Source organism: Clostridium sp. Marseille-QA1073, assembly GCF_054863625.1.
Genome location: NZ_JBSVQM010000002.1, coordinates 1 through 57,671 on the forward strand (window position 1 = coordinate 1; position 57,671 = coordinate 57,671).

Sequence of the window (57,671 nt, forward strand, 5' to 3'; positions counted from 1 at the left end):
GATCTCTAGGATGTTTGTTAGGAATGAATATTTTTAGACATAAAACTAAGCATTGGTATTTTAAATTTGGTTTACCAACAATATTGGTATTACAGGTGATTGCTATAATGTTCTTTTTAAAAGACATTTCTAATTTCATAAAATTTTAATTTAATAATTCATATTGACTTTTCACAAAATATAGAATATATTTAAAATAGACCAGTTTGGTATAACTTTAATAAAGGAGAAGATTATGGGACTAACGCAAGAAACAGATTATGCTTTAAGAGTAATACTTTATTTATCCAGATTAGAAAAAGGTACTATTGTAAGCGCTAATACCATATCTGAAAAGGAAAATATACCTTTACGATTTCTATTAAAGCTTCTACGAAAACTAAGAGAAGCAAAACTAGTAGAATCCTATATGGGAATAAATGGCGGATATGCTTTAAATAAAAATCCAGAGGAAATATCTCTAAAAGATGTTATAGAAGCCATAGAAGGACCTATATATTTAAATCGTTGTTTATATGAACCAGAGAAATGCAATCTTCGTGGACCAAATAAATGTGCTATTCATAGTGCATTATTTACTGTTCAAAAAAAATTGGTAGAAGAATTATCTAAAATCAATTTTAAAGAAATTATAAAATAATATAAATTTTAGATGTGCAAAAATAGTTTAGGGGTAATCCCCTAACTTTTACGAAATATATCATACCTTTTTGGTATATGTTTATCCATTTAGTATACATTCATACATATGCACTTATGACTTAATATATAGATTCATAGAAATGCATCTTTAAATTATTTCAATTTATATCAGTTGAAATTGATAGTTAATCGTTAACAGTGGATATTTATGGCGAATTCATTGTTCATTGTCAAATTTCCATTAATTTAAAGTTATAAATTAAAATATTTAAAGAAGAACGATATTGGAATGTACATTAAGTTTTAAGGTAATGCATCTATAATAGGGAGGGTTTAACATGTCTATCAATGTAAAAAAATCTACTTGTAATTCTGCTGATAAAGTACTAGAAAATTTTATTGCAGAACTTAAATTTGATACTGCTCACCATAGGATGGAAAAACAAGGTGTAAAATGTGGCTTTGGACTACAAGGTGTATGTTGTAAACTTTGTGCTAATGGGCCTTGTCGTATAACCCCTAATGCTCCAAAAGGTGTATGTGGTGCGACAGCAGACACTATAGTTGCAAGAAATTTCTTAAGAGCGGTAGCATCTGGAAGTGCTTGTTATCTGCACATAGTTGAAAATACTGCTCAAAACTTAAAAGAAACAGGTAAAAATAAAGGTGTTATCAAAGGTAAAGCCACATTAAATCAGCTTTGTCAATTGTTTGAAATAGAAGGAAAAGATGATCATGAAAAAGCTGTATTGCTAGCAGAAAAAGTTCTTAATGACCTTTATAAACCTAGATCTGAAAAAATGGAATTAGTTAAAAAACTAGCTTATGAGCCTAGATTTAAGAAATGGCAAGACCTATCTATTCTTCCTGGAGGAGCAAAATCCGAAGTCTTTGATGCAATTGTAAAAACATCTACTAATCTAAATAGTGATCCAGTAAATATGCTTTTACATTCTCTTAGCTTAGGTATTTCTACTGGCCTTTATGGTTTAGTTTTAACTAATTTATTAAATGATATAATGCTTGGTGAACCAAAGATAAGATCTGCAAGTGTAGGTTTTAAAGTAGTAGACGCTGATTACATAAATATTATGATTACCGGTCACCAACATTCATTTATAGCAGATTTACAGGATAGACTTTCCGATCCTGAAATTATAGAAAGAGCTCTAGAAGTTGGAGCTAAAGGATTTAAATTAGTAGGCTCAACCTGTGTTGGCCAAGATTTACAATTAAGAGGTGAACACTATAAAGAAGTATTTGCTGGTCATTCAGGAAATAACTTTACCAGTGAAGCATTGATTTCTACTGGTGCTATTGATTTAATTGTATCAGAATTTAACTGTACTTTCCCTGGAATAGAACCAATTACTGATGAGTTAATGGTAAAAATGATCTGCATTGATGATGTAGCTAAAAAACAAAATGCAGAGTATATTAATTATTCTTATAGAGAAAAAGAAAAGATAACTAATTATATTATTGATGAAGCAATAAATAGTCACAATAAAAGAAGAGGTAATGTTGAAATTAACTTACCAGAGAACCATGGAAATGACAACACTTTAACTGGAATTAGTGAAACATCCCTTAAGAATTTCTTAGGTGGAACTTTTGAACCACTATTAAACTTAATCGCTCAAGGAAAAATAAAAGGTGTAGCAGGAGTTGTTGGATGTTCAAATCTTGTATCTGGTGGTCATGATGTATTTACTGTAGAACTTACAAAAGAATTAATAAAAAGAGATATAATAGTTCTTTCTGCTGGATGCTCAAGTGGTGGACTTGAAAATGTAGGTTTAATGTCTCCAGAAGCTGCAAAATTTGCAGGAGAAAACTTAAGAGAAGTATGCGAAAGTTTAGGAATCCCACCAGTATTAAACTTTGGTCCATGTCTTGCTATTGGAAGACTTGAAGCAGTGGCTACTGAACTTGCAAAATTACTTAATGTTGACTTGCCTGATCTACCATTAGTTCTATCTGCACCACAATGGTTAGAAGAACAAGCTTTAGCAGATGGTGCTTTTGGACTTGCCTTAGGACTTCCTCTTCATTTAGCAAAACCACCTTTTATTACAGGTAGTAAAACAGTTACAAAAGTTTTAACTGAGATTTTAGTTGGATTAACTGGTGGAAGACTTATACTAGACGACGATGTATTAAGTACAGCTGATAAACTTGAAGAAATAATACTTAATAAAAGAAGAGCACTTAATATTTAAAAAGGGGGCCATAAAATTGAAAAGGATAATGATAGATAAAGATAAATGTATGGCTTGTCTTGGATGCGTTTTAGGATGTATGGCAGAACATAATGAAAAGGGAAAATCTATTTATGATTTAGATTTAGAAGATACATCTAATGAAAGTAGAAATCATATAGAACTTAATGAAACTTTAAGTCCTGCACCTATTATATGTCGTCACTGTAATGAACCGGAATGTGTATTTACATGCATGAGTGGTGCTATGACTAAAGATGAAAATTTAGGCATAGTAAACTACGATGAAAGCAGATGTGCTTCTTGTTTTATGTGTGTTATGTCATGTCCATACGGGGTTCTAAAACCTGATAAGAATACTAAAAAAATTATAGTTAAATGTGATATGTGCAAAGATAGAGGAACTCCTCGCTGCGTAGAAAGTTGTCCTACTGAGGCAATATATCTAGTGGAGGTGAATAACTAATGAAGTATGTAATATTAGGTGCCAGTGCTGCTGGTATTAATGCTGCAAGAGCTTTGCGCAGTTTAGATAAAACAAGTGATATTACTATTATTTCTAAGGATGAAAATGTATATTCTAGATGTATGCTTCACCTATATATAAGTAAAAAAAGAGATATAGAAAGTCTTTCTTTTATTGAAAAAGATTTTTTTGAAAAGAATAATATCTATTGGATAAAAGGAGTTTCTGTATCTAACATTGACCCTAAAAAATCACAAGTAATCCTTGATAATAATTCGTTAATTGAATATGATAAACTCTTAATAGCTACAGGTTCTTCTGCAGTTATTCCTCCTGTAGAAAATCTGAGGGAAGCTAAAAATGTATTTACTTTAAGAAATTTAGAGGATTCCTTGGATATTGATAAAACCTCTTATAACTGTCAATCTGCTGTAGTTATAGGCGGTGGATTAATAGGAATTGATATGGCAACTGAATTATTAGAAAGAGGAATTAGAGTATACATAATTGAAATGGGTAAAAACATCCTACCACTTCAATTAGATGAAAAAACTGCAAAAGCTTACGAATATGAATTACAAAAAAGAGGTGCAAGAATATTCACTGGTCACCTTGCTAAAAGTGCCCTATTAAATGAAAATGGTAGTTTTAAAGGATTGTTATTAGATGATGGTACTGTGATAGATGCTGATATGGCAATAGTTGCAGCAGGAGTTAAAGCAAATGCAGATTTTATTGGTAACACTAATATTGAATTTGACAGAGGAATTATCGTAAATTCTAAATGTGAAACTAAAGAAGAGAATATTTATGCCGCTGGTGATGTCTGTGCAGGAAAGCCGGGTATATGGCCTTTAGCTGTAAAACAAGGAATAGTTGCAGCACACAATATGGTAAATAGAGAAAAAGAAATAGAAAATCTTTTTGGATTTAAAAACTCCATGAACTTCTTTGGAATTGATACAGTATCTCTAGGCATACCTAATCCACCAGATGATAGCTTTAATGTTCATATATATGATGATGGAAAAGTTTATAAAAAGATAATAGAAAAAGATGGCATTATATATGGCGCTATATTCCAAGGAGATATCGCATATACAGGAGTATACACAAAGTTAATAAGCGACAAAATTAACATAAAAAATATTAATAAAAACATATTCAATATAGGATATGTAGACTTCTTCAACACCACTCCTAAAGGCGAATTTCAATATAACTAAGCTTTAAAGCTTAGAAGCTTCCCACGTTTTATGGGAAGCTTTTTTAAATATAAACTATTCAGCTATTTCTATAAACTTAAATTTAGTAACATCAAATAAACCCTTATCTGTTATTTTTATAGCCGGTATTACTGGTAATGATAAGAAAGATAGTGTTAGAAATGGATTAAATTTTATATTTGGTGATATTTTATTTATAGCTTCATGTAGATTGTGTAAGTCTGAAACTACTTCATTTAAACTTCTATCCGTTATAAGACCTGCAATTTCAAGTTGTATTGATGCAAGAACTCTCTTATTTTTAACTACTATTATGCCTCCACCTATTTTTTGAAGCTCATTTGCAGCAAAAATCATATCTTCATCATTGCATCCACTAACAATCATATTATGAGAATCATGTGCTATAGTAGTAGCTATGGCACCCTCCTTAATATTCAAGCCTTTAATAATGCCTAATCCAATATTCCCTTTTCCCTTATGCCTTTCTATAACTGCTATTTTAATTAAATCTTTTTCTATATCAGCAACAAATTTTTCTTTATTACTTAATTTATCAATATCTATCTTTAAATGATTGCTTTCTAATTTATTTGGTATGAGCTCAATAACATTTAATTTACTTCTATCTATTAAATCAATTTCAAAGCTTTTCTCAGTAAGCTTAGGAATGTTGATACTATTTTTAATATCATATGTATATTCATCTCTTTTTACTTCACTTACTAATTTATTATCTTTTACTACTAACTGTCCCTTTTTATAAACAGAATTTATTTTAAAGTTCTCCAAATCATTTAATATTATAAAATCTGCTATAAATCCTGGTGCAATAGCACCTTTATGTCTTAAATTGTAGCACTCAGCTGTATTTAAGGTAGACATTTGTATTGCTGTTTCAACTTTTAATCCATGTTTAACAGCCATTCTAATTGAATGATCTAAACTACCATTTTCTATTAAGTCATCTATATGTTTATCATCTGTACAAAAACAAACTCTTCTTGAATTTGCTATACTAGTAACCTTAATTAGCTCTTTAAGATTTTTTGCTACAGTGCCCTCTCTTATAAGAACATACATACCTCTTCTTAATCTGTCTATAACCTCTTTTCCATTATGGCATTCATGATCTGTTGTAATATTAGAGGTTGTATAGACATTAATCATAGTTTCATCAAATCCTGCGCCATGTCCGTCTATAACTAATCCCCTTTCTTTCGCCCCCCATATTTTATTAATCATATTTTCATCACAATTTAATACTGCTGGAGAATTCATAACTTCAGCTAGACCTAGTACTCTGTCATTATTATAAAATGGTTTTAAATTCTTACTTTCTAAATTTGCTCCAGAACTTTCAAAACTAGTAGCTGGTACGCAGGATGAAAGCATAAAATAGAAATCTAAAGGAAGGTTCTCACTTAATTTCATCATAAGTTCTATTCCTTCACTCCCTAAAACATTTGCTATTTCATGAGGATCTGTAACTATTGAAGTTATTCCATGAATAAGTGCTGCTTTATAATATTCCTTTGGAGTTGTTAAAGAAGACTCTATATGAGCATGTGCATCAATAAGTCCTGGACATACATATTTATTAGTACCATCTACAATGGTTTGTCCCTCATAATTTCCTATCCCTACTATATATCCATTTTTTATAGCTACGTCACTAGTAAATATATCATTTTGAAATACATCTATAATATTTACATTCTTAATAACTAAATCACATGTTTCATGTTTTGCTGCTGCTCTAATTTGTTCTTTAAAAATTCTCTTGTTCATTAAAACAATCCACCCTTTAAAAATATTTAACCTTCCTGGATTACTTCTTCATAGTTATACTATTTACGGTAGTATAGTAGAAACACCCAAACCTTATTATCGGGCCTATACAAAGGTTATTGTTACTTATTATATTTAAATCCCCTCTCTTTGTCAAAAAGCTATTTTCTTCAGTAAATTTTCTATAAAAAAGCTAGTATATCATTTGAAAATATATCAATTTAAAACTTCTCTGCAAAAGAGAAGTATCTACAATTGCCCATTGTCCATTGTCAATTCTCAATTGCCTAACCTTGTATCATTGACAGATTACTTTGAATAGTATAAAATATGTTAAAAAATACATACTATAATAAAGCAATGATGAGAAGAGTAAATAAATTATTTCTTTTACAGAGAGCCTTGGCAGCTGAAAAAAGGTAAAGAAGAGTTTATCGAAACAAGCCTCTGAGCTTCATACCGATCCCTTAAGGAATGTCAAATTTACCTCAAGGGGGAGACTATGACAGGAGCTCCTGTTACAGAGCTAAGGTATAAGTAGTTTAATTTTATTTTAAGCACTACCGTACCTGATAAGGTTAATATGGCAACATATTGATAAATTGGGGTGGCACCACGAAGATAATAGCTCTCGTCCCCAAGACTAATAAGTCTTGGAGGTGAGAGTTTTTTTATTATTTTCTTTCAGATGCCTAATACCATTATTTTTTATAAAAGGGAGGATTTAAAATGTGTCACTCAATAGATAAAAATGAAAATATAATTGTTCAAAATTTTATAGATAAAGTTGTAGAGGAAGATATTAAAAATGAGAACTTTAGCAGAGATATCTGTACCCGTTTTCCACCAGAACCAAATGGATACCTTCACATTGGTAATGCCTATGCTCTTAGTGTTAGTTATGGTATTGCTAATAAATATGGTGGAAAATTCAACTTACGCTTTGACGATACTAATCCGCTAAAAGAAGATATTGAATATGTAAATGCTATTATTGAGGATATTAAATGGATTGGCTTTTATCCTGAAGATAGAATTTATTATGGTTCTGATTATTCAGATATGATATATGAATTTGCTATTAAATTAATAAAACATGGAAAGGCATATGTTTGTGACTTAACACCAGAAAAAATAAGAGAATATAGGGGTACACTAACTACACCTGGAAAAAATAGTCCCTATAGAAATAGGACTATAGAAGAAAACCTTGATTTATTTGAAAGGATGAAAAATGGTGAATTTCCTGCTGCTTCAAAGGTTTTAAGAGCTAAAATAGATATGTCTTCACCAAATATAAATCTTAGAGATCCTGTAATATACAGAATAAACTTTGCTCATCATTATAGAACTGGTGATAAATGGTGTATCTACCCTATGTATGATTTTGCCCATCCATTACAAGATGCAATAGAAGGCATTACTCATTCTCTTTGTTCCATTGAATTTAAAAATCATAGACCCTTATATGAATGGTTCTTAAAAGAACTTGATATAAAAGAGCCTCCAAAACAACGAGAATTTGGAAGGCTAAATTTAACTGGAGTTGTAACTAGCAAAAGATATTTAAGAGAACTGGTATTTGGTGGTTATGTGGATGGATGGGATGATCCAAGATTACCTACCCTTAAAGGATTACGCCGCAGAGGAATTACACCTGAAAGTATAAAAGATTTTCTATCACAAATAGGTGTATTTAGAAATGAAAGTACCATAGATATATCTTTGTTAGAACACACTTTACGTCAAGATTTAAAATCTAAAGTTAATTGTGTTATGGGAGTTTTGAATCCACTAAAAGTTACTATAACTAACTATGATGAAAATAAAGTAAAATATTTAGAAATTGAAAATAATAATGAAAATCCATCACTGGGAACTAGATTAGTACCTTTCTCAAAGACTTTATATATTGAAAAGGACGACTTTATGGAAAATCCAGTTAAGGGATTCCGCAGATTATCTCCTGGGAAAGAAGTACGATTAAAAGGGGCCTATTTTATAAAATGTGAAGATATAATTAAAGACCCATCTACTGGCGAAATAACAGAATTACTTTGCAGCTATGATCCTGAAACTAAAAGTGGTTCTGGATTTACTGGCAGAAAAGTTAAAGGAACAATCCATTGGGTATCAGCTAATCATGGAATTAAGGCAGAGGTACATCTTTATGATAAATTGATTTCTGATGAAGAGTTATTAAAGGACAACTCAAAATCTTGGGAGGAAAGAATAAATCCAACTTCCTTAATAAAACTTAAAAATTGTATATTGGAGCCTTCTTTAAATGATGCACCTATAGAAAGCAAATATCAATTTATTAGACATGGATACTTTTGTGTAGATAAAAAATATACTTCTGATAAAAACCTAGTATTTAATAGAATAGTACCTCTAAAAGATTCTTGGAATAAGAAATAACTTAAACTATTTGGCTAATTATTTACTATTATATCTAAATAGAGTGTGGTAAAATCCACACTCTATTATTTTAACTTGCTCTAATCCTATTAACTATTTTGTATATAAATACAATGTACCCTTTTTAGGTCTTTTTACACTTTTACCTTTAAATCCTCTATTTTTAAGCTTCTTTTGTAATGTATTCATAAAAAATCCATGACAAACAATTAGTATATTTTCATTTGAGTCTAAATCTATATTAGATAAAAACTCATCTATTCTCTTTTCCGTATCTTTTCTACTTTCTTTTTAAGATTTATGATTAAAAAACCATGCACATCTTCCACTTATAGCCCAAAATCCATATGGTAACTTAATATTACTTTTAAATATTGGTGATATAGGTACTTCTGTTAACAAGTAAGTTTTTACTATTTTTTCTTTTAATACGCTTTCAGCAGTTTTAATAGCTCTATACAAATCACTAGCGAAGCATTTATCCGACTTAATATGTCCTAAGTTTATCTCATTTTTTATAATCTCATCTTCATCATATTTTTTTACTCATACCTCAAACTCATCTGATGCCATAAATAAAATTTTATCACAATCTACTTTAAAGTGTCTTATCAATCCTATGTTCATAATATCCCCTTTAATTCTCTCCTGTAATTTTAAAATATATTTTATAGCATCTCTAAATTTGAATTAACAGCTAAAAAAGTGATGGTAAAAATAGTCCCCTCTTTAACTTTACTTTTAACTTCAATCATCCCATCATGACTTTCTACTATGGCTTTAGAAAGAGCTAGTCCAATTCCTACAGATTCTGTTTTCTTACTCTTTTTCCCTTTATAAAATCTTTTAAATATATTATGTATATCTTCCTTAGGAATTCCTTCTCCATTATCCTTAATAATAATTCTAATACACACTGGTGTCCTTTCTATAAAAACTTCTACTTCTCCGCCCTCAGCTGTATGCTCTAGTGAATTTTTAACTATATTTATAATTGCTTCACTAAGCCAGTTTGAATCATGTACCATCATAATTGAGGAATCTTTTTTATGAAATATAAGGTTTATTTTTTCCTCTTCTGCCTTCCCTTGAAGTGCTTCAACAGCATCCTTCACAGTTTCATTTATATTATAATTATTCTTTTCAAACTTTATTACCCCAGCATCTAATTTAGCAACTTTAAGCAAACTTTTTACAAGCCATTCAATTCTATTTAATTGTTTTCCACTATTCTCTAAAAAATCTTTTCTCTTCTCATCATTCAAATTCCTATTTAAAAGTATATCATTATATATTATTAAAGATGATATAGGTGTTTTAAGCTGATGGGAAATATCTGAAAGTATATCTACTAAAAAGCTCTTCTCCTTTTGTATAGCTAGAAAATTATTTTTTATAATTACTCTCATATTGTTGAAAGAATAGGCAAGTTTTGCAAAAGTCCCTTCTGCATTTTCATAAATTCCAACATCAAAATTGTATTCTACTATATTTTCTGCAGCCATTATAAGTCTTTCAAGGATTTTATAAATTTTTATATATTGAATAGAATTTTGTAAAAATATAATAATAAAGAATATTAATAAGCAGCTAAGTATACCATTTAAAGCCATATTATAACTATCATTCATCATTGGTATAAACTTTATTTCTAATTTCTCACTAAAGCCATATTCACTTAATACTTTTCTACCTACTTCTATACTTTCCTCATTAGCCCCTTTTGTTATCACAGGGATTATTTCATCACTTAATTCTGGGTGATTTTTAATTATTTCACCTGCTAAAGCCATGGTGCTTTCTGTATAACTTATTTTTATCTTATTATAACTCTTATTCATCATAAAAAAAGAAGTTATTAACATAATAAAGGCTAATGTTAAAATAATTAATGAACTTCTTTTTAGTTCTGGATTAGTAAAATATTTAGTCATGACTCACTACTCCTTTTCAACTTCCAAATGCCACTCATACCCAAGACCTCTTTTAGTTTTTATATATTCAGGATTTGAGGAATCGTCTTCTATTTTTTCTCTAATCCTTTTTATATATACAGAAAGAGTATTTGTATCAAAATATGCTCCTGAACCTTCTATTAATTTATCCAGTATATCTTCTCTGCTCATCAACTTTTGAGGATTCATCATAAAATTTAAAATAAGCTTGTACTCTTGTGAAGAAAGTATTATTTCTTCTCCCCTTTTTTCAACTTTTGCAATTTCTGTATCTAAAACTATATCTTTAGATTTAAATATATGTTTTTTATAAACTTCGCTTCTAAATCTTCTTTGAATAGCCTTAATTCTTGAAATAAGCTCTTTAACTTTAAATGGTTTTACTATATAATCATCTGCCCCAATATCTAATCCTAAAACAATATTCACCTCATCATCGCAAGCAGTTAAGAATATTATAGGGACTTCACTTTTGCTTCTTATATATTTACATACATCATAACCACTTCCATCAGGAAGCATTACATCTAATATGATTACATCAAATTCGTTTTCATTAAAAACTTTTAGAGCTTCTTCTACATCTTCAGCTCTTGTAACTTGAAACCCTTCATCTTTAAGGGTAAATTCAATCCCTAAAGCTAGCCCTTCGTCATCTTCTACTAAAAGTATTCTATTCATAAATTTTATCCCCCTGTATATCTTTATAAAATTATTATATAAAATTACATAAAAAAAAACAAAGCTCTGTTCCATATTTTTACAGAGCTTCTAAAGTAGCTTTAATTCTTAATTGATAAACTGTTAATTTGTTATTGAATAAATTATAGATTAATTTATTGTTCTTCTCTTATTACTTCAACAATATTTTCTTTTTTAATTCTATTTAAAGGCTTTATTACTGCTATCACTCCTATAAATATAGATGCCCCAATAGCAATACTTATAGTTTTCCAAGGAATACCCCATTTAAATCCCATTATACCTATCATTGAAGAAGCCATAAAGTATGATAGTACTGTTCCAACAATAGCTCCCAAAAATGAACCATATACACCGTAAAGAATTCCTTCAGTCAAAATCATTGATCTTATGTTTTTATAAGTCATCCCTAATGCACTTAATGATGCAATTTCTTTTCTTCTTAAGATTAAATTAGTAGTTATGGTATTTATTATATTTACTACTCCAATTAGAGATACTACTGCTACAAATCCATATAATAATATACTTATTTGAAGATTATTAGCTCTAGTCTCTTCTGCTTCTTTACTAGTATTCATAACCTTTATTCCATTCACATCCCCCAGGGGTTGAATCCATTTTTCAAATTCCTTTTCTTTATTTTCATCTTTTAATATTATACCTGCGGATTTATAAGGAATTTTTTCTACATCTACATTAGATATGTTTTTTATAACATCCTTTGGAGTTATTATCTTCAAATGGTCTTGATTACCATAAAGTGGATATGGTGCATAATCTACTATTGCAGATATTTTGACCTTTATCATATCATCTTTATTAAAATTATTTATTTCACTATTGTCTTCTAAGTTTTTTGTATTTATAATAGACGCATTCTTATAAATATAGAAGCTGTCTCCAACTTTTAAATTGGTAAGAGGAAGTTCATAATATTTATCTTTTCCTCTAAGCATTTGATTCTTTATAAGTATAACACCATTTTCTTTAATCATTTTTTCTTTATCTAATTTACCGCTAGTTATATAAGTTTCAGTATTTTTAAGTTTTATATCATCATATACATCAAAGAGAATATTTAATGAAGTCATTTCTTCTCCATTAAAATTTATTTTATTATATGTATTTGGTGCAGCTTCAGTTATTATCTTTTCCTTTTTATCATCTGAAATTACTGCTCTTGACACATAATTTTCATAATTCAAATATACATCTTTAACTTCATTATTATTTTTTATTTTATTTATTATATCTTCAGTTATAGTACTTTTTCCATCTATTAAAAAGAGATTATTATCTAATAAGCTTAGAATTTCAAAATTATTTTTTTCTTCTTCTGATTTATGTGGTGTAAAATTAATAGTCATATTTATAAAAGAGGTGAAAAATATAAATAATGTAACACTTATTATCATAGAAAATACTGTAATTCTAAATCTTTTTTTATTTCTTTTTATATTTTTAAAAGCCATTAATCCATTTATATTTAATAATTTCTTTGCTAACCTACCTCTATTTTTCTTTATCTTTTCTTTTGTTATAGAAGCCCTGCTGCTAATTGCTATTAGAGGAGATATTTTTCCTGCAAATTTTGCTGGTATTAATGCTGATACATATATTGAAATTAGTCCAACTACTGCACTTATAGCTAATATTTCATAAGATATAACCATGTCTAAAGAGCTAAAAGCGCTACTAGATATAATTTTAAATATCTGATCTATAGCCCATATGGCAAGTATGCCGCATAAAATTCCTAGTGGAACTCCTATTAAACTTATTAAAGTAGCTTCCCTTAATACTATTTTTTTTATTTGTTTTGGAGTTGCACCTACAGCCCTTAAAAGTCCAAATTGTTTTATTCTCTCAACTACGCTTATTTGAAATGAATTATATACAACTGCTATTGTTGCTATTATTACTATGATAATTATTATCCCAGCTATATAAGCTAAACTATTATTTATAGATTTATTTTGCCCTTCTCCTAAAAGTCTTAATAAATCTTCATTAGTTGATATGTTTTTAAATATACCGCTTAATTCTTCTACTGTATCAGAAATATCTGCCTTTTTAGATATAGTTGCAAACATTTGAGATTTTTCCATATTAAATTTATCGGAATAGACAATTCCTGTAGATGACCCATTAAATTGACTATATGAATTATTTTTAATTAATCCTGTAATTTTAAATTCCGCTAATTTTCCGCTTTTAAGTTGTAATTTTATAGTATCTCCTATTTTGGGAGTATTATCAATATAATTTAATACCCAACTTTCTAAAGCTATTTCTCCATCTGCTTTTGGAATTTCTCCATCAAAAGCTTTATAAGGTAAAAGCTCTAAAGCATTTTTATCAAGTTTAAATAATTCTATACTTTTTGATGATTTTAAAGAAATTTTATCCCACTGCTCTCTAAGTCCAACCTTTTCTATTTTAGGATTATTCTTAATTTTATCGTAATCACTATCATTTAACTTAGTAATGGCAATATGAAACGAACCGGCACCCTCTATAGCATCTTGAACAAAAGTGTTCTGCATACTCTTTATAAATAAGCCTATAGATGTAATAAGTGCTACAGAAAGTATTATTCCACAAATTGTTAATCCACTTCTCTTTCTATTATGCTTTAAATATTTATTAGTTATATCTTTATAGCTTTTCATAACACTTCCTCCTTCTATCCAATTCTTTCATCAGATTTCAATTCACCATCTACTATGGTTATAACTCTATCCGCTTGTTCTGCTATACTCATATCATGAGTTATAACTATTAATGTCTGATTATAGTTTTTAGAAGAAAGTTTTAGAAGCTCTATTACCTCTTTACTATTTTTACTATCTAAATTTCCAGTAGGTTCATCTGCAAGAATTATAGACGGTTTATTTACTAATGCCCTTCCAATAGAAACTCTTTGCTGCTGACCTCCAGATAATTCTGAAGGCAGGTGATTTCTTCTATCGTTTAATCCAAGCATCCATAACAATCCATCCAAATATGTTTCATCTATTTTCTCTTTATCCAGCAAAGCTGGTAGTGATATATTTTCTTCTACATCTAAAACTGGTATTAAATTAAAAAATTGAAATACAAATCCTATATTTCTTCTTCTAAATATAGCTAATTTTTCTTCATTTAATTTATATATATCTTCTCCATCTAAATGAACCTTACCTGAAGTTGGTCTATCAAGACCACCTAACATATGAAGTAATGTGCTTTTTCCTGAACCAGAGGCCCCTACTATTGCAGTAAATTCTCCTCTATTTATAGAAAAAGATACGTCTTTAAGTGCTTCTACTTTATTATTACCATCGCCATAAACTTTTGATAAATTTTCAACCTTTAGTATTTCCATGTTAAATCCCTCTCTTTTAACTTTATCTTCAATATAAATTTACATCTATAAAAACATTCATTTGGTGGACATCCTTCTTCCTGACTGCCCTAACCACAACTATATTATATTTTTATAGCTACTTTATAACAATAACTATTCTCTTACACATAACATAAAACTCTTACATATCTGTAAGATATGGGGACAGTTCATTACAAATTATAGAATTAGGATTAATCTTATTAAAAGGTATGGGGACGGTTCATTTCAAATTATAAAATTAGAGTTAACCTTAATAAACTAATGACTTTAAAATACTTAAAGCAAAAATTTTACAAAAAAGAATGAAAAAGAATGAACCGTCCCTATTTATATAAAAAACAAAATCTGCCAAAATATTTTAAAAATATTGGCAGATTATAAATAATGTGTTTTTAAACCATATCTATTGTTTATAATTTATTACTATTTAAATAGTACAATTATCTTTTTTTATTGCATATATTCTCTTGAACATCAACTAAAGCTTCTCCAAATCTTTGGAAATGAACAATTTCTCTTTGTCTTAAAAATTTTAATATCTCTTTTATATCATGGTCATCTGTTAAATTTATTAGCCACTGATAAGTTGCTCTTGCTTTTTCTTCTGCTGCCATATCCTCATGAAGATCAGCAATTACATCACCTTTAGCTTGTATATAAGTTGCTGTCCATGGATTGCCAGTAGCATCTGTATAAAATAATGCTTTTCCATGATCGGTATAATGGCCTCCAAGACCAGCTTCTCTAATTTCTTCTACAGTTGCATTTTCCATAAGTTGATATACCATAGTACCAATAATCTCAACATGGGCCATCTCCTCTGTTCCTATGTCAGTGAGTAATGCTTTAGATTTTCCTGTAGGCATTGTATAACGTTGATTCAGATATCTAAGTGCAGCACTTAATTCACCATCTGGTCCACCATATTGGGATATAAGAAATTTCGCCATTTGAAGATCTTTAGATTTAAGATTTACTGGATATTCTAAAGTTTTTACATAATACCACATACTCTACTCTTCCTCCCCTCTATTCTGTTCTCTTTGCCATGGCCATGGATCTTTTACCCAAGCTGGTGGATTTTCTACAAAAGCGGAACCAAAATTAGTAAGTGGACCATATTTCTCTTCATATTCACTAATTAAACAAGTTAATTTATGAGATGTAATTTTAAAATCCTTTGTTGCCTTTTCATCATGAGGAAAATTATCTAGAAATAAATTAAGCTCTATAGCATAGAATTGATATTCTCTAATAGTATTTAATAGTTCATTTGCATGCATAGTATTCACCTCTTAACATATAGATTTTTTCTTTTCATTATATGGTTGATAAAGATCTTTAAAAATTGTACCTCTTCTAAAGGCCTCTCTAATTGAAAATAAATTTTCATAAACTTGAGGTAATACATATGCTCTTGCATATTGTACTCTTACAGTTTTACATTTTTCATGGTCATGCATTAATTTAACATCCTTTCGTTATTTACTAGCTAATAACCATGTTATGTTAGTAATATCCATAATGTTACAAATAATATAATTTTATCTCAAAATATGCTTAAAATGTATTTAAAGTGCAAAATTAAATGCACTACTTTTTTAATGGCAAATCCTTTAAAGTTTAAATGTAATAGGGACGGTTCATTACAATTTATATAAAATTAAAATAAAATTTATTAAAGTATTGACTTAAAAAATTATTAAATCAAAAATTTAATAAAAAATGATGACCCGTCCCTTACTTAATCAATGAAATTCTATAATTTCTATTTGAAGTCCTTAATTAAAATTATAAAATTATAGAGGTATATATTTTTATGTAAAATTTGAATCTTTTATATACTTTCTCTAAAAAGTATTATCTATTATTTTTTAGGATAAATATGATTATTGGAGGTTCAATATGGTTATTGAAAATAAAGAAATAATAGGAAAGAATCTAACATGGATACTTCGCTGCCCTACAAAAGGTGATGGAATAGAACTATCTAAATTAAGAGTTCAATTAGACGGAGAAACAGAAAATTTTGACCGAGAACCAGGTGAAGGATTTCTTACCCCAGAAGATTTTGAAAAAATAATTTATGAAAATTCAATATCAGATAACAGTTTATTTTTAGTTGCAGAAGTTGAAGAAAAATTAATAGGACTTGCTCTTTGTAAAGGAAACACATTAAGTAGATTTAAACATAATGCATCATTAGGTATTGGGGTTTTAAAGGAGTATTGGGGTAATGGAATTGGAAATATACTGCTAGAAAATATATTATCTTGGGCAGATACCACAATATTAGAAAAAATTTCATTAGTTGCAGTAGAAACAAATACAAAGGCAATTCAATTATATAAAAAATATGGTTTTATAGAAGAAGGTTTATTAATAAAAGATCGTATTCATAAGGATGGAAATTATTATAATACAGTCATAATGGGTAGGATTTCAAACCATTAAAGTTATACATTAATAAATTTTTACTATAGAAAAATCCACAGGATAATTTTCCTGTGGATTTTTTCACGAAAACTAAATATTTTTAAATTAATATATGACAATAGCCGTTCACACTTATTCTTTCAATAATAGCATTCCGCTAAAGTTCATATTTTAGCGTTAAACATGCATGGACTGTTTCTTATAATACCTTTAGTTTTTAGTAAATTCTCAACATATTCTTTAAATTCGTCTAATCTGTCATCTATAAATATTTCATTTACATTACCTAGAGTTGAAATTACATATTATATAATTAACTATGCTATAAGTACAACTATTTTTCAAATTGAACACTTCGCTTTTTATATATGAATTTTGCAAAATCATTTTCCAATTTTATTTATTGCTTAATATAAAAATATCTACTTAAAAAACTTAGTAATATTATCATCTATCTCTACACTAGAAAAAGCAACGATAGTTGAAGTTATAGTATATGAAGATATTAAATTTATAAATTCTTCTATTTCATTTAATGAAGATATTGATAGCTTTACTAAAAAGCAGCTATCTCCTGCAACTCTATAACACCACTCACTTCTTTCATATCCTTTTATAAATGCTTTAAACCGTTCATATTCTCCATTTCTCATTGTTACTTTTATTATGCAATTTATAGGAAACCCTATATTCTTTTTATTTATTTTTATTGTATATCCTTCAATCACGTTATTTTCTTCAAGTCTTTTTATTCTTTCTGTAATTGAAGGTGGAGAAAGATTGATAAGTTTGGATAGCTGTCTTATAGATAATCGACTATTTTTTTGCAATTCTGATAAAATCATTATATCAATCTCATCTAATTTCATTTGAAATCACTTCCTTAAAATAATTATTTCATTTGATATATTTATACTAAAATTATATATCATATGAAATACAAAATAAATAAAATTCACTATATAATATTTATATAAAAAATAAGTTAATAAAATATTAAAGGAGCGATAATATGGAAAGAATAAATTTTTCTACTGAAGGTTCTACCCCCTTTGAGCAGCTATTAGGTCATAACAAAAATATCCTTAGAGAATGGAACAATTTAGAAGATGCTTTATTTAACTCTAATACTTTTAGTAGAGAATTAAAAGAAGAAATAAGACGTACTCTTGCCTTTAACAATGGATGCTTTTATTGTATGGCTAAAGGTAAGCTATCAAATTCTATGAAAACACCTAAAGAATTATTGGTGATTAAATTAGCAGATATATTTTCAAAAAATGTAGAAGCAGATGATGAATTATTTACCCAATTAAAATCATTATTTAGCGACAAAGAAATCTCTGAACTTTGTGCCTTCATATGCTTTGTAACTGCCTGTCAAAAATATGGAGCATTATTAAATTTACAGCCTACCTGTTCATTATAAGATTATATATGTAATAATTATAGATTTATGAAAAACTAAATACTCAAAATTAATTTTGCGGATCAGCCACAACTAAAACATCTACATATTTAGCTTTTCTCATTATTTTTCTTACAATAGATCCTTTAATTATCTCATGAAATCTAGTTCTTGCTGATTGTCCTATAACTATTTGTGTTATTGAATTTTCTTTAGCATACTTAATAATTGGTGAAGCAGGATTTTTAGACACTTTCACTATAAATTCTCCTTCTAACCTTTTACATAAATCAACTATTTCTTTATACTTTTTTTCTGTTTCCCTATCATTGTCATGCTTATTTTTTACATACATTACAAATAACTCAGCTTTAAGCATTCTAGCTATCCTATATCCTCTTCTTATTAAATACTCTGCATTAAAATTAAGATTAACACAAACAAGTATTTTTTCTTTTGCACCTACTAATCCATCCACTTCTTTTTCATTTTTATAGTTAGTTAGTTTTTCATCTTCTTCATTTGCTACTTCCCTTAATGAAAGCTCTCTTAAAGCAGTCAAATTCCCAAGCCGAAAGAAGTTATTTAAAGAGGAATGAATTTTATCTTCGCTATAAATTTTACCTTTTTTTAACCTTTCTCTAATACCTTCTGGAGAAATATCTATCACCTTTGTTTCATCAGCAATTGTTAGCATCTTATCTGGAATAGTTTCTCTAATTTTAACTCCTGTCATTCTGTTAACATAGTCTTTTAGACTTTCTAGATGTTGTATATTAACAGCGGTCATAACACTTATTCCATTTTCAATAAGCTCTAATACATCCTCATATCTTTTTTTATTTTTTGATTTAGGTGCATTCGTATGCGCTAGCTCATCCACAATAACAACTTTTGGTCTTCTTAAAATAATTTTTTCTAAATCCAACTCTTTTAATACCACAGTTTTATATTTAATTTCCTTCGTCTCAATTATCTCTAAACCACCAATTTGCTCAATTGTTTCTTTTCTTCCATGGGTTTCTATAATGCCAATAACTACATCTATACCACTTTGTCTCATTTCATTTGCATCTCTAAGCATTTGATAGGTCTTACCTACACCTGGTGCCGCACCAACATATATTTTAAGCCTCCCTTTAGTAGAACGCTCATATTCTTTAAGAAAGTAATCCGGTGTCCTTGTATTCATAACTTCACATCCTAAATACTTCTTTAATCAAACAAATTCGCTATGTCATAAAATCTTTTTGCTTGAATACTGTTGTTTGTATTCTCATTAATTTGTCCAATTAAATAATAGGCTTCTTTTATATATGGATTAATGGATAATGCAGTTTTAATATTTTCAAAAGCTTCATCATATTTCTTTTCATTTATTAGAGATTTTGCTTTTGAAAGATATAGTTCAACATCTCTAAGATTAAAATTGGTTATGTTTCCACTTGAAATATTCTTTGTGATTTCATCAAGAATGGCATTTACTCTATCTGGTGAAAAAGGTTTCTGAAGATAAGCTACTGCACCTAGTTTAGTACAATCTACAGCATTTTTTACTGTAGCAAAAGCTGTCATTATTATTACTGGACAAGAAATCTCATAACTTCGTAAGCTTTTTAGAACCTCTGTTCCACTCATTCCTGGCATCCTTATATCTAAAAATATTAAATCTATTTCTTCTTTTTTTGCCTTCAAAATATCAATTGCTACTTTACCATTTTCTGCTGTTAGAACCTCATAATCTCTTAATTCTAAACATGTGGTTAATAGTGTTCTTATATTTTTGGTATCATCTATAATTAAAACTCTCTTCATACAGGCACTCCTTCAATATTACTCTCAATTTTATTTTTAAAAATGCATAGAAATTTAATCTTCTTCAATAGGTAATGTAAAAGTAAATATACTTCCTTCATTGAGCTTACTTTCACACCAAATTTCCCCTCCATGAACCTCTACAATTTCCTTTGCAATAGAAAGTCCAAGTCCATTACTTTCAGGTAATATTTCAAAGCCTTCTACTCTTACAAATTTTTCAAATACTTTATTCAAATATTGTTCTGGTATTCCTCTTCCTGTATCTTTTACATATACATACATTTCTTCATTTTTTGTATATGCTCCTATTAATATTTTCCCTTTATTCTCTGTATATCTAATTGCATTTGAAACTAAATTATTTAAAACCCAAATTATTTTTTCTTCATCAACCATTATATTAGGTAAATCTTCACATATTTCATAATGTAAATTAATCTGTTTTTCCTCAGCTTGACTAATATAGTTATTTACACAATTATTAATTAAGTCTATGATATTGCAAGGCCTTATATCTAATATTGCTCTATCTGATTGTAACTGAGATATTTTTAATAGATTTGAGACTAAATCATTTAATTTATGAACATCTTCTTTAATAGTTTCAATTATTTTACTCTGCTTTTGGTTTAATGTACCTATATTCACATCTGACATTAAACCTACTCCCATCATAACTGAAGTTAGTGGTGTTTTTAATTCATGAGAAATTGTTCCTATAAAATCTGTCTTTATCATCTCTAGCTGCTTTAATTCTGTAACATTTCTAAAAAGCATAATTACTCCATTAACCTTCAAATCCTTATCTTTTATAGGTGTAACAGTAACATTAAAGAAATAGATTTTATTTTTCATAGCTATATCTATTATTTTTCCATCGTCTATTAAATCATTGTTTATAACTTCAAAGGCATAATCATATAATTCTGAATCTTTTATAACCTGAAGAAAATGTTTGTTAAGAACATAGTCTTCCTTTAAATTAAAGAATGTCTCACAAGAATTATTTATAAATTTAATCTTAAAACTTGCATCAAGTACTATCAGTGGATCAGAAATACTTTTTACTATAGTCATAGACCTATTCTTCTCAGCTAAAAGTGTTCCTTTAGTACTTTTCTCAAATTCATATAATCTATTAGTCATATTATTAAATTCAGTAGCTAGCATTCCAATTTCATCGTTATAAATAATAGGAGCTTGTTTGTTAATTTCGCCTTCTTTTACAGACTTTACGGTATCAGTAAGTAAATGAATAGGCCTTAAATACTTGTTTGTATATATTATTGATATTACTAAACCTAGAGCTGTTGAAATTGATGATACTATTAAAATTATATTTGTTGAATGCTCTGCATTTATCTTTGCGCTATTCTTTTTATCAAACATAGTTACTTCATTTAGCTTTGATAAATCATTTAAATTTTTCTTTATGTCTTCTAACACTGGCGTTATTATCTCTTTATAAAATGATTGTATCTGCTCATAATTATGAGTTTTACTATACTCCTGCAATTCTGGAAATAGCTTTATAAATTTAATATAGTTCGTATTAAGCTCTTCCACAATCTCTGCTTCTCTTACTTCAGTAACATTATTCCTTTCAGTATGAAACCATTTATAAAACATATCATTACTTTCATAAAATAAATTAACTGCTTCTTTTTTTTGATTTTGCATATACTTTAAAATAGCTTTATCTTGAACTTCTATATAATTATTCATATTATTAGCTGCATCTATACTTTTATAATTATCAGTTATCAATCCATCAATTGATCGTTCTAACTTATAAACATTAAAAACAGAAATTAATCCTACAATTGTAATTATCATTACAAGTCCAATATAAATTAGTGTTATTTTGCCTCTTAATGACTTAATATTAATCACCTCAAATTCTTAGATTGACCTTATTTCACTGCACAATTAATAGTTAATTTCTTTAATAAATTTTTATAAGGAAAAGTGACTTATGCACTTTTCCTTTTTAGCATATTTTTAAGGTATTTTATCTACATAAGTCATCTATTTAATAAATATAATACATCTCTAAGATAATCCTAGTCAAAATGAATATTAAATTCCTAATTATAATTTACCATTACTTTTTAGTATTTTAGCAATTTCTAAATTAGCCAAAAGAACATTTACTCTAGGTTCGCCAAATATACCTAGTGATCTATTTTCTGTGTATTTTTCAATTATTTTTTCTAGATCACTTACAGGTATTCCAGAGGCTTTAGATATCCTATCTAACTGTATCTTAGCAGATTCTGGAGTTATATGAGGATCTAATCCAGATCCAGAACTAGTTAATAAATCTGTAGGAATATCTTCTTTATTTATATTTGGATTATTCTTTAAAAATTCCTCTATATCTTTACTTACTCTTTCCATTAGTGTTGGATTTGATGGTGCAAGATTTGCAGAACCTGAAGCTACTCCTGAAAATACTTTTTTTCCACTTTCGTCTTCAAGAATATCTTCTTTTGTATAAGTATTATAATTTACTGCTGATACTCTGCCTTGAAAAAATCTTTCATCTTTAAAATCTTGCCCTATAAGTTTAGAGCCAACTATCTTACCATCAAACTCAATTAAGCTTCCATTTGCTTTTTCGTTAAAAAATAACTGACTAGCACCTGTGACCAAAAGCGGATATATAAATCCACATATTATAATTAATGTTATTGTCATTAAAAATGAAGTTTTAATTATGCTCTTCATAAAAATTCCCTCCAGTATATAGATAGACTATAAACTAAAAATTTTTAAAACTGGTGATACAAGTAAATCTATAAGTTTGATACCTATAAATGGAACTATTACACCACCTAGTCCATATATTAGAATATTTTTCATTAACATTTTTTCTGCCTTCATTGGCTTATATTTAACGCCTCTCGTGGCAATTGGTATTAATAATGGTATTATAATGGCATTAAATATCAATGCTGACAATACTGCACTTGTTGGAGTATTTAACCCCATTATATTTATACTATTCATCTGTGGTATAGCTATAGAAAACATTGCAGGTATGATAGCAAAATATTTAGCTACATCATTTGATATACTAAAAGTAGTCAATGCTCCTCTTGTTATTAATAACTGCTTACCAATTTCAACTACCTCTAAAATTTTTGTTGGATCTGAATCTAGGTCAACCATATTAGCTGCCTCTTTTGCCGCTTGAGTTCCACTATTCATAGCCAGCCCTACGTCTGCTTGTGCAAGGGCAGGTGCATCATTGGTTCCATCTCCAGTCATTGCTACAATTTTCCCTTCAGCTTGTTCTCTTTTAATTACATCAATTTTATCCTCTGGATTACATTCAGAAATAAATTCATCAACTCCAGCTTCTTTAGCTATAGTTGCAGCTGTTAGTGGGTTATCTCCTGTACACATAACAGTTTTTATTCCCATTTCTCTAAGTCTTGCAAATCTTTCAACTAATCCTGGTTTTACAGTATCCTTAAGATATACAACACCAAGTATATGCTTATCTACGCATACAACAAGAGGGGTACCACCTAACTTTGAAACCCGTTCTGTAACCTTATCTAAATCTTCAGGAACTTTACCACCAATACTAATTACAAAATTTTTAATAGAATCGGCAGCGCCTTTTCTTATCTTAATTCCATCTTTTAAATCCATACCACTCATTCTACTTTGAGCAGTAAATTCAATAAATAGACTATCTTTATACTCATCTTCATTTATAATAACATTGTTTTTTCTAGCTAATTCTATTATAGATCTACCTTCTGGCGTTTCATCTTTTATAGACGATAAAGCAGAAAATCTTGTAACTTCTTCTTTTATATGCTTACCTACAGGTATAAATTCTGCTGCCATTCTATTCCCAAAGGTAATAGTACCTGTTTTATCAAGTATCATAGTATTTACATCTCCACAAGCCTCTACAGCTTTACCTGACATAGCAATAACATTAAACTTTGTAACTCTATCCATGCCTGCTATTCCTATAGCTGATAACAATCCTCCTATAGTAGTAGGTATAAGACAAACTAATAACGCTATTAATGTTGAAACTGGAATTTCAACTTGAGAATATTTTGCCATTGGTAATAAAAAAACTATTACTATTATAAAAATAATTGTTAAACTAATAAGAACTGTACTTAAGGCTATCTCGTTAGGAGTTTTTTGCCTTGAAGCTCCTTCTACAAGACTAATCATTTTATCAAGAAAGGATTCACCAGGAGATGCTATTATTTCAACTTTAATCCAATCACTAACAACTTTTGTTCCACCAGTGACTGCACTGAAATCCCCACCAGCTTCCTTTAATACTGGAGCAGATTCTCCAGTAATAGCTGATTCATCTACTGAGGCAATTCCTTCAATTATAACTCCATCATTTGGTATTAAATCGCCAACTTCAACTAGAACTATATCTCCTTTTTTTAGTTCACTTGCACTTATTATATTTACCGCTCCATTTTTAGAAATAAGCTTTGCCTTTGTATCTTTTCTTGTTTTCTTTAAAGTTTCCGCTTGAGCTTTTCCCCTTCCTTCTGCCACTGCTTCTGCAAAGTTTGCAAAGAGTACTGTAATTAGAAGTATGAAGCTTACTATTCCATTGTATATCTGTAAATTTTCTCCCTCATTACCAAAAATATTAGGAAATATACTTAATATTAGCGTAATAAAGAATCCTATTTCAACTATAAACATAACAGGATTTTTATACATAATTTTTGGATTAAGCTTTATAAATGAATCTTTAATAGCAGTAATGATTATATCTTTATTTAAAATCTTTTTATTCTTTTTCTTACTCATAATAATTAACTCCTTTAAGGCACCTGAAAGAAAATAGCAGACCAAAGATGTTAGTATATTTTAAGCATATGAAATAAAATAGCTAGTTAAAGATGCGAAATATATTTTGCATCAGACAAGAATACAGATTTTCATGAAGTTTAACTATCATGAAGCTCTGACGATGCAGTATGCTACAAAATAGATGAGCATACTGACTAGTTATTTTTTTGAATATGCCTCATATCAGACAAGACGTTAGGTTCTGCTCATAGTGGGGCTATGGGCAGGTTCTCACGACGTAGTATGATGGAAAATAGGCTAATGTACTAGTCTATTATTTTTTGAAGGGCCTGCTTAAATACCTATTGTCCTAAGGTTAAATGTTCTGCAATTGGTCCTAGTGCTAAAGCAGGAAGAAAAGTCAACGCTCCTATAATTATCACAACAGCCACTATTATAACTACAAACATTCTGTTATCAGTTCTAAAAAATACATCATTTTCTGGTAATGCTTTCTTTGCTGCAAAAGATCCTGCAACTGCGAGCAATAATATCATTGACATATATCTGCCAACTAGCATTACTATACCTGTTGTGCTATTCCAAAAGATTGTATTATCTATAAGTCCTTCAAATCCTGAACCATTATTAGCGGCTGATGAAGTGTACTGATAAAGTACTTGAGTTAATCCATGAAATCCATGATTTGTTATGCCATTAAGTCCTGATTGTACACTAAGTGCTATAGCTGATGGCATTAGTATTATTAATGGGTGAATAATTATTGCCAGGGCAATTAACTTAATCTCTTTTCCTTCGATTTTCTTTCTTAAAAATTCTGGTGTACGTCCTACCATAAGACCACATAAGAATACCGCTAATATTGCATACATAATCATTCCCATAAGTCCAACACCATTTCCGCCAAAGACTACATTAAGCATCATATTCCATAGTGCTACCATTCCCCCTAATGGAGTTAAAGAGTCATGCATATTATTTACAGTTCCCGTTGTAAATGCTGTTGTTATAGTGGTAAAAAGTGACGATTGTGCTATACCAAATCTAACTTCTTTTCCTTCCATATTTCCTGCTATTTGCGATAATCCCACATTAGCCAATTCAGGATTTCCTCTCATTTCAGCATAGTAACAAATAGGAATTGCTATTAAAAGTAATATTGCCATAGCTTTAAAAATTGTCCATCCTTCTTTCTTCTTTCCTATCATTAAACCGAAAGTGTAAACTAAGGATCCTGGTATCACCATCATTGATAGTATTCCTATTAAATTTGTTATAGGTGTAGGATTTTCAAAAGGATGTGAAGAATTAGCTCCAAAGAAACCTCCGCCATTTGTTCCAATGTGTTTAATAGATTCTAAAGAGGCTACTGGTCCAAGGGCTATATCTTGAAACTTTCCTTCAATGGTATTAACTGTCACATTCGGAGAAAGAGTTTGTGGAACTCCTTGCCATACAAGAAATAATGCAACGAATATTGATAGTGGTAACGATACTCTAGTTATAATTCTTACAAGGTCAACAAAAAAGTTTCCAACAGTCTTTTTACGTCCCGCAAGTCCCCTAATAAAAGCTAAGGCTGCTGAAAGACCTGTTGCTGCAGATGTGAACATAAGAAATGTAATCACACTCATCTGAGTAAAATATGATACTGCTGACTCTCCGCTATAATTTTGAAGATTAGTATTGGTAATAAAACTTATAGCAGTGTTAAAACTAAGACTTTGCTCCATACTATCTATACCATTGGGGTTTAAAAAACTTATATTTTGAAACCTTAAAATGAAATATACTATTAAAATCATTACTCCATTAAATAACAATAATGATGTAGCATATTTTTTCCAGTTCATTTCCTCTTTTTTAACTTTTGTAATCTTAAATATAAAATTGTCTACTTTATCAAAGACTGGATCAACAAATGACCTTTCTCCACTTGCCACTTTATAGAGATATGTGCCTACTGGTACTATAAGCAACATAAATAATATCAGTGTTACAACTATTTGTAGAATATCCATATACTAAACCTCCCAAGTTTTTTGATTCTAAATAATGAATACTATTATTCATCTATCTGTTTGGGGCTAATTTGATAATCACACCATTTTATAAATCTATAGAACAATCCATAACTTACTAGTAATGTGGCTAAAAAAATAAAATCCATTAGCATATACACTCCCCCGTTAAATTACTATGATTTTAAAATCTGTAACTAGATTATAAATCTACTTTCTTATAAAATGAAAATCTCCAAATTGAAGCAAATAGAAATTCTTTCTATCACTATTGTTGATAGGATTAGATTATCTCTTTATTGCGTAGCTTGTTTCATAGTTTTAGCTTGTTTTACTACTAATTATATTTCTTATATTTTTTTTATTGATAAATCAATAAAAACCATAATTTTCATACATCTACAAGTTCTTATACAAAATTAGCTTAATATTTTATCGATTTCATTCTCTTATTTATTCTTTTAATACACTTATGAAATTCTATTGAAAAAAATAAATTTTTAAGTATTTTTGCAATACTAAATTTGCTACTATAAAAAGTGTATTTTCTATTGATTTATCTATTAAAGTTAAGCATCTTTATTCGACTAGTAGACTAATAAAAAAATATCCGACATGATAACAAAAAGTATCACATCGGATATTATATAAATAAATATAGATATTTTAATTGAACATTTTCATAAATAAAATACTCTTCTACTCTTTTTTCACTACTGGTATATAGATATCCATTACAATTCCCTCATATCCATAGCAACGCTCATCATATAGTTCAAAATCTACTCCATCTGGTGCATATTCGTAACCGGACTCTGGAAACCATTCATTCCAGATATAATTCCATGTGCCTTGAATAGTATTAGTAAATCCATTATCTTTACGGTCTGATGGCGGTGTAGTAAATACAGCATAGGTAGCTTCATTTATTTCTCCTTTGAAAAGTCCTTCTGGTATATTATCAAAATTTCTTACCTCTACCCCTATTATATAGGAAAAGTTTCCTGTCTTCATATCTGGTTGTAGACAAACACCCAGTTCTGCATGATTAACTGGAGTAATTTTATCGTGTAAAGTTTTTGCCCAATTTTCTTCAAAGTATCTGTCCCAAAATTTTGGAATTTCTGCATTATTCTTTCCATCATTTGAAGTAGTCTTTAGTTCATAACCTGCTAACTTGAATGCTGGTTTGACAATAAATTTAGGTTGCATAATAATTCCTCCTATTATTTTATATTTTGCTAACTTCATTAAGTCCACTTTCTCTGGAATCCGTTTAGTTGCATGAATTCGATATTGTTCTGGAGATACACCATAGGATTTGCGAAATGCCTTAGTGAAGCCTGCATGGGTATCAAAGCCATAGTCTAGAGCAATATCCAAGATTTTTCGTCCATCAAGTAGCTCTGTGGCAGCATAAGCTATACGCCTTTTCCGTATATATTTCATTACTGGTAGCCCTACATAGAATTGAAATACCCTGTAATAATGATAAGATGAAAATCCAGCTAATGTAGCTAGTTTCTCTACTGTAATATCTTCTTTTAAGTGAATCTCAATATAGTCGATACTTTGTTGAATACAAGCTCTATAATCCATGTTTTCCCTCCCCGATCTATGATTCTATAATATCAGAGTTAATTACCACCCGCTTATCCATTTTTGCTAAGTTGATTTTTACTAATAAGGTATCTTCAAAAAATAATAGATCAGTATATCAGCCTACTTTCCATTATTCTAAGTTGTAAGTTTCTGTTCATAAGTCTACTATTAATAGAACTCGACACATTGTCTAGCATGAGACATATTCAAAAATAGCTAGTTAAAGATGCTCATATATTTCGCATCTTTAACTAGCTATTTTATTTCATAAGTTTAAAATATAGTAACATCCTTGTTTTTTATTTTCTTTCAAATGCCTAAACTTGATATACCTTTTATCAATAACTTGTCCAAAGATAATTTCTAAATGTTTAAGATAAACTTTAAATATTTTTCAACTTTTAAAAATCCCCTAAAAACAATTACTTACTAAAATTAGAGAATATACCTACTGTAACAAAGCAAGATAACACTACTTTAAATTATATAAAATTTAATATTTCTAAGTTTAACCTAAAAGCTTGTCCGAAAGAACTGCTTGTATATTTTATTAAAACAGTCCCGCAAATCCTGCTAATAAAACTACAACTGCAAATATCATTCTATAAATTGCAAATATCTTCATTGGTTTTTTCTTTAAATAAGAAATAAACTTATTAATTACTGCTAACGCTACTATAAATGAAACTACAAAACCAACCACAAGAGAAATAATTTCTGGAGATGTAAGAATAGATATGCCACCAATCTTTAAAATTTTTAGGAAACTCATTCCTACCATAACTGGGATTGCTAAAAAGAATGAGAACTCGGCAGCTGCAACGGTAGAAAGCCCTGATACCCATCCTCCTATAATAGTTGAAGCTGAACGTGACATCCCTGGAATTATAGCTAAGCATTGAAATAATCCAACTAATATTGCTTGCTTTGGTGTAACATTTAATTCATGACTTTTTGTATTATTATTTCTAAATTTCTTTTCAGCGTATATCATCCATATACCACCTAAGAATAAAGTTATAGCTACAGATACTGGCGTAAATAAATACTGCTCTGCTAAGTCATCTAGTAATATTCCAAAGACACCTCCAGGTATACAAGCAATAAATATCATAAACCAAAACTTAAATCCTGATTTTTCATACCCAACTTTTTGTGGAAAAAAGTTTACAAGAGTATCTTTTATCTTCTTCCAGTAAAGTATAACAACTGCAAGTATTGCTCCAAGTTGTATTACATATGTATACATCTCAACATAGTTTGCACTAGTTCCTTTAAATCCTATCAAATTTTGAAAAATAACAAGATGGCCCGTTGAGGATACCGGTAAGAATTCTGTTATTCCTTCTATGATTCCTAATATTATAGATTTTATTATAAAAATTATTGTTTCCATTTAATCACCTTTTTCTAATTTATTATTTAGACATAGGAAAAAATAACCAGTTAAAGATTTTAAATGTATTTTCTTTGATGATAGTTAATATCATGATTTCTTAAATACACAGTATAATTTAAAATAGATTATTATAATTACTAATTATTTTCCAATATGTCTTATTCAAATGCATATCTGTATTAATGAATATCCACCTTTTTAAAGTAAATCACTGTTGCTATAAATCCAATAATAGACGTAATAAAAATAGAAATATAAGAATATATTGGAGGATATTCTGGACGAAAAATATTAGTTGCTATAGCTAGTATTGCTGACCATGGATATAAAGCACTATATTCTGAATTTGAAATTAGCACGTTTACCATAGTTATTGCTATAGTAAATGCAATGGTTGGCACATAATCCTTGAACAAAAGTGTCACAAATATAATTGGAGTTGACAATAGAAAAAGAAGACTACCTCCTATGATATACTCTTTAAATGAAGTTATCAATATTGTAGTGTTTAAACCTTCAAACTGTCCTATTAGTCCAAAAATTAAAGTCATAACCCAAGAAATTATAGTCAATACCATAATCCAAATTAATAGTAGAACTAGCTTGCTCGCAATAAGGCTTATTCTTGATACAGGTACAGTTAATAGATTTTTTAACGTGTTTTCAACATACTCTCTATTAAAAAGATAGGCAGTAATCAACCCATATAAAAGTACTCCAATTAGAAAAACAACATATAAATTAGTATCAGAAAAAACCACATTAAATTCAATAGGTATATCAGGTCTTTTAGCCTTTTGCATTACATATGCTATAAAGCACATAAAAGGTGCTACTATCGCCCCCACAATACTTACCCAAAACATATTAGATCGTTTAAGCTTTAGAAGTTCAGTATATAATAAATTAGCCAATAGTGCCACCTCCTATTAGTTTAATAAAGTAATCTTCTAAGTTATCTTCACTCATAATAATCTTTAATACCTCAATATCATTTTCTACAAATACTTTATTGATCTTTCCTTGTTCACCTAAATGAGAATATATACGAATGTTCCCTTTTTCGTGAACTTCATAATCTGTAATATTAAAATGCTTCTCTATAAGCATAACTGCTTTATTCTCGTTAGATACTTGAAATTCAAGATATTTACGATTTCTTTTTCTAAGCTCTTCAACGGATACCTCTTCTAGCAATTTTCCATCATGAATAACTCCAATATTATCTGCCAATTGTTCAATTTCACTAAGAATATGACTTGAAATAACAATGGTTACATGATTTTCTTTACATAATTTAACAAGAAAATTTCGCATTTCCTGTATGCCTATGGGATCAAGGCCATTTATAGGTTCATCCAAAATTAATAACTCTGGTTCATGCATAATAGCAGCTGCAATTCCTAAACGCTGTTTCATTCCTAAAGAATATTGAGATACTATTTTCTCTGGCTCTTTGTCAAGCCCCACTGTTGAAAGTGCATATTCTATAGCATCTGAACGATGAACTCCACGTAACCGAGCTAATATTTTGAGATTTTCGCTCCCCGTTAAATTTTGATAAAATCCAGGATTTTCAATAATTGATCCAATACGTGGATAAATTTCCTTTCTATTTTGCATTAAGTTCTTTCCGAATATTTCAATTTCACCTGAGGTAGGTTGAACTAATCCCATAATCATGCGCAGTGTTGTAGTTTTACCCGCTCCATTACGACCTAAAAGTCCATAAATTTTACCTTTGGGAACATGGAGATTGATACTATCCACTGCTATTTGTTTATCAAATTTTCTTGTAAGTGCTTTAGTTTCTAAAATCCAATTTTCCATCTATATCGCTCCTTGTCTTAATTGTTTTCTTACTAAAATATAAATATCCATTTTTTATAAAAAATAACCAAATTACTTTTAAAAGAATAAATTCTAAATCTATCAGCTATTCCTAAGAAATATCCCAAATTACTAATTATGAATTGAAATAGCTTATATATTTTATTCTATATGGTAGTTCTGACATGGAGCTTACATATTTCTTACTTTTTCTTACTTTTTGGTAGAGAAACTTGCACAAATGTTTTTATATAAGGAATACTTTCCATAAAAATTCTTCCTTGCATCTTTTGAACAAGTTCCTTGGATATAGCTAAACCTAAGCCATGACCTTTAGTTGACCTTGAAGAATCCTCTCTGTAGAGCCGTTCAAAGACCCTAGATATTTCATCTGAAGATAGTCCAGGTCCTTTATCCCAAACTTCAAAATAAACATTAGTTTCATCATCCCATGCAGATACCCCTATAAAATGATTGTTTCCACCATAACGAAAAGCATTTTGAAGTAAATTACTAAAAATACGAATCAATGCATGTTGATCTCCATTTATAAAACACTCCTCATCAGGAATTTGAACTTCTAAGGTTATGTTTTCTTTCTGTAATGTTGGAATCCAACCAATAAGTTCACTGCGCAGTAATTCAAATAAGTCAATTGGTTCAAAGACAAGTTGAATTTCGTTAGCATCTATTTGTGCTATAGTAAACAGTTCATCAATATATTCTTTTAATGCATAAGCTTTATTTTTTGCAATATGAAGATATTCTTCACTTTCTTCACCAGCCATACCATCGCACAATGCATCTAGATACCCTAGAACAGATGTTAATGGAGTTCTTACATCATGTGATAAATTAGATAGCATCTGTTTCCTTGCCTGTTCTGCTCGAAATGCCCTTATCTTATCTCTTTGGTAAGAATCTACTAATTTATTAATTTTAAATACTAAAGGGGCGATAGCCTCCTTAGCTCCAACATGAATTTTTCGATTTTCATTACCTTCGATAATATCATCTAAAATATGTAAAGTCTCTTGAATACGGCGGCGATATTTCCATTCACGATAAATAAAAAATATAAAAACTATTACTAAAATAATGATAAACCATATAATTTCCCTACTCATTGCCTGCTTCTCCATTAAACTTATAGCCCATACCCCAAGCTGTTAAAATGTATATTGGATTTTCTGGATCTGGTTCGATTTTTTTTCGTAATCTTCTAATATGTACCATAATATTGTTGTCATCATAAGCATAATCTTCTTTCCATACGTTTTGATATATTTGTTTCTTGGTAAAAATTTGTCCAGGATTAGATGCTAAAAAGTATAATAAATCATATTCTTTTCCAGTAAGTGAGACATTCTCACCATTATAAGTGACACGGATATGTGCAGTATCTATAACAAGAGGTCCAAAAGCCATGCAATGTGGCTTTTCTGCCGCAGCACCAAGCACTACATATCTACGAATTAATGATTGAACTCTAGCTGTTAATTCAGATAAACTAAAAGGTTTAGTTATGTAATCATCTGCACCTAATTTTAGTCCCAAAACCTTATCCATTTCATCACCTTTTGCTGTAAGCATTAGCACTGGCGTATTTTTTATTTTTCTAATATGAGTTAATGTAGATATTCCATCCATTTCTGGCATCATAATATCCAATATAATTAAATGATAGTCCTTGTTATTAACAAACTTCAAGCCTTCTATCCCTGTATGAGCAACATCTGCCTCATAACCTTCAGTTTCCATACATCTTTTAAGTAATCTACATAGTTCAATATCATCATCTATAATTAAAATACTCTTTTTCATATAAGACACCTCACTATATTTAATCTATCATATTATATTTCTACATAATTAAAGTTTCCACTTTTTATTATTATAGTGTATAAGATACTTCATAAACAATATTGTTTTATTTTTGTAAATTAAGCTTTATGGAATGAAATAATTAATTTCATTTATAAACATTTTATATTATCCCACTTATTATAATAATTGTATCTACAATAATACTAAATTTATATAATTTTAATAATTCGTAGCAAAATAAAAAATACTAGAGTGAATTTATGAAATTCCTCCAGTATTTTTATAAAACTTTTTGAAGATATAAAAATTATTTTTTTATATTTAAGCTTCTTGATATTTTTTTATTTATTCATCACAAGAACTCAATGAGTTTAGCTCTATCTTTTTTATAGAATTTAATATACTTTGAATTAATCCTATTCAATACTATAAATTCATAATTATTATTTATCTATACATTACCATAACTTAAAAATTCACTTTAAATTATTTTAAAAAGCTTTTATTGTTAAATCTTTGGATTGGACCATTCCAACTTTCTGTACCTTTTGGCAGTTCTTCAAAATTATTTAATGTGTATTCTTTTATTACTTCACGCCAAAAAACATGTGAAATCTTGTTATCTGGCAATTGTTTTACTTCCCATACTCCATGAAATCTATCAAAAACATTAAAAACAACAGCCTTTCCTACTCCTTTTTTTCTATATTTCTTTAATATAAAAAACTCTGCAATACTATAATCAATTGAAAATGAGGTATCAACCCCATGTTTATTAACAAGAACAAATCCTGCTAATTTATCATCAACTCTAATTATAAATGGATGCCTATTTTCTTCTGTCCAATAATTATCTAAATAACTATAATCATACAAACCATGCTCATTTAAATCAACATCTTCATATTCTGATAAATCATAGTTATATAACTCCATCATATTTTTTATTATCAATTTATCATTAATACTTGCCTCTATTGTTTCTATTTTCATTATAAATCCCCTCCCTGAAATTTTCCGAAATAAAATAAAAATCATTACTTAATACTTTGAGGTAACTCCACAATAAATGAAGTATATTCATTAATATTACTCTTTACATATATATTTCCATTATGCTCATTTACAATTGATTTAGCAATTGAAAGTCCAAGTCCATATCCTCCACTCTCTCTATTTCGTGAGTCATCAACCCGGTAAAATCGTTCAAATATTTTATCAATATGTTCTTTTGGAATACCATCACCAGTATTTTTTATTTCAATTTCTATTTTACTCTTATCACAATCAAGCTTTACAGAAACTTTTCCCTTTGGTGGAGTATTCTTTATTGCATTATCCATAAGAATATTGAAAAGTTTTTTAATACTTTCTTTTTCACCATTTATAGATATATTCTTGTTTATATTAAAATCTAACTCTATATTATTTTCATAAAGTACTGCTTCAAAGGATAAAAGAATATTTTCTAGGACTTTACTAATATCAAAACTTGAAAAATACACTTTCTGTTGAGGATTATCTAGTTTAGCTAATGATAGCATATCATCAATAAGTTTTGACATCCTATCTATTTGAGAATTTATGTATCCAATCCATTTACTTTGGCTTTTTACAGTTTCTTCACTATTAGATAAAACTAGGGCTGTATTGGTTTTTATTATTGTAAGTGGTGTTTTAAGTTCATGAGATGCATCTGTTATGAATTGCTTTTGCTTTTCAAACACTTCTTTAATAGGTTTTATTGTTCTATTAGCAAAATACATACTAATCAATAACAAAATAATAAGACTAATACTTCCTACTAAAAAGAATATTTTAAGCAAATTAATAGCCATTGTCTGTTGAGGACTCCTATCAGCAAAAACAATTTTCATACCTCTCGGAGTATCCTGCTTTAAAAAGGCATAACTACTACCTTCTATCTTTAAATTATTAGAAGGTTCTTTACTTTTTATAGCTTGCGATATAGCCTCTTCAATTGATTCTTTTTTAATGTCAAATAAAGAAAAAACATCTGCTATATTATGCTGCTTATCTAACTCTACAATAATACTAGTTGCAATTGCTGGATTATTAGGAGATGGCTTAGGAGGTGCATGCATTAAAGTATTAAGAGTAAACTCTGTTTGTCTTGCTGCACTAACCATAGTCATAATATATATGGTTGAAAATATTGCAATAAAAACTACTGTTAGGAGGGTCATATTTATTATAATAAATTTTCTTTTAAGTTTGTCGAACATATTTTAATCCTCCAGTTTATATCCAATTCCTCTTAATGTAGTTATAGCTGTTTCAGATCCAATATGTAATAACTTTTTACGTAAAAAAGATATATAAACTTCAATATTATTATACTCTGCTTCTGAATCAAAACCCCAAAGTTTAATAATAAGGTCATCTTTACTAACTACATTTTTAGGTCTTTGCATAAAATATCTAATTATTTCAAATTCCTTTAATGATAATTTTACACTATTTTCCTTACCTTCTAATTCATAGGTAGATAAATTAAGCCTAATATCAGCAAAATCTAATATATTTTCATTAATAAATTCACCTTTTCTTCTACAAAGTGCTCTAAGCCTTGCTAATAATTCTTCTGGTGAAAAAGGCTTTACTAAATAGTCGTCAGCTCCATAATCAAGACCTGTAACCTTATCACAAATTTGCCCTTTTGCTGTTAAAAGAATTACTGGAGTAGATATTCCCTCTGAACGTAATTTCTTAAGAAGTTCTAATCCATTTAGCTTTGGTAGCATTATATCTAAAATTATAACATCATATATTTCTGTCATTGCATAGTCAAGACCTTCTTCGCCATCATATACCGCATCAACAAAATATTTATTCTTCATAAGAAGCTGCGTTAATGCCTCTGACAATTGCTTTTCATCTTCTATTAATAATAGTTTCAAGATAATCACCCTCTAATTTTATAAATTTTTACTTTCTTTTTTATTTTTTTAAGATATGTTAAATAAATTTTATCATACAAATCTTAAAATAACTTTAAGTTTAAGACTAATTTAAGGTTTATATTTTATGATCTACTTGTAAAATTCCTAATAGAGGGAGGTGACATAATGAAAGAAATAAAACCAAGACATGAAATAAAACATTTTATAAACCTTTGTGATTACTATGAAATAAAAAATAGACTTAAGCATATTGCCAAATTAGATGTAAATGCTGGAATTGATGGCACATATAAAATTAGAAGTTTATATTTTGATAATTTTAATGATAAAGCATTGATGGAAAAAATAAATGGTGTAAATAACCGTGAAAAATTTAGAATTCGATTTTATAATGATGTACCATCTGTTATCAAGCTTGAAAAGAAAAGCAAAATCAATGGTTTATGTTTAAAGCATTCTGCAATATTAACAAAGAATCAATGTGATTTACTACTAGAAAACCATACTTCATGGCTTTTAAATTCCAATAGTGATCTCCTTAAGGAGCTCTATGCAAAAATGAAATACCAATTTTTAAGGCCTAAAACTATTGTGGATTATACTAGAGAAGCATATATTTACGAACCTGGTAATGTAAGAATTACCATAGATAGTAACCTTAGAACTGGATTATTTACTAAAAACTTTTTTAACTCTAATATTCCCACTTTAGGAATGCCTGTAAATACTACAATGATTTTAGAAGTTAAATATGATGAATTTTTACCAGAAATTATACGAGATATAATCCAAACAAAAGAAAGACAAAGTACATCAGTTTCAAAATACGCAGCCTGTAGAATATATGGCTAAAACAAATTAATGGAGGTAATAAAAATGACTGGAAATAGCCAATTAAGCTTCAATGATATTTTTAAATCAAGCTTTTTAGAAAAAGCAACAACCTTTTCCTTATTAGATACTGTTATAGCACTAGGATTAGCTTTTGCTATTGGTCTTTTTATATTCTTAGTATATAAAAAGACTTTTAAAGGAGTAATGTACTCAGAAAGTTTTGGTACTTCACTTCTTTCAATGACCCTTATAACTACACTAATAATTTTAGCAATAACTTCAAATGTAGTCCTATCTCTTGGTATGGTTGGTGCATTATCTATTGTAAGATTTCGTACAGCTATTAAAGAGCCTATGGATATAGCTTTTCTATTTTGGTCAATCAGTGCCGGTATTGTTTTAGGTGCTGGACTCATACCACTTGCTATATTTGGTTCAGCGTTTATTGGCATAATTATGATAATATTTGTAAATAAAAAAAGTACAGACAATCCTTATATATTAGTAATAAACTGTAATAGTGATGAAAGTGAAAATGCTGCTGTAGAATATATAAAAAAATCCGTGAAAAAGCATGTTGTTAAATCAAAAACTGTTTCTTCTAGTAATGGTATTGAACTAACTGTTGAAATTAGGCTAAAAGAAATGTCAACAAAGTTCGTAAATGAACTTAGCCATATACAAGGTATAAATAATGCTATTCTTGTAAGTTACAATGGCGAATATATGTCCTAATATTAGGTGGTGTTAAAATGATTTCCAATAAATTTATTAATATCATAATATCAATTATTATGATATTATCTCTTTTGTTTGCATCTTTAATTGTGATTTTATCTAATAATACAAATTACACCTCTTCTATTACAGAAGCAGAATATATCAGCAAGGTATTTGATAAAAATAAAGTAATGGAAATTGATATAAATATTTCTCAAGAAGATTGGGATTGGACTATTGAAAATGCAACAGAAGAAGAATATAAAAATGCAAATATCTCAATTAATGGTGAAACATATTATAATGTAGGCATAAGACCTAAAGGTAACTCTAGCTTATCAATGATTGCAAGTGACGACACCACTGATAGATATAGCTTTAAAATTAAGTTTGATGAGTACGTAGATGGACAAACTTTACATGGTCTTAATAAATTAGTTATAAATAATATTATGTCAGATACCACTTATATGAAAGAGTATCTTTCATACGATTTATATACTGCCATGGGAATTCCAACACCAGCTTATGCTTATGCAAATATAAAGATAAATGGTGAAGACTGGGGTCTTTACTTAGCTGTAGAAGTTATAGAGGAAAGTTTTCTAGAAAGAAACTATGGTACTTTAGAAGGAAATCTTTATAAACCTGAAAGCACAAAAGTGGGTGGTGCTATGCCTGATGGTAAGCAAGGACAAAATCCAAATAATGCTCCAGATGCTGCTCCTAATCAAAGACCTAATTTAAATGGGCAGCCCAATTTAAATGAACAAGCTAATTTGAATGAAGTACCTAATAGAGAAGGCAATGAACAAAATCCAATGGGTGGCGGTAAAGGTATGGGATCAAGTGGTGGTACAAACCTTGTATGGAATGGTGATGATCCTTCAAATTACTCAAGTGTTTTAGATAGTGCTGTACTTAAAAAGACTAATTCCTCAGATCACGAAAAGGTCATTGATATGATAAAAAATCTCAATGAAGGCACTGATTTAGAAAAATATCTTGATGTAGATGAAATACTAAGATATTTTGCTGTTAATACATTTTTAGTTAATTTAGACAGCTATGCTGGAAGTATGAAACATAACTATTATCTTTATGAACAAAATGGTATTTTTCAAATATTGCCATGGGACTTTAACCTTTCTTTCGCAGGATTTCAAATGAACGATGCTGAAAAGGCTGTTAATTTTCCTATCGATTCACCTGTTACAGATACTCTAGAAAATAGTCCACTTATAGCTAAACTTCTTGAAGTATCTGAATACAAAGAATTATATCATAAGTATCTAAATGAAATAGTGACGAACTACATTGATAATGGAGTTTTCAAATCTACAATAAATAATCTAGATAACCTTATTGGAAACTATGTTAAGAATGATGCTACTGCCTTTTATACCTATGAAGAATATAAAACTTCTCTTCCAATACTTATTTCTTTTGGAAAAGATAGAGCTTCAAGCATAATCGCTCAACTTGCAGGTGCTCAACCATCAACTACTTATGGCAATATTCCTACCAATGTTGATTTAAGTGCTCTTGGAACTATGGGTGGTGGTAATGGTGGTTTTCCTGGGGGAAAATTACCTGGAAACAATTTTCCAAATCCGAATAATGACCTTTCAAATGGCTCTGGCGATGGTAATATGCCTGATATGAGTACAATGGAAAAAGCTATGGAAATAATTCAAGCTTCTGAAGATGGAATACTTACAGATGAACAAATTGCAGAGCTTAAAGATTTAGGTATTGATGAATCAGTAATTGAAATTATCAAAGACTCTCCTTTTGACATTATGGGGGAGAATGGCAATAAAGACTTTCAAGATAACTTAGACAAAAATCCAAATATTGATAATGAAAATATGAAAGATAATCAATTTGGTAGAGGACCAAAGGATAGAATTCAAGGAGCTCAGACTCCTCAAAATACCTCTTATTTAGTTACTATTCTTATATTCTCATTATTATCTATAATTATTGCATCCATATTTGCTCTCAAATTTAAAAGAAAAAAATATCAAAGTTCATAATATAAAACAAAAGCTGGTTAGTATAAAGTTTACCTTAACCAGCTTTTTGTTTTATTAATCGTATAAAGTTGCAATTATATCTTCCAAGATATAATTGCAACTTTAGAGTTATTAGTATATACATAGTTATTCTCTTCTTTTATAAAGTTTTTTTCTATAAAACCATCTATTATATTATTATTGATTTTTCTCCCTATGTCTTCTTCTATCTTTCTATATATATCTTCTATATTATTAAAATATATTTTATTTTTTATATCTATATATTGTATATTTGCATAAATACCTAAAGAATGTATTATATTTTCAAGGTATATGTAGTCTAAGACTGTTTGATCCTCTAAGCCTAATTCCATATATAATTGGTTAAACATAGGTTTTTGTATAGTTCGTACTATTATAACTGCCTTTTTAGCTAAAGTATTCATCTTTTTTAAAGCATCTTTGATACTCCATATCCTATAAAGAGAATTTATTGATAGTATATAATCCATTTTATCAATATTGGCATCTTCCCATTTTCCCTCTAAGGTTCTTATATTATTTATATTGTTGTTTTCTATTTTTTCTTTTAATATCTTTAACATATCCTTTGAAAAGTCAAAGGCTAATACATCTTTGCACTTATTTGACAATGGTATTGTAAACTTTCCTGTTCCACATCCGATTTCTATTAAACTACTACCTTTTTCAATTAAACTTTCTATTATCTTAAATACTTCTTTAGAATAATCATATAGTGTAGGATTTTTATCATAATTGGGAGCTAAATTCTCCCAAAACTCTCTTTCAACTTCATCATCAAAAGCTCGCTGTTTTTCATACCCATTTTTACTTCTAATTCTATTTTGCCATATTCCCTCAAAATCTATATCTTTATAATCTAAGTACATATTTCTAGCTCTCCTTTAAAAATTTATAAAGCTTTCTATAAGTCTTTTAGTATATTCATTTTTAGCATTTTTGTAGATTTCCTCAGCTTTTATAATTTCTACTATTTTACCATTTAGCATTACAGCTATATCATCACTTACTGCCTTAACTAAATCTATGTCATGTGATATAAATAAATATGTTATACCAAATTCCTTTTGAGCTTTTTTTAATAGTTGCATGACTTGAGCTTGTACAGATACATCTAACATTGATGTAGGTTCATCTAATATAATAAATTTTGGTTTTAAAAGTAACACTCTAGCTAAAGCTACTCTTTGAATTTGACCTCCACTTACTTGATAAGGATATCTTGATAAAATTTCATCACTTAATCCAACAAACTCCAAATAGTTTTTGATGTGTTTTTGTGAAGTATTTTTATTATGAATTTTGTGTAATTTCAACGGTTCTATTAAGCTTTCTTCTATGGTTTTTTTAGGATTTAGTGCTGAATCAGGATGTTGAAATATTATTTGCATTTCTCGTCTTAAATCTCTCATTTTTGAAAAGCTATAGTTTGTAATATCTTCTTCATTGTAAATTATTCTACCGCTATCTGGTTTTATAAGTTTTAATATTGATCTTGATAAAGTAGACTTTCCACATCCACTTTCTCCAACTAATCCTAAGGTCCTTCCCTTTTCAATTTTAAAAGATAATCCATCTACCGCCGTAACTATATTTCTATTTACTATTCCATTTTTAAACTGCTTACGTAGATTTATTATCTCTATCATATAAAAAACACCTCACTTCACAGCTATCTACTTTATAAAGCTTGGCCTCTTTTTCCATACATAATTTTTTCTTATATTTACATCTAGGATGAAATCTACATCCATCCGGTAGATTTGTTAAACTTGGCGCAACTCCATCTAAAGGAGTAAGCTTTTTATTAGGTTGAGCATTTATTAATCCCTTAGTATAAGGATGCTTAGGATTTTTAAAAATATCTTCTTTACTACCTTTTTCTAATATCTTCCCTGCATACATTACTATAACTTCATCACAAAGCTTCTTTGCTAGCATTAAATCATGGGTTATTAGTATCATACTTACTCCCATATTTTCTTTAAGGTTTTTGAAAATATCATATACTTGATTTCTTATTATTGCATCTAACCCTTTAGTTGGCTCATCTGCAATTATCCATTTTGGCTCTAATGCCATACCCATTGCTGACAATACTCTTTGTTTCATTCCCCCACTTAGCTGGAATCCATAAGAACTATACACTTCATTGTTGTTTTCAAATGAGAATTTCTCCAAAATTTTTATGGTCTTTTCCTTACTTTTACTCTTTTTTTCTTTGTTATGATAATAAAATAATTCACTTATTTGAGAACCTACATTGTATATAGGATTAAATGCCGTTTCTGGATTCTGAGGTATTAATGCTATTTCCTTTCCCCTTATTTTTCTTAGTTCCTTATTTTTTAAAGTTAATAAATTTTTATTGTTATAAAGTATATTTCCTTCTACTTTAGAATTTTGAGCTAATAATCCTAAGATTGAGAGACCTAATACAGATTTTCCGCTGCCTGTTTCCCCTACTATTCCTATAATATTTCCTCTTTTCAATGTTAAGTCAATTCCATCTACTGCCTTAACATCACCTTCTTTAGTATTAAAATACACTTTTAAATTTTCTATTTTTATATCTTCTTCCATACTAAAACATCCTTTTAAAGATATTGATTAAAGAAATCCTTTTTCTCATCAAATAGATCTCTTAACCCATCGCCAATTAGGTTTATACTGCAACACAATAACATTATGCAACTTCCTGGAGCTAATAATAAATGTGGATAGGATCTAAAGTAAGTTTTAGCATCATTTACCATTACACCCCAATCTGCCTGTGGTGGTTGAATGCCAAGTCCTAAAAAACTCAGTGATGCCATTGATAGTACAACTTTTCCAATTCTTACAGTAAAGAGTACTATAAAAGATGCAAAAATATTGGGTAATATATGATGAATTATTATATAAAAATGACTAGCGCCTAAAGCCCTAGCACCTTCTATATAATTCTCTTCTTTTATTTTTAAAACTTCTCCTCTTACTACTCTAGAGAATCCTGCCCAAGAAGTTACTACTATAGCAATCATTAAGCTTTTAATACCTGGTCCTAAAACTCCTGCAATAGCTATCATAAAACTAAGTCCTGGGAGTCCTTGAAATATACTAACTAGCACCTGTATTATGCTGTCTAAAATGCCTCCAAAATATCCTGCTATAACTCCTATAGTTGTTCCTAAAAACATTGTACATATAGTTGCAAGTATTGCTAAAAATATTGAAATCCTTGCACCATATAATATTCTACTAAAAACATCTCTCCCTAATGCATCTGTTCCTAAAAGTTGTTCTTTAGATATGCTTTGAAGTCTTTTTGTCATATCTACAGCATTTGGATCATAAGGCGCTAATACTGGTGCAAATATACCTATTAAAATCATAGCAATAAGTGTTATAAATGCTATCTTATAAATAAGAGGTATATTTTTAATTTTGTTAAACTTCTTCACCATTATTTACCTCCAAGCCTTATTTTAGGATTTAGTGCTAAATAGCATAAATCTACTATAAGGTTAAATATAACAAAAATTACTCCTGTAAAAACAACATATCCCTGAACAACAGGATAATCTCTGCTCATTATACCTTGAATAACATAACTCCCCATACCTGGAAGTCCAAAAATAACCTCTACAACTGTTGCTCCTCCAAGTATTGCTCCAAAATAATTTCCTAAAACAGTAATTATAGGCATAATTGAATTCATAAACCCATACTTTAATAAAATCACTTTTTCTGGAAGCCCTTTGCCTTCAGCAGTGACTATATAATTTTGTCCAAGAGATTCTATTAATGTAGCCCTATTTAACCTCATGATTGTTCCTATCGTTCCTGCTGCTAAAACAAAGGCAGGCATTATTAAGTGCTTAAGTGTACCATATCCACTGGTAGGTAATATTTTTAATCTTTCACAAAATATGTTCATCATAACTATAGCAAGCCAAAATCCTGGTATAGATGTTAAAAGTAATGATATAGTTCTTCCTATATTGTCAATTAAAGAATCCTTCTTTAATGCCATAATTATCGCTGTCGGTATTGAAAAAATTATTACAAATATCATTGCCATTAATGATACTGAGAAGCTTATCGGTAACCTTCTCAGTATTTCTTCTGACACAGGAGTCTTCTTTATATAAGAAACTCCTAAATCTCCTTTAATAGCTTTTTTAGTCCAATTAACATATTGAACTAATATATCATCATTTAATCCTAATTCTTCTCTTACCTCTTGTATTTCTTCTTCTGTAGGAGTGCTTATTCCGTCTATACTTAAAACTTCAACTGCTGGATCTCCCGGTGCAATAACTCCAAGGATAAATGCTAATAAAGTTATTCCTATTAAAACTGGTATAGTGGACAATACTCTTTTAAATATATACTTGAAGATATTTTCCACTATTTACTCCACTCCGTTTTGTTTAATGTAGCTCCATAATTTGTTGCCTCAAAACCTTTTATTTTTTTATTAAAGGCTATTAAATTAACATCTTGGAACAGTGGTATACTTGCTGGCTCTTTAGCTGATATATCTTGAAGTTCATTGTATATTTCTTTTCTTTTAGCCATGTCATTAGTTTCTTTTAGCTTATCAATTAGCTCATCTGCTCTTTGGTTTTTATATCCTAGACTATAAGATTTATTAGTTGATCCTGTGCTATGCATATATCCCTCAAATATAGTAAAAGGTTCTGCATTTGGCAGCCCTTGAGGATGTATAGCTAAATCATATTCTCCTTTTTTCATAGCCTCTTTAAATGCAGCTCCGTCTAAAATTGTTATTGTTGCATTTAATCCTATATCCTTTATCGCTGATTGAATATATTCTGCTTCAGCTTTATAAGGATAACGATCTACTCCATAAGAAGGTACTATAAATTTTACTTCTTTTGTTTCTCCTTTTAATACTTCTTTTGCAGTTTCCTTAGCTCCTTCTTTATCATGAACTGGTTTTATTTCCTTTGCAAAAGGAGATGTGTGGTTTAATATATTAATAGTTGAAGTTCCATATCCTCCAAAGAATTCATCAACTATAAGATCTCTATCCACTACTAAACCTAAAGACTCTTTCATTTTTGCATTACTGAATGGTCCTTTAATACCATTAGTGGATATAAAGTGAGTTATACTTGATTTTCCAGCAGATACATCAAATTTTTCATCTTTTAACAATTCTTTAGATAATTCTGGAGTTATTGCTCCTAAGTCCATTACTCCCATAATTTCTTCAGATTTTAAAGCTGAAAATCTTGTTTCTGCATCTGGAATAACTTTCACTCTTACTTTCTTAGCCTTTGCTTTATCACCATAATATTCTTCATTTCTTTCTAATAATGTATATTGATCTTTTTCATGCTCTACAATTTTGAATGGTCCTGTACCCTTTGCTATATCTGTAAAATCTCCCGTATTTATATCAAAACACTGTGGACTATATATAGCACTACCAAATCTAGCCATATTATATATTAATGTTGATATAGGTTTATTAAATATTAATTTTACTTCATGATCAGATACTTTAACCACTTCTTTTAAATTAGGATATGTCTTTTCTAAGTCAAAAGAATAAAATGGTGATCCTTTCGTTTTCATATTGATATATCGATCAAAGTTTTTAATTACGGCATCAGCATCTAATTGAACTCCATCATGAAATTTTACTCCCTCTTTTATCTTAAAAGTCCATTCTTTAAAATCTTCAGAGTTTGTCCATTTTTCTGCTAATTCTGCACAAGGATTTCCTTTATCATCTAATCCAATTAAAGGCTCCCAAACAAATAATATAGAAGTAGCATAATATGCATCCTTTGCTCCTGGTGATAAATCTCTTGCAGCTGCTAGTACAATTTCATTATCCTCATTTATGCCAGTGTCTTTAGTTGCACATCCGGCTAAAGTTCCTAGAAGCATTGTTAATGCTAAGAATACTAGTAATATCTTATTTTTAAATAATTTTTTCATAACTCCATTCCTTTTCTTTTAAATTTTTATAATAAAAAAAGCCATAGTCAATGCCATAGCTTACCCATCTTTGCTATAAAATTAGATTTAGTTGCTCCCCCCTCAATCTATTTCTCTTTAAGTTTAGGTATCCTGACTTACGATTCACCCTTAACCTAGCCTTCCCAGAATTAATCCAGTGGCATGTTAGGCATCGTCATCGCTTACAGTGATGGGTTCGTGTTGGAATTTCACCAAACTTCCCTAAATTCTTAAATTTATTAATTTTTCAACAAAATTATACATTGTATTTAAAAACATGTCAAATATTTTATTTTCTTATAAATGCTTTCAGAAATATATTAATCACTTTATTTTTTTATTTAATTTATTGCTAATATTATCAATAAAAATTGTAAATTAAATGAAATTAGTAATAATATTTAGTTCATATCACATCTAATAATTCCCATATTTTTTAACTGTTTTATTATTAATATATGAACCCCATAACTATTTTTCTTAGATATCTAAGAAAAATAGTTATGGGGTTCAATAAATTACTTCTTATTCTTCAATTATTGTAAAAAAGCTGTGATATTTAAGCTTTTTAGAATCTTTTTGTTTATGATTTTTAAAAAAACTTTTCATTAATTCTATTATTTCATCTGCCTCTCCTTCTGTAAGATAGATATTCTTCTTTATAATAGTTCCATTTGATTCGTGTATACTTTTATCCATGGAACTTAAAAATATATCTTTACTTTCATCATAAAACTCTGAAATCATCATTTGACTTACTGCCAAAAGCATCATTTTAGAAGGTTCCTCTACTTCTTTTGAACATTTTATTTCAAACTTTCTAGCTAAAGGTTCATAATATTTAGTTATAACTCCCTTTATCTTTTTAGTGTAAATTATTACTATTCCCACTTTTTCAAGCTTATTTACATGATAATATATTTTTGATGGAACTTCTTTCATTTTATCAGCTATCTGTTTTACTGTAGCTGGCTCATTCATATCTATAAGTGTATTTAAAATTCTGTATCTAAAAGGATCAGAAATAGCTTTTACTTCTTCCAAAGTAGTTAATACTTTTCTATCTTCCATCGCTTTATCCCCTCCCCTTTTGTTATATAGTAATTTTCATTATTTAAATGAAATTTTTAGCCTTTAAGCTTTTTTAAAGCTTCTTCTATAATTTAAAGATAAAACAACTACAGAAATCATTACACCTATAATTAAAAACATAAAATAAACAGATAAATATTCTATTATAATCCCCCTTAGAACATTACCTAAAAGTATCATGCATCAACTTATAACTCTCATAAAAAAACTAACTATACCTAATATTTCTTTATATGATTTATTCATTATATAAGCATTAATTGCTAAAGTTACCATGGCATTTAAAATCAAAATCTAAATAATACAAGCATAGGTAGTTCTATAGAAACTAAATTCATTCATATTATTATATTCATCAAAAACAATAATGTACAAAATTTATATTTAATAAAAAAAATTCAATTTTAATCACATTATTTATTTTTAAACTTTAATTTACAGTATACAGCACATACTGTAAAATGAGATTCACTAAAATAAAACTTAAGTGAATCGCTTTATAAACACCTTATAAAATTTAATAACATCAAGTAAAAAAGGTGTTAAACTTAGAGTAATAAATCTAAATTTCACACCTTTTAATATTAAGATATTAAAACTTTTATATTCTAACGCCTATTCCTTCAACATTATAGGTTGTCTAATTATAGTTTTTATATTATTAGGTAAACATCGTTTAGGATCATTTAAATATATTTCATGATGTAATCCTCTTAATTCATATCCACATTCTTTGATATAATTATGAAGCTTCTCTACAGTAGGATCTTCATTTGTATAAGGTCCCACATGCATAATTTTTGCAACAAGTCCTTCATCATGGTCTTTATACTCTACCTTAGAGATAGACGATAATTTCTTCTTTCTTTCTACTTCATATAAAGCTTTTTCTATATAATCTTCTGGAACAATATCAGGCTGCATAATCATACTACACCATTTCCATATGTCTTTATTATCTATTAAAAAATCATTTATATTATCAGTCCACCATACACTCTCCAGTGGCATTACTCCATAGTCTATCTTTAAATCACTATTCTTAATCATAAATTTTATAGTATAGGCTAAACTGAATAATGTTTCAACTGCATCCTTGTATTCCTTTGATGTATTTGGATTTCCATGGCCATTTATCATTAAATATTTAAGCTTTGGCATCTTTAAAATTGATACTTTTTTAGCAGGCTGACTATAGAATTCTTTAAATACTTTTTTATAATCAAACTTATTTATCATGATTATTCTCCTTAAAACTCAATTTTAAAAACATAGTTATCTGCTCCCTCTAAAATAGTGTGAAGCTTTGTAACTTTTACTGTTTTATTAAATACTGAGCTAAATAATTTTTCAAACCATCCTGCAGAGCAATTACAATATGAAACTGGCATATCTTCTATGTTTTTAGCCATTCCACAATAACATTTGTTATAAATTCCAATTATGTTTCCACTATCCATGTGAAGTTCTCCACCACCTATATGTTTCTCATTCATTAAATCTAAAAATTTTTCAACATTTTCAGCTCTTTCAAATAATTTTTTTGCTTCCTTAATTGTTCTATTTGAAATGCACAAATGTCCACAGGGCTTCATTACTTTTTCTACTATATTTTCTCCATTATTATTTTCAAGCTCATTTAATATACTTTTAATATATTTTGCTTGCTTAGTAGGTGATGATTTTAAAGGTAATTCACCATATGCCTCCACTATTTTTTTATAGATATTTACCCCAGCATTTAATCTAATGCTGTCAAGAATACGTTCACACTTACTAGACATAATTTTCTCCCCCTTATCTGTTGAAATATTTATATATGTTCCTTAATTATAAATAATCTTATATGACGTCATCATGTCATATTTAAAAAATTATTAATTAAGATATATTCAAAAGATAAATAAAATCCACCTTTGTGAACTTTAAATTCCTATTGCTCTTCAAAAATGAATTGCTTAATTTTTTATTTCAATTTATATATATCTTATATATTTTATAACAAGTTATTAATACAAAATAACCTGTCAATCCACCTAACAAATTAGTGTTTCTTTTATCTTTCTTTAATTATAAATAAAGATAAATATTTTTAAAATTAGTATTGACCACAGTAAATTTATAGTATATTATAGTTTGCATACGAACTATTTTTTTAATCTTTCTACTTATTGATTGACTAAATATGGTCATAGGTATAGAATTGTCTTTATATATAGTTTGAGGTGATTTTATGAGTTTAAGCTTTGATAGTTTTAAAATAGCCATGCTAATAAAAGAAATATATTCTAAATCTATGCATATTGTTGAAAAAAATCTAAAGGATAGTAATCTAACTCATCAACAGATTATTGTAATTAAACTTATAGCCCATAATAAAGAAATGACTATTTCTGAGATATGTGATGAAATGTCCTTGGCTAAAGGTACTGTATCTGGTATTGTGACTAGATTAGAAGAATATGGTTATTTAGAAAAGGTAAAATATCCTGATGATAAAAGAAATACTTATGTAAGATTTTCTTCAAAAGGGTTAGAATTTGCTAAGAATTTTAGAGCCATCATACAAGAAAGTTTTGATAATATATTTAAAGATTGCAGCAAAGAAGAGTTAGAGGAATTAGTAAAGAACTTAAGAAATATTTTATCAAAAATTAAAGAGTAATTTAATTGATTTAAAATAGTTTGCTAGCACTCTTTATTTGATTCCTATATCTTTAAAAAGAAATAAAGCTACAGTTTTTAAACTATTAAATTTATTTATAATTATGATGTGCGAATAAGAAGCTTTTCTATAAAATTAACCTTTTCTTTGGTGTATTTTATTGATTCTTTATTTTGTAGAAATGATTTAGTAAAATTAATGTTGAATAGTTCGCATGAAAACCATATATTAAAGGAGGATTATTTATGCAAGCTATAATGGAACCATTTTTTCATGTTGTATATCTTACAACAGTAATTACTCTTGGAAGTATCATGATAAAAAATAGTAAAGATAATAAATATTTTAAGCTATTTGGTTACATGTCATTAATACTCGGAATAGGGGATTCTTTTCATCTTATACCAAGAATATATGCACTATTAACTGCAGGTCTTGAGGCTAATGCTGCTAGTTTAGGATTCGGCAAATTTGTAACTTCTATTACAATGACCATTTTTTATGTAATTCTATATAAAATTTGGAAACTAAGATTTAATATTAAAGAAGTAAAGGCCTTAGATATTTCAATTTATTTACTTGCTTTAATTAGAATAGCGTTATGCTTATTTCCTCAAAATGATTGGTTAAATTATTATTCTCCTGTAAGTTGGGGTATTTATAGAAATATACCTTTTACAATTATTGGAATAATAATGATTTATATTATTTATAAGGAAGCCACTAAAGCTAATGATAAAGATTATAAATATATGGCTTTAGCTGTGTTATTATCTTTTGCTTTATATACTCCAGTAGTTCTTTGGGCAACTACTAATAGATTAATTGGAATGTTAATGATACCTAAAACATTAGCTTATGTTTGGATAGTGCTTATAGGATATAAACAATTTAAAAAATATTTATCTAAAAATAAATAATATATACTTTAATTAGTGATTTAAAATAAATTAATTAATTAAAAATAGAATAGATATTTAAGAGAATGTACGTTAATTAACATTGAACTATATAAAACTGTAAATAAGTTTATATAAACTTATTTACAGTTCTTTTTCTTCTGGTAATATTTAAAATAATAACTATAAACTAAAGGTAAGTTACTCCTTATAATCTTCTTTTAGAATGCTATATATCTCCAAATCTACTATACCCTTGCCAGACCATAAAGTAGCCTGTCTTAGTAATCCTTCTTTTATAAAGCCATTTTTAAAAAGTACTTTCTTTGAGGCTTCATTTTCTGGCATAACTTCTGCTTGAATTCTATTAACATCAACCTTCTCAAATAAAAATTTTATTAATATTCTAAGAGCTTGGGATGCAATACCCTCTCCCCAATATGGCTCTGATAAAAAATATCCTATTGTTACCATATCTATCCTTGGCTTAAAATCCATGGCTTCAATAATTCCAACTAATATATCACTCTCATTTTTTAAAAATACCCCCCATTTAATTCTATCTCTTTTATTATAATCTCTTTCAAAATGAGTAACCATATTACTTATAGTTTTAATATTCTTTTTTGGTATAATTCCACAATATTTAAATACCTTTTCATTGCTATAAATTTCATATAGTTCTTCTATATTACTAGACTCAATTTTTTTTAATATTAAATTTTCCGATTCCAAAACTGGAAATTCATTAAAAGCTATTTCTATGTTCATCTTATTCACCTGCTTTGTCTACAAAATAAATGTGAAAGTAAATTTTCTACTTAATAGGTATATATATTTTCATATTCATATTATTTGGAAATGTTGAGTTACAGACATCCGTAACCTCAAAATCAGGCCCTTCTCTTCTCTCGTAATTAGAATTTGGTAACCAATTACTATAAATATATCTTCTTGTATTTTGAACTAAATCAACTGCTCCACATATTTTAAATTCTGCATATTTCCCCTCAGGAATTTCAAAATTAATAAAATTATCATCTATATCTTCAGAAAAAGTATCTATTTCTTCACCAATAATAAATGAAAATCCACCGTTATCTTGAAAATTACATGCTATCCCATAGCAAATGCTTGGTTTAGATCTTTGCGGAATCCGTAGATAATATTCATTTTTCCCAAAATCATTATAGAATTCAGGTATATTTTTAAAATACTCATAATTATTTAAATTTGTCTTATATTCATATCCCATAATATTTATCTTGGTTAAAATAATAATATCAGGCTTATTCATATTTATTTCTCCTTTAATATTTTTTCTATAATCAAGGAAATTAATTTTGTTTTGCTTATTAACATTTATATTAGTCTTTCGATATACAGCCGGCGTTATATCAAAATAACCTTTAAATGCCCGAGTAAATGCTTCCTGAGAATTATATTGATAATAAATAGCTATATCCAATATATTTTTATTTGTTTTCTTCAGTAAAACTGCTGCTTTCGATAATCTTCTTTTTCTTATATACTCCTGTACAGAAAACCCTGAAATTGCTTGAAAAAGTCTTTGGAAATGAAAAGCTGAAAAAAAAGCTTTTGACGCAACCTCATTAATTTCTATTTCTTCTTCAAGATTCTCCTCTATAAATTCAATAGCATTTTGTATTCTTTCAAAGTAATCCATCAATTCACATCCTCACTATAGTTATATTTTATCTATAACTTAAACTGTTTTTTTGATAATTTATGCTATTCTTGATTTTAAAAAATAAGCCTTAATTAGTTTTAATTATATATTTAAATTAATAAAGAAAAAAGATTAAGAAAACTTAATACCAAATTTTCTTAATTCCATTTAAGTTCTTTAATTAATGAATTTTGCCTAAAGATAATTAATCTAAAATTAATCTAAAAAGTTTTAAAATTATACAAAATGGATTTAGATGGTAATACTCTAACTCTTATTGACTAAAATAATTATTTCTTATAAAAAATAAAGCCATATCATTGATTTCATTCAAGATATAGCTTATTTTCTATATGTAATAGCCCCCAAATTTTTCTAAATCATTTTGTAAATTTATTTTATTCTTCTACAAATTCAATTAAATCCTTATCTAATTTCTTAATTCTAGCAAGAGAATAAACATCATATCCCTTTTCTATTAGCATGTCTCTTCCTGGTTGGAAGGATTTTTCTATAACTATTCCTATTCCACCAACCTTAGCTCCACTAGCTTCAATTAATCTTGCTGCACCTAAAGCAGCTTCTCCATTTGCTAGAAAGTCATCTATTATAAGTATGTTGTCATTCTCATTTATGTGCTTCTTAGAAAGTGTTAATTCATAATCTAGTCCTTTAGTAAAAGAGTGAACCGTAGTTTGATAAACTTCACCTTTTAAGATTTTAGAAGTTTGCTTTTTTAAAGTTACCATTTGCAAATCCATCTGCATAGCAGCCATCACAGCTGGTGCAATACCTGAACTTTCTATAGTAAACACCTTAGTTATTTCTTTATCTTTAAAATAATTTTTAAAATAAGTTCCTATCTCATACATAAGTTTTGGATCTACACCATGGTTTAAAAATGAGTCTACTTTTAAAACTGTTTTATTTAACGCCATACCTTCTTCTAATATTTTCTTACGCAGCTTTTCCATCTTCAATACTTCCTTCATTTGTTTTTTCTTCCTTTAATATTTTATTTAAAATAAGTGCCACAATTGTACCAGTTGATATTCCTGATGAAAAAATCATCTTTACTGCTTCTGGTAATTGAGCAATGAACTCTGGGCGGAAAGTAACCCCTAAGCCTAATCCTATTGATGTTGCTATTATCAATAAGTTTCTATTATTTATCTCAACTCTACTTAAAGTCTTAATTCCTGCTGCAGCTATGGTACCAAACATAACTATTCCAACACCGCCAAGTACTGGCTGTGGCATAATATTAATTAATGCTGCAAACTTTGGAAAAAAACCTAATACTACTAAAAGTATTCCTGCCATTGTTGCTACTGAACGGCTTGCATTTCTTGTCAATGGAATTAATCCAACATTTTGACTGAAAACTGTATTAGGGAAAGCACCAACAACTCCTGCCAATGCACTTCCGATAGCATCTGCTAGCACGCCTCGTCCAATAATTTTCTCATCTGCTTTGACTTTTGAAACTTCACAAATAGATACTAAACATCCAACGCTTCCTATAGTTGCAACAAAATAAGCTGGAATAAAAGGTAATACATATTTGAAATTAAAATCTACGCCATATTTAAATATGTTAGGCAGCGCAAACCAACTTGCTTCTTTCACTAAAGTAAAATCTACCATATTTAATGGAATACATATAATATAACCTATAACCATTCCTATTAATATTGATGCACTGCTCACTATAGCATTACCATACCTGTTTAAGAGTAAAGTTATAAACATTACAAACATAGCTATTGAAACATTAATTAAACTTCCATAATCAGCAGCACCTACTCCACCTGCTGCCCAGTCAACTGATACTGGCAATAATGTTAAGCCTATTAAACATACTACTGTTCCTGTAACTAGTGGTGGAAATAGTTTCATTAGTGGTTTAATAAAATAACTTAAAATAACTTCTACTATGGCTCCCAAAATAGTTGCTCCAATTATAGCCGGTAGTCCTGCAACTGATCCAATAGCAATTGCTGGAGCAACAAAGGTAAAATCAGTTCCCATTATGCAAGGCATTTTTGAACCTATAGGACCTATTCCCTTAGATTGTATTATTGTAGCTATACCAGCTGCTAAAATAGATGCACTTAAAACTGCAGTAGCAATTGCTCCATCAAAACCCAATGCACTTGATATTACTAACGGTACTGCTATGATTCCTCCAAAGGCAGCAAATATATTTTGAAATCCTAATAATATTTGCGTACTTATGCTAGGAGTATCATTAATTCCATAAAGTAACTCATCATTACAAAGATTTTGTATATTTTCTTCCACTCTTGTAATCCCCCTAAAAATATATTTATCATATGTTCTCGTACATCTATGTATATTTCACAAAATAATATTGAAAATTATGTCATAGAATATTTAATAATTTTTTAGAATTTCTCATTATATTTAGGGAAAAATAAAAACACCTCAAATATATATTTGAGGTGCGTCAATTTTAATAATAGAAATTAATATCTTTACTAAAACAACTTAACCCCGTAGTCTGCTAATTTTCGGCTAGCAGGTAGAAACTTTCGGACCTTATCTCCGATGATATACGAGAATATTTTATGATATAAAGAGATTATACCATAGAATAATGTTTTAGTATATTATTAAATAAAACTATTATTAGCATTAATTACAATAGTATTTTATTTAAAAGAAATATAAGTATAGTATTAATTTTTCATTTTTTAGCCAAAGATTTCACTTCTAAATTTTTTAAATCTATTAATATATCAATAAACTCTTTACACTCTCTAATTGGATCAAAAACTGAGTCTTCAAGCATTTTAAAAATATTTTCATATAAATTCATTGTTAGTGATTTTTCTCCACATTCAATTTCATTAAAACACCAAATATTATTTAGATTTCCAAAATCATTAATATCATATTTCCTTATGCAATTTACCATTGTTTTTAATGCTTCTATAGCTTTACTATTTTTATTAATTTGCAAATATACTCTTGTCAAATTAAAATATTCTGTCCATAATTTTAAAGCCCCATCTCCATCAGGTGATAATACTTTTTTAAAATCTATTGCCAACTTATAATATCTTTCTACCATGTCAAAATCTTTTTCATATCTTCCATAGGAGGTAGCCAAATTCATGCAAATAAGAGGTATCTCATAAATATATTTATATAATTTGCTTTGAAGTAAATTTCTAGCTTCTTTAAATTTCTTCTGTTTAATATATATGGTTGCAAGTATATCATTAGAATCACATTGGCTTTTATGAATTTTATTTAAAGAATCTATTGCCTTATCATCCTCATCAATTGATGAATACAGTGCACCTAATGCAAATAATGCACATTCTATAAGCTCAGTATCTGTACAATTTGACGCTACATCTTCAAATAATTTAATAGTATATGTAAGCATATTCATAGACTTTTCTTTATCATTAGCTTTCCATGAATAAGCAAAAAACAAATGAGCTATTTTATCTTTTAGATAATAACTACTTGGATATTCTAAAATATAGCTTTTACTTTTTTCAATAGCTAAATCAAAATCATTTGCACTATTAAAAAGCTTCTCACATTCACTATAGATTTTCTTAACTTCTTCATCAGATAGTTCAATTTCAAAATTTAATAGTTTATCTATAGTTACGTTAAAAAATTTTGCTAATACTGGCAGTAACGTTATATCTGGATATGAAACCCCATTTTCCCATTTTGAAACAGCAGCCATAGAAACTCCTATAAAATTAGCTAGTTGCTCTTGCGTAATAGCTCTTTCCTTTCTTAATTTACATATCACTTCACCAATTTGTAATCTTTCCATATTCATACGCTCCATTAAATGTATTATAAGATCTTATATATTAAGTATACATTGTAGTATTTAAAATACCAATGGAAGCATAGTTGAATATAATAATTAAAACTTAACCATAGGTTAAGTTTTAATAAAGTTCTATTCTTCTATATTTTTTGTTTAATATTTAAATGCTATTTATATTTCAAAACCACATTTTTTATACAAATTAAATTTTCATACTATATTAATAAACTTTCTATCCATTTATAACATTCTTCTAACTCTTCATCAGTTATCTTATCTGAGTAATGTTCAAATACAAATTTACATGTATTATTATACTCATTAATTATTTTCATATATTTTTCTATATCTGCCCACCCTTCGCAAGGCTTTTGATAAGATAAAATAGGAAAATGGCTACATTCTAAATTATTTGAAACTTTTACATTCCATAAGTGTATTACTTCTGCATATTTTACAAATCTTTTCATGAATCCATAGGAATCAAAATTATCATCAAGCTTCTCTTGGAGATGAAGCCTACCTATATCTAGACAGAGCTTTATATTGCTATACTCTTCCAATAATTCTTCTAATAAATTTGTATTATAAATATATGAATTCACAGCATCTAACTCTAATATCACTGAAATATTTAATTCCTTAGCTTTATTTGATATCCATTTAAAAAAGTCTCTACTTCTTTCTTCAAATTCATTACAAGAATATTGTGACTCATAGTAGTACTCTGATTTATCTGCAAACCTCAAGTTTGTCCAATCTACCCTATCATCTAAAATTACTGGCTTAGGATAATGTAAAAGTACATAATTTGGATTAAATTTACTTACAAATTTAAACTCTTTAGCAATAAATTCAAATGATTCCATACGTTGTTTTTCATCTTTTGATAAATATTGAGGATCTCTAAATTTCCATTGATTTACTCTTAGTGGAAAATGTATCCCTAATTTAAGATTATCTCTTTGAAGTGCTTCAAGTAAATTAAATATTTCCTTCTC

54 protein-coding genes, 3 riboswitches and 1 other annotated feature (1 of these 58 running past the window's edge) are annotated in these 57,671 nt (G+C 28.5%); of the genes, 13 read left to right on the top strand and 41 right to left on the bottom strand.

Annotated features, from left to right (window positions below):
* The 5 genes from ACY1IQ_RS01875 to ACY1IQ_RS01895 form a co-directional block, all read left to right on the top strand.
* Positions 1-149 (top strand): DUF1294 domain-containing protein (locus tag ACY1IQ_RS01875; protein ID WP_461612588.1); only part of this gene is annotated, 149 nt, incomplete at its 5' end.
* Positions 150-235: 86 nt separating this feature from the next.
* Complete coding sequence (locus ACY1IQ_RS01880) at positions 236-640, top strand: RrF2 family transcriptional regulator (RefSeq protein ID WP_461612358.1); 405 nt, start codon at positions 236-238, stop codon at positions 638-640.
* A gap of 340 nt (positions 641-980) precedes the next feature.
* On the top strand, positions 981-2,864 hold the full coding sequence (gene cooS, locus ACY1IQ_RS01885; RefSeq protein WP_461612359.1) for an anaerobic carbon-monoxide dehydrogenase catalytic subunit: 1,884 nt from the start codon (positions 981-983) through the stop codon (positions 2,862-2,864).
* A 16-nt stretch (positions 2,865-2,880) separates the two neighbouring features.
* Positions 2,881-3,330 (top strand): 4Fe-4S dicluster domain-containing protein, encoded by a 450-nt coding sequence (locus tag ACY1IQ_RS01890; RefSeq protein WP_461612360.1) that lies wholly within the window; start codon positions 2,881-2,883, stop codon positions 3,328-3,330.
* The gene (locus tag ACY1IQ_RS01895; protein ID WP_461612361.1) at positions 3,330-4,556 is read left to right on the top strand and encodes an NAD(P)/FAD-dependent oxidoreductase; all 1,227 of its coding nucleotides are present in this window, start codon (positions 3,330-3,332) and stop codon (positions 4,554-4,556) included. The genes ACY1IQ_RS01890 and ACY1IQ_RS01895 overlap by 1 nt, the downstream gene beginning before the upstream one ends.
* Positions 4,557-4,610: 54 nt before the next feature.
* Here the strand turns inward: ACY1IQ_RS01895 and ade are convergent, their stop codons facing one another.
* Complete coding sequence (gene ade / locus ACY1IQ_RS01900; RefSeq protein WP_461612362.1) at positions 4,611-6,347, bottom strand: adenine deaminase; 1,737 nt, start codon at positions 6,345-6,347, stop codon at positions 4,611-4,613.
* A gap of 31 nt (positions 6,348-6,378) precedes the next feature.
* Positions 6,379-6,480, bottom strand: a riboswitch (purine riboswitch).
* Between the two features lie 218 nt (positions 6,481-6,698).
* Positions 6,699-6,989 (top strand) — a binding site (T-box leader).
* A gap of 87 nt (positions 6,990-7,076) precedes the next feature.
* On the opposite strand from ade, the gene ACY1IQ_RS01905 reads away from it, so the two are divergent.
* Positions 7,077-8,768 (top strand): glutamine--tRNA ligase/YqeY domain fusion protein, encoded by a 1,692-nt coding sequence (locus tag ACY1IQ_RS01905; RefSeq protein WP_461612363.1) that lies wholly within the window; start codon positions 7,077-7,079, stop codon positions 8,766-8,768.
* A gap of 291 nt (positions 8,769-9,059) precedes the next feature.
* Here the strand turns inward: ACY1IQ_RS01905 and ACY1IQ_RS01910 are convergent, their stop codons facing one another.
* From ACY1IQ_RS01910 to ACY1IQ_RS01945, 8 genes are all read right to left on the bottom strand, one after another.
* The gene (locus ACY1IQ_RS01910; RefSeq protein ID WP_461612364.1) at positions 9,060-9,230 is read right to left on the bottom strand and encodes a hypothetical protein; all 171 of its coding nucleotides are present in this window, start codon (positions 9,228-9,230) and stop codon (positions 9,060-9,062) included.
* 206 nt (positions 9,231-9,436) lie between these two features.
* Positions 9,437-10,702, bottom strand: coding sequence for a sensor histidine kinase (locus ACY1IQ_RS01915; protein WP_461612365.1), 1,266 nt, complete (start codon positions 10,700-10,702; stop codon positions 9,437-9,439).
* A 6-nt stretch (positions 10,703-10,708) separates the two neighbouring features.
* Entirely contained in the window at positions 10,709-11,404 is a 696-nt protein-coding gene (locus tag ACY1IQ_RS01920) for a response regulator transcription factor (protein WP_461612366.1), read from the bottom strand.
* Between the two features lie 155 nt (positions 11,405-11,559).
* A complete protein-coding gene (locus ACY1IQ_RS01925) occupies positions 11,560-14,100 on the bottom strand; it encodes an ABC transporter permease (protein ID WP_461612367.1) in 2,541 nt (846 codons plus the stop codon).
* Between the two features lie 14 nt (positions 14,101-14,114).
* Positions 14,115-14,795, bottom strand: a complete 681-nt coding sequence (locus ACY1IQ_RS01930; RefSeq protein ID WP_461612368.1) for an ABC transporter ATP-binding protein — start codon at positions 14,793-14,795, stop codon at positions 14,115-14,117.
* Between the two features lie 464 nt (positions 14,796-15,259).
* Positions 15,260-15,829, bottom strand: a complete 570-nt coding sequence (locus ACY1IQ_RS01935) for a manganese catalase family protein (protein ID WP_461612369.1) — start codon at positions 15,827-15,829, stop codon at positions 15,260-15,262.
* 3 nt (positions 15,830-15,832) lie between these two features.
* A complete protein-coding gene (locus ACY1IQ_RS01940) occupies positions 15,833-16,102 on the bottom strand; it encodes a spore coat protein CotJB (RefSeq protein ID WP_291565337.1) in 270 nt (89 codons plus the stop codon).
* 12 nt (positions 16,103-16,114) lie between these two features.
* The gene (locus ACY1IQ_RS01945; protein ID WP_461612370.1) at positions 16,115-16,282 is read right to left on the bottom strand and encodes a spore coat associated protein CotJA; all 168 of its coding nucleotides are present in this window, start codon (positions 16,280-16,282) and stop codon (positions 16,115-16,117) included.
* Positions 16,283-16,724: 442 nt separating this feature from the next.
* Between ACY1IQ_RS01945 and ACY1IQ_RS01950 the strand changes: the two genes are divergently transcribed.
* On the top strand, positions 16,725-17,273 hold the full coding sequence (locus ACY1IQ_RS01950) for a GNAT family N-acetyltransferase (RefSeq protein WP_461612371.1): 549 nt from the start codon (positions 16,725-16,727) through the stop codon (positions 17,271-17,273).
* A gap of 404 nt (positions 17,274-17,677) precedes the next feature.
* Here the strand turns inward: ACY1IQ_RS01950 and ACY1IQ_RS01955 are convergent, their stop codons facing one another.
* Positions 17,678-18,124, bottom strand: coding sequence for an Lrp/AsnC family transcriptional regulator (locus ACY1IQ_RS01955; RefSeq protein WP_461612372.1), 447 nt, complete (start codon positions 18,122-18,124; stop codon positions 17,678-17,680).
* A 143-nt stretch (positions 18,125-18,267) separates the two neighbouring features.
* Here ACY1IQ_RS01955 and ACY1IQ_RS01960 point away from each other — a divergent pair, with 143 nt between their 5' ends.
* Entirely contained in the window at positions 18,268-18,684 is a 417-nt protein-coding gene (locus ACY1IQ_RS01960; protein WP_461612373.1) for a carboxymuconolactone decarboxylase family protein, read from the top strand.
* 49 nt (positions 18,685-18,733) lie between these two features.
* Here ACY1IQ_RS01960 and ACY1IQ_RS01965 read toward each other — a convergent pair whose 3' ends face one another.
* From ACY1IQ_RS01965 to ACY1IQ_RS02035, 15 genes are all read right to left on the bottom strand, one after another.
* Entirely contained in the window at positions 18,734-19,855 is a 1,122-nt protein-coding gene (locus ACY1IQ_RS01965; protein WP_461612374.1) for a universal stress protein, read from the bottom strand.
* 23 nt (positions 19,856-19,878) lie between these two features.
* Complete coding sequence (locus tag ACY1IQ_RS01970; protein ID WP_461612375.1) at positions 19,879-20,478, bottom strand: tetratricopeptide repeat protein; 600 nt, start codon at positions 20,476-20,478, stop codon at positions 19,879-19,881.
* A 54-nt stretch (positions 20,479-20,532) separates the two neighbouring features.
* Positions 20,533-22,374 carry an ATP-binding protein gene (locus ACY1IQ_RS01975; RefSeq protein WP_461612376.1) on the bottom strand — a complete coding sequence of 614 codons (1,842 nt, stop codon included), beginning with the start codon at positions 22,372-22,374 and terminating at the stop codon, positions 20,533-20,535.
* Between the two features lie 198 nt (positions 22,375-22,572).
* Positions 22,573-23,211 (bottom strand): K(+)-transporting ATPase subunit C, encoded by a 639-nt coding sequence (kdpC, locus tag ACY1IQ_RS01980; protein WP_461612377.1) that lies wholly within the window; start codon positions 23,209-23,211, stop codon positions 22,573-22,575.
* Between the two features lie 27 nt (positions 23,212-23,238).
* A complete protein-coding gene (gene kdpB, locus ACY1IQ_RS01985; protein ID WP_461612378.1) occupies positions 23,239-25,296 on the bottom strand; it encodes a potassium-transporting ATPase subunit KdpB in 2,058 nt (685 codons plus the stop codon).
* A gap of 344 nt (positions 25,297-25,640) precedes the next feature.
* On the bottom strand, positions 25,641-27,320 hold the full coding sequence (gene kdpA / locus ACY1IQ_RS01990) for a potassium-transporting ATPase subunit KdpA (RefSeq protein ID WP_461612379.1): 1,680 nt from the start codon (positions 27,318-27,320) through the stop codon (positions 25,641-25,643).
* 699 nt (positions 27,321-28,019) lie between these two features.
* Positions 28,020-28,919 (bottom strand): AraC family transcriptional regulator, encoded by a 900-nt coding sequence (locus tag ACY1IQ_RS01995; RefSeq protein ID WP_461612380.1) that lies wholly within the window; start codon positions 28,917-28,919, stop codon positions 28,020-28,022.
* A gap of 553 nt (positions 28,920-29,472) precedes the next feature.
* Positions 29,473-30,318, bottom strand: a complete 846-nt coding sequence (locus tag ACY1IQ_RS02000) for an undecaprenyl-diphosphate phosphatase (RefSeq protein WP_461612381.1) — start codon at positions 30,316-30,318, stop codon at positions 29,473-29,475.
* Between the two features lie 182 nt (positions 30,319-30,500).
* Positions 30,501-31,235: an ABC transporter permease gene (locus ACY1IQ_RS02005; RefSeq protein ID WP_461612382.1), complete on the bottom strand. Its 735-nt coding sequence runs from the start codon at positions 31,233-31,235 to the stop codon at positions 30,501-30,503.
* Complete coding sequence (locus ACY1IQ_RS02010; RefSeq protein ID WP_461612383.1) at positions 31,228-32,151, bottom strand: ABC transporter ATP-binding protein; 924 nt, start codon at positions 32,149-32,151, stop codon at positions 31,228-31,230. Before ACY1IQ_RS02010 ends, ACY1IQ_RS02005 begins: the two co-directional genes overlap by 8 nt.
* 203 nt (positions 32,152-32,354) lie before the next feature.
* Positions 32,355-33,278, bottom strand: coding sequence for a sensor histidine kinase (locus ACY1IQ_RS02015; RefSeq protein WP_461612384.1), 924 nt, complete (start codon positions 33,276-33,278; stop codon positions 32,355-32,357).
* Positions 33,271-33,975 carry a response regulator transcription factor gene (locus ACY1IQ_RS02020; RefSeq protein WP_461612385.1) on the bottom strand — a complete coding sequence of 235 codons (705 nt, stop codon included), beginning with the start codon at positions 33,973-33,975 and terminating at the stop codon, positions 33,271-33,273. The genes ACY1IQ_RS02015 and ACY1IQ_RS02020 overlap by 8 nt, the downstream gene beginning before the upstream one ends.
* Before the next feature lie 489 nt (positions 33,976-34,464).
* Positions 34,465-34,971 carry a GNAT family N-acetyltransferase gene (locus ACY1IQ_RS02025; protein ID WP_461612386.1) on the bottom strand — a complete coding sequence of 169 codons (507 nt, stop codon included), beginning with the start codon at positions 34,969-34,971 and terminating at the stop codon, positions 34,465-34,467.
* 44 nt (positions 34,972-35,015) lie between these two features.
* Complete coding sequence (locus tag ACY1IQ_RS02030) at positions 35,016-36,224, bottom strand: sensor histidine kinase (RefSeq protein WP_461612387.1); 1,209 nt, start codon at positions 36,222-36,224, stop codon at positions 35,016-35,018.
* 3 nt (positions 36,225-36,227) lie between these two features.
* Positions 36,228-36,899 carry a response regulator transcription factor gene (locus tag ACY1IQ_RS02035; protein WP_461612388.1) on the bottom strand — a complete coding sequence of 224 codons (672 nt, stop codon included), beginning with the start codon at positions 36,897-36,899 and terminating at the stop codon, positions 36,228-36,230.
* 168 nt (positions 36,900-37,067) lie between these two features.
* Between ACY1IQ_RS02035 and ACY1IQ_RS02040 the strand changes: the two genes are divergently transcribed.
* The 3 genes from ACY1IQ_RS02040 to ACY1IQ_RS02050 are packed head-to-tail and all read left to right on the top strand — an operon-like array spanning position 37,068 to position 40,495.
* Complete coding sequence (locus ACY1IQ_RS02040; protein WP_461612389.1) at positions 37,068-37,754, top strand: polyphosphate polymerase domain-containing protein; 687 nt, start codon at positions 37,068-37,070, stop codon at positions 37,752-37,754.
* A 24-nt stretch (positions 37,755-37,778) separates the two neighbouring features.
* The gene (locus ACY1IQ_RS02045; RefSeq protein WP_461612390.1) at positions 37,779-38,471 is read left to right on the top strand and encodes a DUF4956 domain-containing protein; all 693 of its coding nucleotides are present in this window, start codon (positions 37,779-37,781) and stop codon (positions 38,469-38,471) included.
* 17 nt (positions 38,472-38,488) lie between these two features.
* Positions 38,489-40,495 carry a CotH kinase family protein gene (locus ACY1IQ_RS02050; protein WP_461612391.1) on the top strand — a complete coding sequence of 669 codons (2,007 nt, stop codon included), beginning with the start codon at positions 38,489-38,491 and terminating at the stop codon, positions 40,493-40,495.
* A gap of 74 nt (positions 40,496-40,569) precedes the next feature.
* Here the strand turns inward: ACY1IQ_RS02050 and ACY1IQ_RS02055 are convergent, their stop codons facing one another.
* The 10 genes from ACY1IQ_RS02055 to ACY1IQ_RS02100 all read right to left on the bottom strand — a co-directional run bounded on the left by ACY1IQ_RS02055 (position 40,570) and on the right by ACY1IQ_RS02100 (position 49,374).
* On the bottom strand, positions 40,570-41,388 hold the full coding sequence (locus ACY1IQ_RS02055) for a class I SAM-dependent methyltransferase (RefSeq protein WP_461612392.1): 819 nt from the start codon (positions 41,386-41,388) through the stop codon (positions 40,570-40,572).
* A 15-nt stretch (positions 41,389-41,403) separates the two neighbouring features.
* Entirely contained in the window at positions 41,404-42,168 is a 765-nt protein-coding gene (locus ACY1IQ_RS02060; protein ID WP_461612393.1) for an ABC transporter ATP-binding protein, read from the bottom strand.
* A complete protein-coding gene (locus ACY1IQ_RS02065) occupies positions 42,143-43,102 on the bottom strand; it encodes an ABC transporter ATP-binding protein (RefSeq protein WP_461612394.1) in 960 nt (319 codons plus the stop codon). The genes ACY1IQ_RS02060 and ACY1IQ_RS02065 overlap by 26 nt, the downstream gene beginning before the upstream one ends.
* A 14-nt stretch (positions 43,103-43,116) precedes the next feature.
* A complete protein-coding gene (locus ACY1IQ_RS02070; protein ID WP_461612395.1) occupies positions 43,117-43,965 on the bottom strand; it encodes an ABC transporter permease in 849 nt (282 codons plus the stop codon).
* Entirely contained in the window at positions 43,965-44,912 is a 948-nt protein-coding gene (locus ACY1IQ_RS02075; RefSeq protein WP_461612396.1) for an ABC transporter permease, read from the bottom strand. Before ACY1IQ_RS02075 ends, ACY1IQ_RS02070 begins: the two co-directional genes overlap by 1 nt.
* A complete protein-coding gene (locus ACY1IQ_RS02080; protein ID WP_461612397.1) occupies positions 44,912-46,477 on the bottom strand; it encodes an ABC transporter substrate-binding protein in 1,566 nt (521 codons plus the stop codon). The genes ACY1IQ_RS02075 and ACY1IQ_RS02080 overlap by 1 nt, the downstream gene beginning before the upstream one ends.
* Before the next feature lie 104 nt (positions 46,478-46,581).
* A riboswitch (cobalamin riboswitch) is annotated at positions 46,582-46,762 on the bottom strand.
* Between the two features lie 261 nt (positions 46,763-47,023).
* The gene (locus tag ACY1IQ_RS02085) at positions 47,024-47,569 is read right to left on the bottom strand and encodes an ArsR/SmtB family transcription factor (protein WP_461612398.1); all 546 of its coding nucleotides are present in this window, start codon (positions 47,567-47,569) and stop codon (positions 47,024-47,026) included.
* A 63-nt stretch (positions 47,570-47,632) separates the two neighbouring features.
* Positions 47,633-47,770 carry a hypothetical protein gene (locus ACY1IQ_RS02090; RefSeq protein ID WP_461612399.1) on the bottom strand — a complete coding sequence of 46 codons (138 nt, stop codon included), beginning with the start codon at positions 47,768-47,770 and terminating at the stop codon, positions 47,633-47,635.
* A 435-nt stretch (positions 47,771-48,205) separates the two neighbouring features.
* Complete coding sequence (locus ACY1IQ_RS02095; RefSeq protein WP_461612400.1) at positions 48,206-48,829, bottom strand: GyrI-like domain-containing protein; 624 nt, start codon at positions 48,827-48,829, stop codon at positions 48,206-48,208.
* Positions 48,830-48,840: 11 nt separating this feature from the next.
* Positions 48,841-49,374, bottom strand: coding sequence for a DUF6144 family protein (locus ACY1IQ_RS02100; protein WP_461612401.1), 534 nt, complete (start codon positions 49,372-49,374; stop codon positions 48,841-48,843).
* A gap of 449 nt (positions 49,375-49,823) precedes the next feature.
* Between ACY1IQ_RS02100 and ACY1IQ_RS02105 the strand changes: the two genes are divergently transcribed.
* Both ACY1IQ_RS02105 and ACY1IQ_RS02110 read left to right on the top strand, forming a co-directional pair.
* Positions 49,824-50,255, top strand: a complete 432-nt coding sequence (locus ACY1IQ_RS02105; protein ID WP_461612402.1) for a MarR family winged helix-turn-helix transcriptional regulator — start codon at positions 49,824-49,826, stop codon at positions 50,253-50,255.
* A gap of 245 nt (positions 50,256-50,500) precedes the next feature.
* The gene (locus ACY1IQ_RS02110) at positions 50,501-51,175 is read left to right on the top strand and encodes a hypothetical protein (RefSeq protein ID WP_461612403.1); all 675 of its coding nucleotides are present in this window, start codon (positions 50,501-50,503) and stop codon (positions 51,173-51,175) included.
* A gap of 180 nt (positions 51,176-51,355) precedes the next feature.
* On the opposite strand, the gene ACY1IQ_RS02115 is transcribed toward ACY1IQ_RS02110, so the two are convergent.
* From ACY1IQ_RS02115 to ACY1IQ_RS02140, 6 genes are all read right to left on the bottom strand, one after another.
* A complete protein-coding gene (locus ACY1IQ_RS02115) occupies positions 51,356-51,925 on the bottom strand; it encodes a GNAT family N-acetyltransferase (RefSeq protein ID WP_461612404.1) in 570 nt (189 codons plus the stop codon).
* A gap of 46 nt (positions 51,926-51,971) precedes the next feature.
* Entirely contained in the window at positions 51,972-52,841 is an 870-nt protein-coding gene (locus ACY1IQ_RS02120; protein ID WP_461612405.1) for a GyrI-like domain-containing protein, read from the bottom strand.
* Positions 52,842-53,242: 401 nt separating this feature from the next.
* Positions 53,243-53,818 carry a xanthine phosphoribosyltransferase gene (locus ACY1IQ_RS02125; RefSeq protein ID WP_461612406.1) on the bottom strand — a complete coding sequence of 192 codons (576 nt, stop codon included), beginning with the start codon at positions 53,816-53,818 and terminating at the stop codon, positions 53,243-53,245.
* Complete coding sequence (locus tag ACY1IQ_RS02130) at positions 53,802-55,148, bottom strand: uracil-xanthine permease family protein (protein ID WP_461612407.1); 1,347 nt, start codon at positions 55,146-55,148, stop codon at positions 53,802-53,804. The genes ACY1IQ_RS02125 and ACY1IQ_RS02130 overlap by 17 nt, the downstream gene beginning before the upstream one ends.
* 196 nt (positions 55,149-55,344) lie before the next feature.
* A riboswitch (purine riboswitch) is annotated at positions 55,345-55,446 on the bottom strand.
* A gap of 108 nt (positions 55,447-55,554) precedes the next feature.
* Positions 55,555-56,670, bottom strand: coding sequence for a helix-turn-helix domain-containing protein (locus ACY1IQ_RS02135; RefSeq protein WP_461612408.1), 1,116 nt, complete (start codon positions 56,668-56,670; stop codon positions 55,555-55,557).
* A gap of 215 nt (positions 56,671-56,885) precedes the next feature.
* Positions 56,886-57,671, bottom strand: the 3' portion of a protein-coding gene (locus ACY1IQ_RS02140; RefSeq protein ID WP_461612409.1) for a sugar phosphate isomerase/epimerase. 117 nt of this gene lie beyond the right edge of the window; the window shows 786 of its 903 coding nt (coding positions 118-903); its start codon lies off the right edge, out of view; the stop codon is at positions 56,886-56,888.

Coding starts and splice junctions, on each gene's coding strand:
- ACY1IQ_RS02020 (WP_461612385.1), bottom strand. CDS start 33,975: ATGAAAAAGAGTATTTTAATTATAGATGATGATATTGAACTATGTAGA.
- ACY1IQ_RS02100 (WP_461612401.1), bottom strand. CDS start 49,374: ATGTCTAGTAAGTGTGAACGTATTCTTGACAGCATTAGATTAAATGCT.
- ACY1IQ_RS02025 (WP_461612386.1), bottom strand. CDS start 34,971: ATGAAAATAGAAACAATAGAGGCAAGTATTAATGATAAATTGATAATA.
- ACY1IQ_RS02135 (WP_461612408.1), bottom strand. CDS start 56,670: ATGGAAAGATTACAAATTGGTGAAGTGATATGTAAATTAAGAAAGGAA.
- ACY1IQ_RS02060 (WP_461612393.1), bottom strand. CDS start 42,168: ATGATAGAGATAATAAATCTACGTAAGCAGTTTAAAAATGGAATAGTA.
- kdpB (WP_461612378.1), bottom strand. CDS start 25,296: ATGAGTAAGAAAAAGAATAAAAAGATTTTAAATAAAGATATAATCATT.
- ACY1IQ_RS02070 (WP_461612395.1), bottom strand. CDS start 43,965: ATGGTGAAGAAGTTTAACAAAATTAAAAATATACCTCTTATTTATAAG.
- ACY1IQ_RS01945 (WP_461612370.1), bottom strand. CDS start 16,282: ATGCATGACCATGAAAAATGTAAAACTGTAAGAGTACAATATGCAAGA.
- ACY1IQ_RS01905 (WP_461612363.1), top strand. CDS start 7,077: ATGTGTCACTCAATAGATAAAAATGAAAATATAATTGTTCAAAATTTT.
- ACY1IQ_RS01950 (WP_461612371.1), top strand. CDS start 16,725: ATGGTTATTGAAAATAAAGAAATAATAGGAAAGAATCTAACATGGATA.
- ACY1IQ_RS02040 (WP_461612389.1), top strand. CDS start 37,068: ATGAAAGAAATAAAACCAAGACATGAAATAAAACATTTTATAAACCTT.
- cooS (WP_461612359.1), top strand. CDS start 981: ATGTCTATCAATGTAAAAAAATCTACTTGTAATTCTGCTGATAAAGTA.
- ACY1IQ_RS02125 (WP_461612406.1), bottom strand. CDS start 53,818: ATGGAAAAGCTGCGTAAGAAAATATTAGAAGAAGGTATGGCGTTAAAT.
- ACY1IQ_RS02045 (WP_461612390.1), top strand. CDS start 37,779: ATGACTGGAAATAGCCAATTAAGCTTCAATGATATTTTTAAATCAAGC.
- ACY1IQ_RS01925 (WP_461612367.1), bottom strand. CDS start 14,100: ATGAAAAGCTATAAAGATATAACTAATAAATATTTAAAGCATAATAGA.
- ACY1IQ_RS02000 (WP_461612381.1), bottom strand. CDS start 30,318: ATGGAAACAATAATTTTTATAATAAAATCTATAATATTAGGAATCATA.
- ACY1IQ_RS01935 (WP_461612369.1), bottom strand. CDS start 15,829: ATGTGGTATTATGTAAAAACTTTAGAATATCCAGTAAATCTTAAATCT.
- ACY1IQ_RS02115 (WP_461612404.1), bottom strand. CDS start 51,925: ATGAACATAGAAATAGCTTTTAATGAATTTCCAGTTTTGGAATCGGAA.
- ACY1IQ_RS02110 (WP_461612403.1), top strand. CDS start 50,501: ATGCAAGCTATAATGGAACCATTTTTTCATGTTGTATATCTTACAACA.
- kdpC (WP_461612377.1), bottom strand. CDS start 23,211: ATGAAGAGCATAATTAAAACTTCATTTTTAATGACAATAACATTAATT.
- ACY1IQ_RS02095 (WP_461612400.1), bottom strand. CDS start 48,829: ATGATAAATAAGTTTGATTATAAAAAAGTATTTAAAGAATTCTATAGT.
- ACY1IQ_RS02090 (WP_461612399.1), bottom strand. CDS start 47,770: ATGATACTTTTAGGTAATGTTCTAAGGGGGATTATAATAGAATATTTA.
- ACY1IQ_RS01915 (WP_461612365.1), bottom strand. CDS start 10,702: ATGACTAAATATTTTACTAATCCAGAACTAAAAAGAAGTTCATTAATT.
- ACY1IQ_RS02010 (WP_461612383.1), bottom strand. CDS start 32,151: ATGGAAAATTGGATTTTAGAAACTAAAGCACTTACAAGAAAATTTGAT.
- ACY1IQ_RS02050 (WP_461612391.1), top strand. CDS start 38,489: ATGATTTCCAATAAATTTATTAATATCATAATATCAATTATTATGATA.
- kdpA (WP_461612379.1), bottom strand. CDS start 27,320: ATGGATATTCTACAAATAGTTGTAACACTGATATTATTTATGTTGCTT.
- ACY1IQ_RS01930 (WP_461612368.1), bottom strand. CDS start 14,795: ATGGAAATACTAAAGGTTGAAAATTTATCAAAAGTTTATGGCGATGGT.
- ACY1IQ_RS02015 (WP_461612384.1), bottom strand. CDS start 33,278: ATGAGTAGGGAAATTATATGGTTTATCATTATTTTAGTAATAGTTTTT.
- ACY1IQ_RS01895 (WP_461612361.1), top strand. CDS start 3,330: ATGAAGTATGTAATATTAGGTGCCAGTGCTGCTGGTATTAATGCTGCA.
- ACY1IQ_RS02055 (WP_461612392.1), bottom strand. CDS start 41,388: ATGTACTTAGATTATAAAGATATAGATTTTGAGGGAATATGGCAAAAT.
- ACY1IQ_RS02085 (WP_461612398.1), bottom strand. CDS start 47,569: ATGGAAGATAGAAAAGTATTAACTACTTTGGAAGAAGTAAAAGCTATT.
- ACY1IQ_RS02120 (WP_461612405.1), bottom strand. CDS start 52,841: ATGGATTACTTTGAAAGAATACAAAATGCTATTGAATTTATAGAGGAG.
- ACY1IQ_RS02105 (WP_461612402.1), top strand. CDS start 49,824: ATGAGTTTAAGCTTTGATAGTTTTAAAATAGCCATGCTAATAAAAGAA.
- ACY1IQ_RS01880 (WP_461612358.1), top strand. CDS start 236: ATGGGACTAACGCAAGAAACAGATTATGCTTTAAGAGTAATACTTTAT.
- ACY1IQ_RS01955 (WP_461612372.1), bottom strand. CDS start 18,124: ATGAAATTAGATGAGATTGATATAATGATTTTATCAGAATTGCAAAAA.
- ACY1IQ_RS01995 (WP_461612380.1), bottom strand. CDS start 28,919: ATGGATTATAGAGCTTGTATTCAACAAAGTATCGACTATATTGAGATT.
- ACY1IQ_RS02030 (WP_461612387.1), bottom strand. CDS start 36,224: ATGTTCGACAAACTTAAAAGAAAATTTATTATAATAAATATGACCCTC.
- ACY1IQ_RS01960 (WP_461612373.1), top strand. CDS start 18,268: ATGGAAAGAATAAATTTTTCTACTGAAGGTTCTACCCCCTTTGAGCAG.
- ACY1IQ_RS02065 (WP_461612394.1), bottom strand. CDS start 43,102: ATGGAAGAAGATATAAAAATAGAAAATTTAAAAGTGTATTTTAATACT.
- ACY1IQ_RS01920 (WP_461612366.1), bottom strand. CDS start 11,404: ATGAATAGAATACTTTTAGTAGAAGATGACGAAGGGCTAGCTTTAGGG.
- ACY1IQ_RS01940 (WP_291565337.1), bottom strand. CDS start 16,102: ATGCATGCAAATGAACTATTAAATACTATTAGAGAATATCAATTCTAT.
- ade (WP_461612362.1), bottom strand. CDS start 6,347: ATGAACAAGAGAATTTTTAAAGAACAAATTAGAGCAGCAGCAAAACAT.
- ACY1IQ_RS01965 (WP_461612374.1), bottom strand. CDS start 19,855: ATGAATACAAGGACACCGGATTACTTTCTTAAAGAATATGAGCGTTCT.
- ACY1IQ_RS01970 (WP_461612375.1), bottom strand. CDS start 20,478: ATGAAGAGAGTTTTAATTATAGATGATACCAAAAATATAAGAACACTA.
- ACY1IQ_RS02080 (WP_461612397.1), bottom strand. CDS start 46,477: ATGAAAAAATTATTTAAAAATAAGATATTACTAGTATTCTTAGCATTA.